42 protein-coding genes (2 of these 42 only partly in view) are annotated in these 57,671 nt (G+C 41.0%); 18 read left to right on the plus strand and 24 right to left on the minus strand.

The genetic code is table 11. From position 1 onward, the window contains the following. Nucleotides 1-179, plus strand: partial view of an amidophosphoribosyltransferase gene (locus R1T16_RS14475; RefSeq protein WP_317501835.1) — the final stretch only. It extends 1,720 nt beyond the left edge of the window; only the last 179 of its 1,899 coding nucleotides appear in the window; the start codon falls outside the window, past its left edge; the stop codon is at nucleotides 177-179. A gap of 474 nt (nucleotides 180-653) precedes the next feature. Here the strand turns inward: R1T16_RS14475 and R1T16_RS14480 are convergent, their stop codons facing one another. From R1T16_RS14480 to R1T16_RS14495, 4 genes are all read right to left on the minus strand, one after another. Beyond that, a complete protein-coding gene (locus tag R1T16_RS14480) occupies nucleotides 654-3,428 on the minus strand; it encodes a PD-(D/E)XK nuclease family protein (protein WP_317501836.1) in 2,775 nt (924 codons plus the stop codon). A gap of 63 nt (nucleotides 3,429-3,491) precedes the next feature. Further along, nucleotides 3,492-4,877 carry an OmpA family protein gene (locus R1T16_RS14485; protein ID WP_317501837.1) on the minus strand — a complete coding sequence of 462 codons (1,386 nt, stop codon included), beginning with the start codon at nucleotides 4,875-4,877 and terminating at the stop codon, nucleotides 3,492-3,494. Between the two features lie 105 nt (nucleotides 4,878-4,982). Beyond that, the gene (kbl, locus tag R1T16_RS14490; protein ID WP_317501838.1) at nucleotides 4,983-6,176 is read right to left on the minus strand and encodes a glycine C-acetyltransferase; all 1,194 of its coding nucleotides are present in this window, start codon (nucleotides 6,174-6,176) and stop codon (nucleotides 4,983-4,985) included. A gap of 44 nt (nucleotides 6,177-6,220) precedes the next feature. After that, entirely contained in the window at nucleotides 6,221-9,358 is a 3,138-nt protein-coding gene (locus tag R1T16_RS14495) for a UvrD-helicase domain-containing protein (protein ID WP_317501839.1), read from the minus strand. Between the two features lie 120 nt (nucleotides 9,359-9,478). Between R1T16_RS14495 and R1T16_RS14500 the strand changes: the two genes are divergently transcribed. Beyond that, entirely contained in the window at nucleotides 9,479-10,087 is a 609-nt protein-coding gene (locus tag R1T16_RS14500; RefSeq protein ID WP_317501840.1) for a superoxide dismutase, read from the plus strand. A 309-nt stretch (nucleotides 10,088-10,396) separates the two neighbouring features. Here the strand turns inward: R1T16_RS14500 and R1T16_RS14505 are convergent, their stop codons facing one another. Beyond that, entirely contained in the window at nucleotides 10,397-11,179 is a 783-nt protein-coding gene (locus R1T16_RS14505) for an alpha/beta hydrolase (protein ID WP_317501841.1), read from the minus strand. A gap of 114 nt (nucleotides 11,180-11,293) precedes the next feature. Between R1T16_RS14505 and R1T16_RS14510 the strand changes: the two genes are divergently transcribed. Then, entirely contained in the window at nucleotides 11,294-12,421 is a 1,128-nt protein-coding gene (locus R1T16_RS14510; protein ID WP_317501842.1) for an AbiH family protein, read from the plus strand. A gap of 118 nt (nucleotides 12,422-12,539) precedes the next feature. Here the strand turns inward: R1T16_RS14510 and R1T16_RS14515 are convergent, their stop codons facing one another. After that, the gene (locus tag R1T16_RS14515; protein ID WP_317501843.1) at nucleotides 12,540-13,832 is read right to left on the minus strand and encodes an aminopeptidase P family protein; all 1,293 of its coding nucleotides are present in this window, start codon (nucleotides 13,830-13,832) and stop codon (nucleotides 12,540-12,542) included. A 147-nt stretch (nucleotides 13,833-13,979) separates the two neighbouring features. Here R1T16_RS14515 and R1T16_RS14520 point away from each other — a divergent pair, with 147 nt between their 5' ends. Continuing rightward, entirely contained in the window at nucleotides 13,980-15,080 is a 1,101-nt protein-coding gene (locus R1T16_RS14520; protein ID WP_317501844.1) for a Fic family protein, read from the plus strand. Between the two features lie 54 nt (nucleotides 15,081-15,134). Next, nucleotides 15,135-15,794 carry a hypothetical protein gene (locus R1T16_RS14525; RefSeq protein ID WP_317501845.1) on the plus strand — a complete coding sequence of 220 codons (660 nt, stop codon included), beginning with the start codon at nucleotides 15,135-15,137 and terminating at the stop codon, nucleotides 15,792-15,794. Here R1T16_RS14525 and R1T16_RS14530 read toward each other — a convergent pair whose 3' ends face one another. Then, nucleotides 15,795-17,156, minus strand: coding sequence for a hydroxymethylglutaryl-CoA synthase family protein (locus R1T16_RS14530; protein ID WP_317501846.1), 1,362 nt, complete (start codon nucleotides 17,154-17,156; stop codon nucleotides 15,795-15,797). It lies immediately after the preceding gene. Between the two features lie 179 nt (nucleotides 17,157-17,335). Here R1T16_RS14530 and R1T16_RS14535 point away from each other — a divergent pair, with 179 nt between their 5' ends. The 4 genes from R1T16_RS14535 to R1T16_RS14550 all read left to right on the plus strand — a co-directional run bounded on the left by R1T16_RS14535 (nucleotide 17,336) and on the right by R1T16_RS14550 (nucleotide 22,040). Further along, a complete protein-coding gene (locus tag R1T16_RS14535) occupies nucleotides 17,336-18,187 on the plus strand; it encodes a ChaN family lipoprotein (protein ID WP_317501847.1) in 852 nt (283 codons plus the stop codon). A gap of 217 nt (nucleotides 18,188-18,404) precedes the next feature. Continuing rightward, on the plus strand, nucleotides 18,405-19,244 hold the full coding sequence (locus R1T16_RS14540) for a succinate dehydrogenase cytochrome b subunit (RefSeq protein ID WP_317501848.1): 840 nt from the start codon (nucleotides 18,405-18,407) through the stop codon (nucleotides 19,242-19,244). 15 nt (nucleotides 19,245-19,259) lie between these two features. Continuing rightward, nucleotides 19,260-21,266, plus strand: a complete 2,007-nt coding sequence (locus R1T16_RS14545; RefSeq protein WP_317501849.1) for a fumarate reductase/succinate dehydrogenase flavoprotein subunit — start codon at nucleotides 19,260-19,262, stop codon at nucleotides 21,264-21,266. Nucleotides 21,267-21,278: 12 nt separating this feature from the next. After that, a complete protein-coding gene (locus R1T16_RS14550) occupies nucleotides 21,279-22,040 on the plus strand; it encodes a succinate dehydrogenase/fumarate reductase iron-sulfur subunit (protein ID WP_317501850.1) in 762 nt (253 codons plus the stop codon). Nucleotides 22,041-22,143: 103 nt separating this feature from the next. On the opposite strand, the gene R1T16_RS14555 is transcribed toward R1T16_RS14550, so the two are convergent. Continuing rightward, the gene (locus tag R1T16_RS14555; RefSeq protein ID WP_317501851.1) at nucleotides 22,144-25,062 is read right to left on the minus strand and encodes a triple tyrosine motif-containing protein; all 2,919 of its coding nucleotides are present in this window, start codon (nucleotides 25,060-25,062) and stop codon (nucleotides 22,144-22,146) included. 414 nt (nucleotides 25,063-25,476) lie between these two features. Between R1T16_RS14555 and R1T16_RS14560 the strand changes: the two genes are divergently transcribed. The 6 genes from R1T16_RS14560 to R1T16_RS14585 all read left to right on the plus strand — a co-directional run bounded on the left by R1T16_RS14560 (nucleotide 25,477) and on the right by R1T16_RS14585 (nucleotide 36,276). Further along, nucleotides 25,477-28,386: a TonB-dependent receptor gene (locus R1T16_RS14560; RefSeq protein WP_317501852.1), complete on the plus strand. Its 2,910-nt coding sequence runs from the start codon at nucleotides 25,477-25,479 to the stop codon at nucleotides 28,384-28,386. A 10-nt stretch (nucleotides 28,387-28,396) separates the two neighbouring features. Further along, the gene (locus R1T16_RS14565) at nucleotides 28,397-29,890 is read left to right on the plus strand and encodes a RagB/SusD family nutrient uptake outer membrane protein (RefSeq protein WP_317501853.1); all 1,494 of its coding nucleotides are present in this window, start codon (nucleotides 28,397-28,399) and stop codon (nucleotides 29,888-29,890) included. A gap of 24 nt (nucleotides 29,891-29,914) precedes the next feature. Further along, nucleotides 29,915-31,378, plus strand: a complete 1,464-nt coding sequence (locus R1T16_RS14570) for a glycoside hydrolase family 30 protein (RefSeq protein WP_317501854.1) — start codon at nucleotides 29,915-29,917, stop codon at nucleotides 31,376-31,378. 67 nt (nucleotides 31,379-31,445) lie between these two features. Beyond that, nucleotides 31,446-32,861, plus strand: a complete 1,416-nt coding sequence (locus tag R1T16_RS14575; RefSeq protein WP_317501855.1) for a glycoside hydrolase family 30 protein — start codon at nucleotides 31,446-31,448, stop codon at nucleotides 32,859-32,861. Then, complete coding sequence (locus R1T16_RS14580) at nucleotides 32,861-35,176, plus strand: glycoside hydrolase family 3 N-terminal domain-containing protein (protein ID WP_317501856.1); 2,316 nt, start codon at nucleotides 32,861-32,863, stop codon at nucleotides 35,174-35,176. The genes R1T16_RS14575 and R1T16_RS14580 overlap by 1 nt, the downstream gene beginning before the upstream one ends. Nucleotides 35,177-35,508: 332 nt before the next feature. After that, nucleotides 35,509-36,276: an amidohydrolase gene (locus R1T16_RS14585; protein WP_317501857.1), complete on the plus strand. Its 768-nt coding sequence runs from the start codon at nucleotides 35,509-35,511 to the stop codon at nucleotides 36,274-36,276. Here R1T16_RS14585 and R1T16_RS14590 read toward each other — a convergent pair. Further along, on the minus strand, nucleotides 36,260-37,882 hold the full coding sequence (locus R1T16_RS14590) for an Ig-like domain-containing protein (protein WP_317501858.1): 1,623 nt from the start codon (nucleotides 37,880-37,882) through the stop codon (nucleotides 36,260-36,262). The genes R1T16_RS14585 and R1T16_RS14590 overlap by 17 nt on opposite strands. 138 nt (nucleotides 37,883-38,020) lie before the next feature. Next, nucleotides 38,021-38,704, minus strand: coding sequence for a ComF family protein (locus R1T16_RS14595; RefSeq protein ID WP_317501859.1), 684 nt, complete (start codon nucleotides 38,702-38,704; stop codon nucleotides 38,021-38,023). 201 nt (nucleotides 38,705-38,905) lie between these two features. On the opposite strand from R1T16_RS14595, the gene R1T16_RS14600 reads away from it, so the two are divergent. Next, complete coding sequence (locus R1T16_RS14600; protein WP_317501860.1) at nucleotides 38,906-40,447, plus strand: glycine--tRNA ligase; 1,542 nt, start codon at nucleotides 38,906-38,908, stop codon at nucleotides 40,445-40,447. Nucleotides 40,448-40,492: 45 nt separating this feature from the next. Then, nucleotides 40,493-40,924: a hypothetical protein gene (locus tag R1T16_RS14605; protein WP_317501861.1), complete on the plus strand. Its 432-nt coding sequence runs from the start codon at nucleotides 40,493-40,495 to the stop codon at nucleotides 40,922-40,924. A 283-nt stretch (nucleotides 40,925-41,207) separates the two neighbouring features. On the opposite strand, the gene R1T16_RS14610 is transcribed toward R1T16_RS14605, so the two are convergent. From R1T16_RS14610 to lepA, 7 genes are all read right to left on the minus strand, one after another. Then, nucleotides 41,208-44,201 (minus strand): AsmA-like C-terminal region-containing protein, encoded by a 2,994-nt coding sequence (locus R1T16_RS14610; protein ID WP_317501862.1) that lies wholly within the window; start codon nucleotides 44,199-44,201, stop codon nucleotides 41,208-41,210. 248 nt (nucleotides 44,202-44,449) lie between these two features. Next, nucleotides 44,450-45,514: a thiamine-phosphate kinase gene (gene thiL / locus R1T16_RS14615; RefSeq protein ID WP_317501863.1), complete on the minus strand. Its 1,065-nt coding sequence runs from the start codon at nucleotides 45,512-45,514 to the stop codon at nucleotides 44,450-44,452. A 119-nt stretch (nucleotides 45,515-45,633) separates the two neighbouring features. After that, nucleotides 45,634-46,056, minus strand: a complete 423-nt coding sequence (locus R1T16_RS14620; protein WP_317501864.1) for a response regulator — start codon at nucleotides 46,054-46,056, stop codon at nucleotides 45,634-45,636. A gap of 130 nt (nucleotides 46,057-46,186) precedes the next feature. After that, the gene (locus R1T16_RS14625; protein WP_317501865.1) at nucleotides 46,187-46,609 is read right to left on the minus strand and encodes a response regulator; all 423 of its coding nucleotides are present in this window, start codon (nucleotides 46,607-46,609) and stop codon (nucleotides 46,187-46,189) included. Between the two features lie 121 nt (nucleotides 46,610-46,730). Further along, nucleotides 46,731-47,192, minus strand: a complete 462-nt coding sequence (locus R1T16_RS14630; RefSeq protein ID WP_317501866.1) for a hypothetical protein — start codon at nucleotides 47,190-47,192, stop codon at nucleotides 46,731-46,733. 2 nt (nucleotides 47,193-47,194) lie between these two features. Continuing rightward, nucleotides 47,195-47,566, minus strand: a complete 372-nt coding sequence (locus R1T16_RS14635) for a hypothetical protein (protein ID WP_317501867.1) — start codon at nucleotides 47,564-47,566, stop codon at nucleotides 47,195-47,197. A gap of 110 nt (nucleotides 47,567-47,676) precedes the next feature. Further along, complete coding sequence (gene lepA, locus R1T16_RS14640) at nucleotides 47,677-49,473, minus strand: translation elongation factor 4 (RefSeq protein WP_317501868.1); 1,797 nt, start codon at nucleotides 49,471-49,473, stop codon at nucleotides 47,677-47,679. 1,164 nt (nucleotides 49,474-50,637) lie between these two features. Between lepA and dusB the strand changes: the two genes are divergently transcribed. Continuing rightward, on the plus strand, nucleotides 50,638-51,630 hold the full coding sequence (gene dusB, locus R1T16_RS14645; RefSeq protein WP_317501884.1) for a tRNA dihydrouridine synthase DusB: 993 nt from the start codon (nucleotides 50,638-50,640) through the stop codon (nucleotides 51,628-51,630). 117 nt (nucleotides 51,631-51,747) lie between these two features. Here the strand turns inward: dusB and R1T16_RS14650 are convergent, their stop codons facing one another. The 7 genes from R1T16_RS14650 to rbfA all read right to left on the minus strand — a co-directional run. Next, nucleotides 51,748-52,362 (minus strand): hypothetical protein, encoded by a 615-nt coding sequence (locus R1T16_RS14650; protein WP_317501869.1) that lies wholly within the window; start codon nucleotides 52,360-52,362, stop codon nucleotides 51,748-51,750. Further along, nucleotides 52,352-52,783 carry an RNA polymerase sigma factor gene (locus R1T16_RS14655; RefSeq protein WP_411162035.1) on the minus strand — a complete coding sequence of 144 codons (432 nt, stop codon included), beginning with the start codon at nucleotides 52,781-52,783 and terminating at the stop codon, nucleotides 52,352-52,354. The genes R1T16_RS14650 and R1T16_RS14655 overlap by 11 nt, the downstream gene beginning before the upstream one ends. 104 nt (nucleotides 52,784-52,887) lie before the next feature. Then, entirely contained in the window at nucleotides 52,888-53,745 is an 858-nt protein-coding gene (locus R1T16_RS14660; RefSeq protein ID WP_317501871.1) for a TraB/GumN family protein, read from the minus strand. A gap of 179 nt (nucleotides 53,746-53,924) precedes the next feature. Continuing rightward, complete coding sequence (locus tag R1T16_RS14665) at nucleotides 53,925-55,349, minus strand: MATE family efflux transporter (RefSeq protein WP_317501872.1); 1,425 nt, start codon at nucleotides 55,347-55,349, stop codon at nucleotides 53,925-53,927. Between the two features lie 44 nt (nucleotides 55,350-55,393). After that, complete coding sequence (locus R1T16_RS14670) at nucleotides 55,394-56,203, minus strand: hypothetical protein (protein ID WP_317501873.1); 810 nt, start codon at nucleotides 56,201-56,203, stop codon at nucleotides 55,394-55,396. Between the two features lie 112 nt (nucleotides 56,204-56,315). After that, nucleotides 56,316-57,518, minus strand: a complete 1,203-nt coding sequence (locus R1T16_RS14675; protein WP_317501874.1) for an ABC transporter permease — start codon at nucleotides 57,516-57,518, stop codon at nucleotides 56,316-56,318. Nucleotides 57,519-57,537: 19 nt separating this feature from the next. Next, nucleotides 57,538-57,671, minus strand: the 3' portion of a protein-coding gene (rbfA, locus tag R1T16_RS14680; protein WP_317501875.1) for a 30S ribosome-binding factor RbfA. It continues 259 nt past the right edge of the window; only the last 134 of its 393 coding nucleotides appear in the window; its start codon lies beyond the right edge, outside the window; the stop codon is at nucleotides 57,538-57,540.

Below are 57,671 nucleotides of genomic sequence, written 5' to 3' on the forward strand. Positions count from 1 at the left end.
AAGGCATCAATGCTGAGGTTAAGATAATCTTCCAGAGCGTAGACAATCTTCATAAGGCATGCCCTAAGAACTTAGGAGACTGGTACTTTACGGGCGACTATCCTACGCCGGGTGGTAACCGTGTTGTAAACCGTGCTTTCATCAATTTCTACGAAGGAAACGACGCAAGAGCATATTAAACGGGCATATTCGACGAGTTTTTTTACAGTTCATCGGAAAGGTTTGTAAGAAGAATTCTAACGTCATATATTCGCTCTAGAAAATAGCATTAGTAAAATTAATTTTACAGTATTTTTGGGGGCAGGGAAAGGGAAAACGGAAACGTTTTCCCTTTCCTATTTTATATACTTTTTGTAATTTACTGATAGTTAAAATATAAATGTTAAAAAATGCATTTGGTCGATAAATGATGCTTTTAATCGTCTTTGTGTGCATTTAGTCTAAAATGCTTGCGTAATATTCCATAAGACTATAAGTTTACCATAAGAAAATAGCATTAGTAAATTAATTTTTACGGTATTTTTGGGGGCAAAAAAAGGGAAAACTTCACTGTTTTCCCTTTTTTATTTGGAATTCTTACGGTTTATCCTGCAAGTAATCATATTCTAACTATACTATGCAGGCATATAAAGTGTTAAAGGCCTGAATATTACTTATTGAATCTTTTCCTCAAACGGAATTTCGCTGTTAAGTATTTCTAATATCAGTACAATAAGTTCCGATTTAAAATTTTCAAGCATTTCACTGTCTATTGCTTCTAATACCGCAACAGATTTATCTATTCCGTCTTTAAAGCTAAAATTCATAAAGCCACTCTTCATATTCTTAAACGAAATTATTCCGGCTTCGGTTTCCAGTCCGTCATTGTGCGGTTCATACATAAAAGCATAGGTCAGCAGCTGTATGATCTTTTCGTTTTTCAGGTCGGTGGTCATCCCGTCCCATGTTTTTAGAATAAGGTTACCTTTTTCTACCTTACCGGTTTTGTAATCGGTAATCCTTATTTTTCCGTTGCGTATCTCTATACGGTCAATATTTCCTGATATTACAACAGGATAGGGCAGGCGTACATCATTTAACACCCTGCTGAATTTTTCCTCCAGCGCCAGTATCTTAACGGCATCGCCCTCGGCAAGTTTAGCCTTTTCCTGCTTTAGGAAATTATGTACATTTCGTTTGGCAACCTCAAAGGCAAGCAGGTTTCGCCCTTTTTTTATCTCTCCCTCTTTATATACCTCTTTAAATTGTTTCATTACCTCATCATCGGCAACGGCAGCCATTCCTTCTATGTTGTGTGTCGCAAGAAAGGTATTTATGTATGGTCGGTACAGGTTTTCAAGCGCGCCGTGAATAATTGTTCCAAGTGTATTTAGTGCAATACTTTCTTCAACCTCTTCTGCTTCGCTTATGCGAAGCACCCTTTGGTAATAAAACTGCATTGGGTTGCGTATGTACCCCGTTAGTGCCGAAGGAGAAAAACCTTTTACCGTGGCAATTTCCTTAAGGCGTTCTAAAACCTTTTCTGTTTTAGGTATAACCATAGGCTGATAAGCCTTGGGAGGCAAAACGGCATTATATATTTCTGAAGTTAGCGTATGCTCAGGCTTTTTCTCTATTTCCAATTGTGTTAGGAAGCGGCTGCGTTCGCCTGCATCAAGACCTTCGCTTTCGGTGTTGTAAAGCAGGTATACGTTTTTAGCACGCATAAGCAGGTGGTAAAAATGATAGGTATAAATTGCATCCTTCTCTTTGTAGGTAGGCAGTCCCAGTTCGCGCTTTACATCATAGGGTATAAATGAATTCTGGCTCTTTCCTGCGGGAAATTTTCCTTCGTTCATAGAAGTTATAATTACGTTCTCAAAATCCAGCACACGGCTCTCTAAGACGCCCATGATCTGCAATCCTGATAGCGGCTCACCCTCAAAGGAAACCTCTGCCAGGTCTATAACCTGTTTATAAATGGTATAGAGTACAGAGAGGCTGTTCATGTGGGTATGCTGCTCATAATAATTGATCAGCTTATTGATGACTTTGAAAATTGAATAAAGAAATGCCTTAGTGATCTTATCTTCTTCATCATCATTGCTCATAAAGCCTTTTAGGGCAACAAGAATTTCAGACAGCCTGTTAAGGATGCTGCCTGCATCGCCATCCCAGCGGTCAAACAGTAATCTAAAAAACGGCGACGCATCGGTGTGCAGTTCATAAAGCCTGCTGTGCGAAAAGAAGGTAAAGTTGTTCTTGTTGATGGCTTCAACAAGTTCTTTGGCTTTTGCGTAAGGCTCCACCAAAGGATGAGTAAGTATATCTAGCACTTCCCTGTAATACAGGGTGTAGCTTTTTTCATTTCGGTTAATTGCATTGGTGTGCAGCTTGAACAGTTTTTGAAGTAACAGCTGTGCCGGGTTGTTCTTGCTGCTGTAACCCATGGTAATGTTAAGCGCGCCAACACTTTTAGACAGGCTGTAGAGAAGAGGTATAAGCATGCTCTCTTCGCCCAGGACCAGCGCTGTCTTGTCAAGGCTGTGACCTTGTTCTGTTATCTGTTCGATGAGTTCACCTGCAATTTTGGCCTGTCCTACGCTCTTGGGCGTGCCGATGATGTTGATGTTCTTTGACTGGCTAAAGTTGTCTGTAATCCATTCAAATGGCTGCTGTGCATATTGTTTCCATTCTTTCTTAAAACGGCGTATAAACAAGCCTGCGTCATGGTAGGCGTCATTTAAGAAAGCTTCATCTATATCCCAGTATATTTCTGCCTGCCCCAATGTAAGCAGATGCTGTATTATTTTTTCCTCGGCGGCGTTAAGCGCGTTAAAACCGGCAAATACCATTTGTCCTTTTGTATAGGAGTTAGAAAAATGGTGGATATTATTTACCGCCTCACGGTAAATAAGACCCTGGTAGCCTGCGCCTTTTTCTAAAAGGTGGCTGTATAATGTTTTGTAGTATAGTGGCAGTAGTTTCCAGAATTCAAGATAGTTGTCTATCATTGTAGTCCGTTTTTCTACATCTACCGCCCAGTGCTCTATCTCCTGGATGTTTTCAAGGTAGTTAAGCACATAGTCAGGATTAAGAAGATAGCGGTCTATCTCGTTAAAATCCTGAAGAAGTGTTTTTGCCCAGTTAGCAAAAGTTTCAAAAGGCTGCTGTTTTTCCTTAGGGGTAAGGGTAAGGTATATGGTGTAAAAATCAAAAAGAAGTTCTATAGTGTCTATGGAGCGTATTGATGCAACATCCTGTACAAAATCTTCAATGCTTATTATCCTTGGTGCAAAGACCGTTTCACTTAGCTGTTTCTTAAGGGCTTCAAGAAGAAATATCCTTGCCCTTTTGTTAGGTAGTACAACTGTTATGCCGGCAAGGTTAGTGCCGTGGTTGTTTATTAATTGTGTGCTTAGTTTGTCTAAAAAAGTTGCGTCTGCCATGGTATAAAAATAAAAAACGTCCCTGAATATCAGGGACGCTTTTCAATTTATTTTGGAGTTTCCTTATTCTTTGATAAGTTTAACTTCTACCCTTCTGTTAAGAGCTTTACCTTTTGCAGTTTTGTTAGTTGCAATTGGTTTAGTTTCACCGAAACCTACAGATTTAAGTCTGTCAGAAGCAATACCGTTTTCAACTAGGTAAGCTTTAACTGCAGCAGCTCTGTTTTCAGACAATGTCTGGTTAAGCGCGTTGCTACCGTCACTGTCAGTGTGTCCTTCAAGAAGGAACTTAGAGTTAGGGTATTCTTTGAATATTTTGTTCATGTTTTGAAGAACTACATAAGTTTCTTCTTTGAAAGTAGCTTTACCACTGTTGAACAGGATAGTTCTAGCGTACTCATTAAGTCTTTTGATAACTTCTTCAGTTACTTCTGGACAACCACGGTTAGCAGCAGTACCTTTCACTTCAGGACATAGATCATCTTTATCTAATACTCCGTCACCGTCAGTATCTGGCCATGGGCAGCCTGCGTTTTCTTTAGGACCAGCAACATCTGGACATTTGTCATCTTTGTCAGCAACACCGTCACCGTCAGTATCAGGACAACCTTGTAGGCTGGCAGGACCAGCAACTTCTGGACAAGCGTCATCTTTATCAGCGATACCATCACCATCAGTGTCAGGACATCCCTGGAACTGAGCTAGACCAGCAACTTCTGGACAAGCGTCATCTTTGTCTGGAATACCATCACCATCTGTGTCAGGACATCCCTGGAATTCTTTAAGACCAAATACCTCTGGACAAGCATCATCTTTGTCATAGATACCATCTTTATCTGTATCTTTTCCTCCAAATTTGAAAGTAAGACCAGCAAAGTGCTGTAGGTGTCTTGGTACGTTAGCTTCAGCTTGGTCTTCGAATGAATGTTTGTAAGTAGATTGTACTGTAAGACCAACATTTTCTGTAAACCAGAAGTTGAATCCAATACCTCCATTTAAAGTACCATTACCTTTTTCGTCTAACCATGTGTAACCTCCACCAATGTGGATGAATGGATTAAACCAGCTTTTTGGCATGATGCTGTACTTAACGATCGCATCTGCACCGTAGTACGTGTAATCATCAACATGAGCGATGTCATGAGTATTGGTAAATGGGTAGCGGTATACAACTTTGTCAACTTTGTTAACAGATCCTGTTAAGCCAACAGAAAAGTTGCTTCCGATGTTTCTTCCTACTGTGATGTAAGATACAGATGGAAGTACATTCCATTCGTCAGTTTGGAAAAATTTGTCAAACTGGTGAGGAAACTCAGATCCAGCTCCGAAACGGGTGTGAACCGCATTAACACCAAAGCCGATAGCCCATGGGTTGTCTTCGTCCTGTGCCTGCGCGTTAAGGCTTAAAGCCAAAACCCCAGCAAGGAATAGTTTGTTAAGATGTTTCATACTTTATTTAATTACAAAGGTTATATGATGACAAATTTACTTTGTTAAAACTGAACAGCAAAACGTTTTATTAAAATTTATCTTACGTTAAGGGCTAAATTGGCGTTAAATTATAGTTAATGCTTTCCCAACCTCTGTAAATGAAGCGATTGCATGGTCTAAATGTTCCTGTGTATGGGCTGCAGAAAGCTGTACTCTTATCCTTGCTTTATCCTTTGGAACCACAGGAAAGAAGAAACCGATTACATAAATGCCTTTTTTAAGCAATTCATCGGCCATTACCTGAGATAATTTCGCGTCATAAAGCATTACAGGCACGATTGCAGAGTCACCATCTATAATATCAAAGCCTGCTTTTTTCATACCTTCTTTAAAATAATTGGTGTTCCACTCCAGCTTATCCCTAAGGCTGGTGTCTTTTTTAAGAAGCTCAAATACTTTTAATGATGCACCAACGATTGATGGCGCAAGTGAGTTAGAGAAAAGGTATGGCCTTGAACGCTGCCTTAATATTTCTATCACTTCTTTTTTAGCGGTTGTGTAACCGCCCATGGCACCGCCAAGCGCTTTACCAAAGGTTCCTGTAATAATATCTACCCTGCCCATTACGCCTTTGGCTTCAAGTGTGCCTTTTCCGGTAGCGCCTATAAAACCTGCAGCATGGCACTCATCAACCATTACCATGGCATCATATTTATCGGCAAGGTCACATATTTTGTCAAGAGGAGCAACAAGCCCGTCCATAGAGAAAACACCATCGGTAACGATAAGTTTAAAGCGGCGGCCCTCTTCAGTAGCCTTTATAAGCTGTTCTTCGAGCTCTGCCATGTTGTTATTGGTGTAGCGGTAACGCGCCGCTTTACAAAGACGCACACCATCTATGATAGAAGCGTGGTTAAGACTGTCTGATATGATACAGTCTTCTTCGCCAAGTAACGGTTCAAATACCCCTCCATTAGCGTCAAAAGCTGCGGCGTATAATATAGTATCTTCTGTTCCGTAAAAATCGGCAACTGCTTTTTCAAGCTCTTTGTGTAAATCCTGTGTTCCGCAAATGAAACGTACAGACGACATACCAAAGCCGTGTGTGTCCAGTGCATCTTTTGCAGCCTGAATAACTTCCGGGTGGGATGACAGCCCAAGGTAGTTGTTGGCACAAAAGTTAAGCACTTTCTGGCCAGAATCTAATGTTATCTCTGCTCCCTGCGGCGAAGCGATGATACGTTCTTTTTTGTAAAGGCCGTTTTCTTTAATTGTTTCAAGTTCGGTCGTCAGGTGTTCTTTGATCTTTCCGTACATGTTTATGATTTTGTAGTTTATATATTATTGTATTCTTAAAAAAGTCAGGTCAAATTTACCACATTTATATCTTCGCCTATATATACCAGTGTTTTTTTAATTACCATAAGCCCCATTTCTTCAAGAGCTGTTTGGTAGGCAGTAAGCTGTGCAGCATATTTTTGTTGGTGTGCCCCGGTTTTATAATCGAGTAATAGAGCGGTGTTTCCTTTTACTGCAACCCTGTCGGGTTTTATGGTTTGCACCTCATGTCGAATGATGCTTTGTTCATTATAAATAAGGTTGTCTTCGGCAAAGAAAACCATAAGTTCAGGATGGTATATAATAGCCCGTAATGTTTTTTCTACCTGATCCTGCTGACTCCTTATTATAAGCCCGTCTTCTACAGCCCTTACCAATGCCAGTGGGATATCATGCACTGTTCTTATAAATGATAATATCTCGTGCATTACATTACCAAATTCAATAGCCTGCAATCGGTTTGTGCCCCACATGAGCGATTCGCGCTGTGCGATCTTAACACCACGCGGACTGAACCTTTCGCCCACTACGGCAATAGATTTTTGATGGTCAAGGAATTCTTCAGTGTCAGAGATACGTTGAGGATTGCCGAACTCATATTGCGTTATGCGGTTATCAAACAGCTGTTTTTGCATCAGGTATTTAATAAAATACGATGACATATTGTTTGTCAGTTCGCCTTTGCTGGTAAAATTGCGGTTAGATATAATATATAACTGTTCTTCGGCACGGGTAAGTGCTACATATAATATATTAATGTTATCGAGCAGTTCTTCCTGCGATTTTATAAGATACAGTTCTGATGCTTTTTCGCCATACTGCGCCACATCTTTATTGCTGTCTACCAGCGCTTTTTGGAATTCAAAAGTAGTATCATCAAGTTCCAGCCACATCTTGCTTCTTGGCGATCGGCTGTAATCTTCTTCGGCAAACGGAAAAATAACAACCGGAAATTCCAAGCCCTTTGATTTGTGGATGGTCATAATGCGCACGGCATCATTTCCTTCGGGCGATGGTATACTAAAGCGCGAACCGTTATTGTCCCAGTAATCCAGAAAGTCAGCAATGCCTGACTGGGTGCGCATATCCCTTTCCAAAACCAGGTCAAGGAAATACTGCACATAACTCTGGTTGCTCTTTTGTTTTATAAAAGCATCTATTATGGTTTCTACTGCTTCATAGAGCGAACGTTTACGGCAGTTTTTAAATGATATGTCTATGCCGTGAAGCTGCAGCCAGTTCTCCAGATGCTCTTCGGTAGGCTGGGCCATGCCTTCGGCAATGAAATCGTGAATGGCTATATCACTCTGCGTTGTCGCAGCAAAATATAAAAAGTATGCTTTGGCCTCAATATTCTCATTGCTCTTAAGATAGCGCAGCAGGTTAATGATAAGCTTAACCTCTGTCGCGTTTTCTATCAGCAGTGTTTCAGATGATAATATGGGGATGCCCTGCTCTGTGAGGAAATTAGCTAAAAGTACTCCGGGAGTACGTTTTCGCGTAAGCAGAACAATATCCCTATAGGAAAAACCGTTAGTCAAAGCTTTATTGATTACTGCGAGTGTGGCTTCAAGGTACAAAGTGTCTTTGTCGGTTTCCTCTTCGGCATCTTTTTCAATTTCCGGAATAAACGAAATGTTTACGTAGCCGCCGGCTTTATCATTAGTCTCCTGATTGCTGGAAGCATACATGGCCTTGTAATCCACATTCTCAAATTCTCCCGAAAGCACATTGAAAAATTCGTTGTTAAAGCCGATGACCTGCGAATAGCTCCTGAAGTTCGTGCCCAGGTTCAGTATCTCTTTATCAGGATTAGAGAACGGATTGTGTTCTTTACCAAGTTCTATAAACTGTTCGGCTTTGCCACCGCGCCAGCGATAGATGGATTGTTTAGGGTCGCCCACAAGCATCAGAGTGCCACGGTCGCCCAACAGGTCTTCAGACGACAGCGCATTATCTATAAGAGGGATAAGGTTATTCCACTGCATTTGCGAGGTGTCCTGAAACTCATCTATAAAAAAGTGGCGGTAGCGTTCACCAAGGCGCTCATATATAAAAGGAGCGGGCTGATTTTGTATTTCTTTATGGATGATGGCGTTGAACTCGGAAATCGAAAGTACATTTTGTTCTTTCTGAATGCGCTCCAGTTCCTGCCCAATGGAGTTAAGCAGCGATAGCGGTGTTATATTTTTAAGGAATGCCTGGTAAAAGTTGCGCTTCTCGTAGTTCTTGTAGGCTTTTAGTAATAGTGCCAGTATTTCAGGTAGTATGCTTTCTATGATATCGCGGTCTTTTGCTGTTTTATTGATGCGCACATCGTCAGACTCAAAATACTTTTTGTGGCTGTTAATCAGCACGCCATCGCGTATGTATTCTATATGTTTAGGAAAATGCCCTGCCGAAAATGATTTAAGGTCGATACCGCGGCTTTCCATAAAGGCAAACATTTCATTAGCAATAGCCATGCTTTCGGCCTCAAGTGCTGCAACCGATTGTTTTAGCTTCTCCTTTATAAAAAGGAACTCTTCAATACTCTTGTCTTTAAACTGGTGTAACTCGTTGCGGTTGTTTTCGTCTATAAGCAGTTTACCCGTCTCAAACAGTTCGTAGGTAACATCCCAGCTTTTGTCGTTATCAGTTTTATCAAGTGAGAAATCCACAAGTAATGAAGTCAATACCTCATTTTCTCCTGCTTTGGCAATAATTGCATCTACTGCTTCCTGTAAAAGACTGTCGGTTTCCAGCGAAACGTCAAACGAAACAGGCAGGTTAAGGTCATGTGCAAAAGCACGGATCACCTTATGCGTAAATTTATCTATCGTAGAAATATCAAAGGCGGCATAGTTATGTATGATATTTTTTATAATCGCCCTCGACTTATCTTTTATGGTAGCAATAGACAATCCGGTTTCTCCCGAAAGCACATTCATCAAGGCATGGCCCCTGTCGGACGGATCGTCTTTCGAAAAATCAGAGAGGCTGGCAATAATACGCCCTTTCATTTCCTGCACCGCTTTATTGGTAAAGGTTATGGCGAGTATTTTTTTGTAGGCATCATCGGTCGTGCTCTGCAAAAGTATGCGCAGGTACTCCTTAACCAGCGTATAGGTTTTACCCGAACCAGCCGAAGCATTGTATATGGAAAAAGCAGTTTTATGCACTTATAATGAATGTATTAGATTTTAAAGTAAGAAATTATAACAAAATCTTAATTATTGTAAACCCTAAAAGGCGTAAATTTGGATTTAAAATTAATATTAATCTTTTAAATTACGGATATTATGGCCTTTGAATTACCAAAACTTCCTTATGCCTATGATGCCCTGGAGCCACATATTGATGCCAGGACTATGGAAATACACCATACAAAGCATCATAATGCATATACTACAAATTTAAATGCAGCTATTGCCGGAACAGATCTTGAAGGCAAAACTATAGAAAACATACTTATTAACCTTGATATGTCTAATGCTGCGGTTAGAAATAACGGCGGAGGTTTTTACAACCACAACCTTTTCTGGACAGTTCTTTCTCCTAAAGGAGGCGGCGAACCTACAGGTGAGCTTGAAGAGGCTATTGATAAGGCTTTTGGTTCTTTTGAAGAATTTAAAGCTAAATTCGCGAAGGCTGCTGCAACGCAGTTTGGTTCAGGATGGGCTTGGCTTTGCGTGCAAAAAGGTGGCAAAGTTGATGTTTGCGCTACACCTAACCAGGATAACCCATTAATGCCGGAAATCGGTTGCGGCGGTACGCCAATACTTGGTCTTGACGTTTGGGAACATGCGTATTACCTGAACTACCAGAACAGAAGACCTGATTATGTTGAAGCTTTCTTTAATGTAATCAATTGGGAAGAAGTTGCAAGGCGTTATGCTCTTGAAAAATAATATATAATTTTTAAATTATATGTAGAACGGGTATCGAAAGGTGCCCGTTTTTTTGTGGTAGACACACCCCACCCCTCTCAAGAGGGGACAAGCTTCACTCAGATCTGATCGTTGGAGTAAGCGGGCAGGAGTGTTCCCCTCTTGAGAGGGGTTAGGGGTGAGTTATGTATTTAATTGAACGCGGATGACGCGGATTTTGGCGGATCTTCGCAGATTTTAAAGGATCAGGATGATAAGGCGTGAAAATTTTTGTAATCTCTGCATCTTCCTTGCATATCTCTGTGTAATAGCCCGATAACTGTAAACCCCTTAACATCCTTTAAAAAACGCCAATGTCTCTTTTAAGAGCTCGTCGCGGTTTTCAATATGGCTCATGTGTCCGTATGGATAGGTAACGAGCTTGACATCGGTGTTTTCTACCTGGTCGGCGTGTTCTTCGTAGATCAGACTCTGGTCATGTTTGCCCAGAACAAGCATTACAGGATAAGGTGAGAAGTGCAGTATCACTTCGCGGTCATTGCGCACTTTCATGCCTTCCAGCGCGGCAACAATGCCCTGGAGCGGTGTTTTTACGGCCTGCTCGCGCAGTGCCTCAATATCGTCAGCCAGGCGTTCGCGGTTTTCTTCACTGAAGAGGTTTGCAATGCTCATGCGTACAAAAGCAGTATAGTTTTGCTTTACGGCTTTAATGGCACGATCGCGGTTGACTTTTCTTTCCTCACTGTCGGCACGGGAAGTGGAATTTTGCAATACAAGCCCCTTGATCATATCAGGGTATAATTCGGCGAATGCCAATGCCACATAACCACCCATGGAATGGCCCATAAAGATAGCCTTACGGATGCGCAATTCGTGCAGCACGGCGCTTATGGCATCGGCCATATCTTCCATACTGTGCACATAGCCCAGGCACTCGGTTTCGCCATGGCCTAAAAGGTCGATGGTAATAACTCGGTACTTTTTAGAGTACTCGGCAACAAAAAAATCCCACATGGTACTGTTTTCAAGGAATCCGTGCAGTAGGACTATAGCGGTGCCTTTTCCGGTATCGGAATAAGCGATGTTGATGTTTTTGTAACTGAGGTTTTTCATTTTTGTCCGATGTCGGCAGGCCGAAATATGTGTGGTGCAAAAATACTTTATCCTGTCTAATAGCACAACGATGTTAACTTATTTAATTTAAATTTGGGAATCAATTGTATACAAATGAACAGACTGGTTATTGTAGGAAACGGATTTGATCTGGCACACGGTTTGCCAACAGGGTATTGTGATTTTATTGATAGTTATTGGGATGTAGTTTTAGAGGATATTAAATTTCAAAATGAATCTAAAATATCTTATGAAGATAATCTTATTTCGTTTCAAATGAATTTTGGTCATAATTATCCTATTACTGCTGTCGAAAACTTTAGGTTAATAAAGACTTATGATGAACTTACTGGATTTGCTAACACTTTTAATAGTGTATATACTAATGCAGATCTAAGACGTAGTTTTACTTTTAAAAATCGATTTTTTCACACTATAAATAAAAAGAAATCTATACAAAATTGGGTTGATATTGAAAACGAATATTATAGACTCTTAAAGGACTGTTTAAAAGAAGGTGATAATTCAAAAGTGAAAAAGCTTAATCAAGAATTTGAACAGGTAAAGATATTATTGATTACATATCTTCATGAAAATATAAATGAAGAGTTTGATTTTAAAACTACGGAGGACCTATTGCCAATAGTTCAACTTTTTGAGAAAACAGGTAATGAAAGTGGAACGCAAAATCTATTTTTAAATTTTAATTATACAAAAACAATAGATGCTTATATAACGGCTTTTTCTAAGACTATAGATGATGCATGGCGTGGCAAATCTCAACAAATTCAAATTCATGGAAAATTAAATGACCCTGACAATACAGTAAATTTTGGTTTTGGAGATGAAATGGATGATGATTACAAAGCTATTGAGAAAAAAGATGATAATGAATATTTAAAAAATATTAAATCATTCCAATATTTTCAAAATTCGAATTATAAAAATATGCTAGGTTTTGTTGATAGAAGTAAATTTCAGGTATTTATAATGGGTCACTCCTGTGGTTTATCGGATAGAATATTGTTGAATAAGATATTTGAGCATCGCAATTGTACTTCGATTAAGGTATTCTATTATAAAAATGGAGATTGGGATAATTATACAGAAATAGTCCAAAACATTTCGAGGCATTTCAATAAGAAAGAAATGATGCGGGAGAAAATCGTAAATAAATCGCTCTGCCAGCCATTACCTCAAAATATACGATTTGCTAAAAAAGAAAACGGCTCACAATCGTAAGCCGTTTTCTTATATAAATTAAACACACCCCTAACCCCTCTCAAGAGGGGAACTCCACTCAAACGTGTTATTAGGAATGAGTAAGCACTGCAAACTGCGACTGACTACTATAAAATAATTAAGCGTTCATCAGGCTTTCAATCTCGTCTGCTTCGATAGGTATATTGCGCATCAGGTTGAAAGGTTCGCCGGTTGGCTGGATAACCACATCATCTTCAAGGCGAATACCAAAACCTTCAGCAGGGATATAGATACCCGGTTCTACGGTAAATACCATATTTGCTTCCATAGGCTGTACTAAAAGTCCGTAATCGTGGGTGTCCAGCCCTAAGTGGTGCGATGTGCCGTGCATAAAATACTTTTTATAAGCCGGCCAGTCCGGGTTTTCGTTCTGAACATCGGCTTTGTCAATAAGCCCAAGCCCAAGAAGCTCTGATGTCATTATTTTACCCACTTCCATGTGGTATTGTTTCCAAAGCGTGCCCGGGACAAGCATTTTTGTGGCCTCTTTCTTAACGCGAAGTACCGCGTTGTATACTGCTTTCTGCCTGTCGGTAAAACGCCCGTTAACAGGGATGGTGCGGCTAAGATCGCTTGAGTAATTGGCATATTCGGCAGCAACGTCAAACAGGATCAGGTCACCGTCTTTACATTGCTGGTTGTTTTCTACATAATGCAGTACGTTAGCATTGTTGCCCGAAGCGATAATTGGTCCGTATGCAAATCCTTTAGAGCGGTTGCGTACGAACTCATGCAGTAGTTCTGCTTCGATCTCATACTCCATAACACCCGGTTTTGTAAAACCAAGAATTCGGCGGAAGCCTTTCTCGGTAATATCGCAGGCTTTCTGCATAAGGTCAAGCTCTTCACTTTCTTTGATGGAACGAAGCCTTTGCAGGATCGGGTTACTTTTAGCAACCTGGTGTGCAGGGTATTTCTCTTTCCACCATTTAATAAAACGGTCTTCGCGCGTTTGCGTTTGTACCGACGAACGATAATGCTCGTTAGTATTAATATAAATAGTGTCGCAGTAGGTCATTATTTCAAAAAGCACTTTTTCAAAATCCTGAAGCCACTGTATGTTTTTAATGCCCGAAACTTCGGTAGCGCGCTCTTTGGTAAGTTTTTCCCCTTCCCAGATTGCAATGTGCTCGTTGGTTTCGCGTACAAAAAGTATTTCGCGCAGGTGCTCATAAGGTGCATCGGGGCAAAGCAATAGTATAGTTTCTTCCTGGTCGGCGCCGCTAAGGTAAAATATATCGCGGTGCTGCTGGAATGGCATTGTGCTGTCGGCGCTTATAGGGTAAATGTCGTTAGAGTTAAATACCGCAACACTTTTAGGCTTCATCTCTGCCATAAATTTTTTACGGTTCTTGATGAACAGGTTACGGTCTATCTGATGGTATTTCATGATATAAAGTTTTATTCGGATACCAAAAGTACTAAGATTATCGGGAAGTAGACTCTTAAAATTTGTGATGCGGAGAAAAAGGATGTTATTCTCCGCATAATTTGCGGAGAATAATTGTATATTTACCGCAAAGATCATTTTACGGGTATGTATATCTATCAGAAAAAAGAATGGCCCAATTTTACATGGAATAGTGAGCAACTACTTCCGCTACTTGGAAAAGTAAGAAGCCTGCAGGGAATACTTATTGGTAAAATGAGTGGATTAGGGTTCGATTTGATTAACGAAGCTTCTTTAGAAATAATAACCCAGGATGTATTAAAATCATCTGAGATTGAAGGAGAGTTGCTAAATCCTGTTCAGGTAAGGTCATCTGTTGCGGTAAGGCTTGGCGTTGAGCTGCCCGGGATTATCCCTGCTGACAGAAATACGGAGGGTGTTGTAGACATGATGCTTGATGCTACTCAAAATTATACGGCTAAATTGAGTGATGAAAGACTTTTTGGCTGGCATCATGCAATGTTTCCATCGGGCAGGAGCGGCCTGTATAAAATAGTTTCAGGAAACTGGAGGGGTGATGCTAATGGGCCTATGCAGGTAGTGTCAGGCTCGTTTGCAAAACAAAAAGTGCATTTTGAAGCTCCGCCAGCTACAGCTTTGCCTCAAGAAATGCAGCAGTTTACAGAATGGTTTAATGGCAGTCAGGATTTAGATGCTGTTATAAAAGCGGGCATGGCACATTTATGGTTTGTAACACTGCATCCTTTTGATGATGGCAACGGGAGGATTGCAAGGGCAATAGCTGATATGCAGTTAGCAAGGGCAGATGGTATTCAGCAACGGTTTTACAGTATGTCTTCACAGATACAGAAAGACAGAAAAACTTACTATGAAATCCTAGAGACAACGCAAAAAGGAAATCTTGATATCACAGAGTGGCTTGAATGGTTTCTTTTGCGATTGTATGATGCCATCCAAGCGTCTGAAATTACACTTAATCGTATTGTGTCCAAGCATAAATTTTGGGACTTGAATCGCACAAAAATTGATAATAAGCGCCAGCAATTAATGTTAGAAAGGCTACTAGATGGTTTTGAAGGTAATCTTACCACGAGTAAGTGGGCTAAAATTACCAAATCATCTACCGATACTGCATTGCGGGATATTAATGATCTCATAGCAAAAGATATTCTTCGCAAAACAGAAAGCGGCGGGAGAAGTACTAATTATGAATTGGTAACCTGTTAATTTGAAGTTGTGTTACAGGGATTAATATATTTACATACTTAATACAAGAAACAGATGATCTTATTTCTTGGTGTTGTTTTTATTGTGTTTTATGTATTTGCCTTTTTTGTGCATAAAAACAAAGATTATAATCTCGGTATTAAATCATCTTTGGTGCTAAAGAAAGTACATTATGTATCGCTATTTTTTTGTTTGACTGCAATAGTGCTTTATAATGCCTTTGGGTTGATGTTTTACGGCTCGTGGACAACCCGTGTTTTTATTATTGCCGCCTTTTTCCCGGGAGTGCTCTACCACTTTGTTTCAGCAAAAGTATATGCGAACAAAATTGAGAAGATTTATTTTATGGTACTTTCATTTATTCCTACAGCCATTCTTCTTTTGCTTTTGATACCATTTTTAGGTTTTGTAATCGTTGCTTCTTTGTGGTTAATGTTATTTGTTCCGGGAGAGAAAGTGTACCAGGATAATAATATTATTGTACAGGTAAATAGTAAAGGGGTATTGTCAGCAAAACAATTTGAGGTTTTAAAAAGACGATACATTTTTGATGAGGTTATTTCTTCAGGCCGTTCAAGTTATAACGATTCAATAAACGTGCGCTACGATCAAAACGAAGCGAGTATCTATTTTTACGGTCTTGGCGAGGATGGTGCGCTTGAAGCTTCTGACAGTTTGAAAGTTGATATTGGAAAAACAAACATCAACAACTAACTACTCCACCCACTTATAATACCTCGCGCCCATTAAATTAGGGATTTCTTTTTCTATCCTGTCCAGTGCCCATTCGCCCGATGGCGCAAGCAGGCTTTCCTTTTGTTCTTTTTTATGCAGTTTCAGGTAGGTGTCAAAGTCAATTTCATTGCTTTCGGCTAAGCTTTCAAAAAGTTGTGCGTTTTTGGCAGCTGTTTTCCAGCCATCCTGAAGCGTGCCTTCAAATACTTTTGATTTTGATCCGCTGCCGTAAGCAAGGAAACCGAATTTTTTTCCGGTCAAATCTTTATCTGCTTTTGCAAAATGGCTTAGCGCCGATAGTAACCCCATAAAAACAGAGCCTGTATAGAGGTTACCGATTAGCGATGAAGCAGGTTCGGCGGGTTGTAACTTTTGGTTCACAAAAGCCTTGTAATCATCTGACTTTGAAATTTCTTTCAGTCGGTTTTGGTAGTCGGCGAGTTCTTCATTACCTGTAAGCAGGGGAGTATCTGCATCCAGCGCAAAGATTTCAGCAAACATACGGCGTCCCTGATAGGCGTAAGGCAGGTGCATGATGATGCTTTCCCATGTATTATATAGTGAGCCTGTGGTGTTAGTCGCATCTTTAAATCGGTAATAGGCCTCACGGGTACGGTCGGTATAACACTGATTAGAGTATTGTCCGTCAAACACCGGCTGGTCTTTATGGATTTCTATTTCGGCTTCAAGGTTGCCAAACCATTCGCTATTGTCTCCGTTTTCTGTTATAACACTTTTTTCAAGGGTGCGGTACGGTTTAAAGAAGTCGAAAACCCCTTTAGTGCTTACAGCCCATTCACTGCCAATAGCTATAATTCGAGGGTCAGCCGTAACCAGCATAGCCAGTGCGCCTGCTCCCTGTGTATATTCTCCGGTAGATTCCAGGTCATATTTGGCAATATCGGTGGTAACGACAATTGCTTTTTTTGTTGGGTTCAGCCGAATGTAATCAAGACAATTGTGCAGCGCATCTACGCCGCCTATGCAGGCAAAGGTAAAGTCTACTGTGTCGCAATTGGAAAATGTTCCATTACCAAACTGCTGTTCCATCAGGGTGTTTAAAAACGACCCAATAGGTTTGCTGCTGTCGATTCCGCTCTCTGTGCCTACATAAATTCGGGCAATATCTTCGGGATCGATGTTGTTTTCCCTGATAAGCTTGGTAAGGGCATTGGCTGCAAAAACAACTGCATCCTGATGGACGTCAGGCAGGGTCATTTTTAATAATCCAAGGCCTTTTTCCAGTTTGTCAGGGTCAATGTTCCTGGCTTGTGCCAATGTTCTTATAGGTAAGTGAAGTTTTGCGATATCAAAGGCAACAGCGTCTATTCCGGTAGTCATTTGTGAGTGTTTAAAGCGTAAAATTAAATAGTATGAACGATACTGCGGGTGTTAAAAAAGGTTAATGCCTCATTTTTGGTAATTATTGAAATTTTAAACTTTATTTTTCGCAATTATGCAAATTATCAACCGCCAATAATGCCTATTTTTGCGTTGCAATTATTACAATCACATTCGTTATGAAATTATATGCCATAGCCGCTTTTTTACTGATAGGATCTTTTGCTAATGCGCAGGATAAGATGCCGTATAAACTTTTTGACAAAAAAGGGAAGGCAACATCGTATAAAAAACTGGTAAATACCGGGGCAGAGGCAGAGGTGGTGTTTTTTGGCGAGCATCATGATAATTCAGTTATCCACTGGCTGGAACTGGAGCTTACTAAAGATCTTGCCGAGAAGAAAACCTTGATATTAGGTGCCGAAATGATTGAAGCAGATAACCAAAAGCAGCTCGATCAATACCTGAAAGGGGAGATCAGCCAAAAAGTATTTGATTCAACTGCGCGCCTTTGGAAAAACCACCCGACCGACTATAAACCATTAGTAGATTTTGCCAAAGAAAAGCACTTTGAATTTATTGCTACAAATGTGCCAAGGCGTTATGCGAGCAAGGTGTACAAAGGCGGTTTTGAAGCGCTGGAAGGCCTTTCGGCAGAAGAAAAAACATGGATAGCACCACTGCCTATAGCTTATGATGCCACATTGCCTGGCTATGTAAAGATGTTGGAAATGAGTGGAGGCCACGGAGGCGATAACCTGCCTAAGGCACAGGCGGTAAAAGATGCTACAATGGGTTATTTTATTGCGAAGAATTTAAAACCAAATACGGTTTTTGTTCATTACAACGGATCGTATCATAGTGATAATTTTGAAGGAATCAACTGGTACCTGAAAAGGGCAAAACCTGGCGTTAAGATCATTACCATTGCGGCGGTTTCTCAAAAAGATATCGACAAACTGGAAAAAGAGTACCTTAACCTTGCCGATTTTATACTTGTTGTAGACGAAGATGTGACCAGGACATATTAAGCTTTACCTGCTGATAATGAGGTTTAATTTCGTTTATATTGCACATTTTTAGGCTTTTTAGGTGTAAAAAATTCTTAAATGCATTTTTAAATTAAAAATACTTCAATAAAATCACACTTTATACTCATTATAAATTACTCTCAAAGGTTGTAGTGAATAGCTTTTTAGCCTTAAATTTGTTTGATTTTTTAAAAACCTTATCTTTTAAACAAATACTATGGCAAAATCTGCACTATTAAAGTCGTCCCTTGCTAAGAAATACTGGATGGCTCTGACAGGTTTATTTCTCTGCCTGTTTTTAACAGGGCATTTACTGGGTAACCTTCAATTGCTTTCTACAGGCGAAAATGCGGCACTTCACTTTAACCAGTACGCATTATTCATGACAACTAATCCTGCTGTAAAGGTGTTGTCTTACTTAACCTATATCTCTATCATTTTCCACGCGATAGACGGTATCATCCTGACAGTACAAAACAAAAAAGCGAGGCCTATTAACTATGTAATGAACAGGCCGGGTAAAAACACGATCTGGGCTTCAAGAAACATGGCTGTTTTAGGTACAGTTATCCTTGTTTTCATTGTAACGCACATGGTGAGCTTTTGGGCAAGAATGCACTTTGATAAAGATATGCCGCTACAAACGGTAACTATTACTGCGGGTGGAATGCCTCAGGAATTCTATCTTACTACAGATGGTGGATATGTCCCTAAAGGGCAGGTGCTTCAGGGTGCTGTTGTAATCAAAAACAGGACTGAGTTTTATGACGCTGCTGCTAATGTTAAGATCAAAGAAGGGTATAAAGACCTTTACAAGATCACTGTGGCATTCTTTAAAGATGCTAAATTAGGTCTTGTATATACTATACTATATGTTATCTCTATGGTAGTTCTTGGTTTTCACCTTTTCCATGGTTTTGGAAGCGCATTCCAGTCGTTAGGTGCAAACAATCCTAAATATAACGGACTAATCAAAAATTTCGGGAAGGCTTTTGCAATCGTAGTTCCACTATTATTCGCTGTTATTCCTGTATTTATTCACTTTATTTTAAAATAATCAACATCAGTAACTATGTTAGATTCTAAGATACCAGAAGGGCATATCTCCAAAAAATGGACAGATTATAAAGACCATTTAAAACTGGTTGCCCCAAACAACAGACCTAAGATTGATGTAATTGTTGTAGGAACAGGACTTGCAGGTGCATCTGCTGCTGCATCTCTTGGTGAGATGGGTTACAACGTTAAGGCATTCGCTTTCCAGGATTCTCCACGCCGTGCGCACTCTATTGCTGCACAGGGTGGTATCAATGCTGCGAAAAATTACCAAAATGATGGTGACAGTGTTTACAGGCTGTTCTATGATACTATAAAAGGTGGTGACTACAGGGCTCGTGAAGCTAACGTGCACCGTCTTGCTGAGGTTTCAGGAAATATTATTGACCAGTGTGTGGCTCAGGGTGTTCCTTTCGCCCGCGATTACGGAGGGATGCTTGACAACCGTTCGTTTGGTGGTACACAGGTTCAGCGTACTTTTTATGCTGCAGGGCAAACAGGCCAGCAGCTTTTATTAGGCGCGTATTCTTCGCTTTCAAGACAAATAGGTGTTGGAAACGTTCAGATGTTTAACCGCCACGAGATGCTTGATATCGTTAAGGTTGACGGCAAAGCGCGCGGAATCATAGCACGTAACCTTATTACAGGCGAAATTGAAAGACATTCAGCGCACGCTGTGATCATCGCTTCAGGTGGTTATGGTAACGTATACTTCCTTTCTACAAATGCAATGGGAAGTAACGTAACAGCTGCATGGAAAATACATAAAAAAGGAGCGTACTTTGCAAATCCTTGCTTTGTACAGATCCACCCTACATGTATCCCGGTTCATGGAGAAAATCAGTCTAAGCTTACGCTTATGTCTGAGTCACTTCGTAACTCAGGACGTATCTGGGTTCCTAAAAAGAAAGAAGATGCTGAAGCGATTCGTGCAGGTAAATTAAAGCCAACACAAATAGCTGAAGATGACAGGGATTATTTCCTTGAAAGAAGATATCCTGCGTTTGGTAACCTTGTTCCTCGTGACGTTGCGTCAAGGGCTGCAAAAGAGCGTTGCGATGCCGGTTTTGGTATCGAGGCAAATGCTACAAACGAAGGTGTTTACCTTGACTTCTCTTCAGAGATCATCAGTAAAGGTAAACAAACGGCTTATGCAGCAGGTAATCACCACCCTTCAGACGAAGAAGTGATAAAACTTGGTAAAGCATGGCTGGAAGAAAAATACGGTAACCTTTTCCAGATGTATCAGCAGATCACTGACGAGAACCCGTATGAAACGCCAATGAAAATTTATCCTGCGGTACACTACACAATGGGTGGTGTATGGGTTGACTATAACTTACAGAGTTCTATTCCGGGCTGCTTCGTAGCCGGTGAGGCAAACTTCTCAGACCATGGTGCTAACCGTCTTGGTGCTTCTGCACTGATGCAGGGTCTTGCAGATGGTTACTTTGTACTTCCTTATACAGTGTCTGATTATCTTGCTAATGATATCCGTACAGGTAAGATCTCTACAGACCTTCCTGAGTTTGTTGAAGCTGAGAATGCTGTGAAAGCACAGATTGATGGTTTCCTTAATAACAACGGAACAAAATCGGTGGACTTCTTCCATAAAAAACTGGGCCATATTATGTGGAACAAAGTGGGTATGGGCCGTAATGAGCAGGGACTTAAAGAAGCGATTGCTGAGATCGATGCTTTAAGAGCCGAATTCTACAAAGAGGTTTATGTACCTGGTGCTGCAAACGAGCTTAATACTGAATTAGAAAAAGCAATTCGTGTTGCCGACTTTATGGAGCTTGGGCAGCTTATGGCAATGGACGCTTTACAGCGTAAAGAATCTGCTGGAGGCCACTTCAGGGAAGAGTATCAGGATGCTGAAGGTGAAACACTTCGTGACGACGTGAACTTTAATTTCGTAGGTGCCTGGGAATATGGCGGAAGCGATATTAATAACGAAAAGCTTCATAAAGAAGTTCTTGATTACGAGTATATTAAAATTGCCGCAAGGAACTACAAATAAAATACAACAGAGATGGCTTCTAATAAAAATATAAATATAAGTCTTAAGATATGGCGTCAGAAAGATGCTAAATCTAAAGGTAAAATAGAAACATACAAACTGGATAATGTTTCTACCGACAGTTCTTTCCTTGAGATGCTTGACCAGTTAAACGAGCAGCTTATCAACAACAGGCAGGAACCTGTAGCATTTGACCATGACTGCCGTGAAGGTATCTGTGGTATGTGTTCGCTTTACATCAACGGTCAGGCTCACGGCCCGGCTAGTAAAGTAACAACGTGCCAGCTGCACATGAGGTCGTTTAAAGATGGTGACACTATCTATATCGAGCCATGGAGAAGTAAAGCATTCCCGGTAATAAAAGACCTTATCGTAGACAGGAGTTCTTTTGACAGGATACAGCAGGCTGGTGGTTTCGTTTCTGTGAATACTTCAGGACGTACTATTGATGCTAATTCTACTCCGGTACCTAAGCACGATGCTGACAGGGCTTTTGAAGCTGCTGCTTGTATTGGTTGTGGTGCTTGTGTGGCGAGCTGTAAAAACGGATCTGCTATGCTTTTCGTAGGTGCAAAAGTATCTCAGTATGCATTGCTTCCGCAAGGTAAAGTTGAGGCTACACAAAGGGTACTTAACATGGTAAGGCAGATGGACGAAGAAGGATTTGGTAACTGTACTAACACTGGTGCTTGTGAAGTAGAATGCCCTAAAGGTATTTCGCTTGAAAACATCGCACGCATGAACAGGGAATACCTTTTTGCAAGTGTAAAATAATCTGAACGATTAGTTATATATGAAAACGTCCCGCGATAGCGGGACGTTTTTTGTGGAATATATTTGAATTCATCTAATGGAAAGATGAATGGGATCGCTAAAACTATGCTGATGCCTCTGCTTCTTTAGCAATGTTTTCCAGAAAGGCAACAAAGTTATCTTCGTGGGCCACCTCAAGCTTTTTGCGGATGCGGTAGCGGGCATTTTCTACGCCTCTTAGCGAGATGTTGAGCAGTGGTGATATCTCTTTGTTGGTTAGGTTCATTTTTACGAAAGCACATAGCCTCAGTTCCCTTTTGGTAAGCGTAGGGTTTAGTTTCTTCAGTTCTTCGAAGAAATTATGGTGCACCTTTTCAAAGTTCACGTCAAATACTTCAAGATACTCTTCTCCTATTTTGTGGGTATTCAGTTTCTGGAATATCTGTAACAGCTTCTTGCGCGAATCGTCATTTTTTACATAATCCTTAAGCTCTTTAAGGTCGGTGGTAAGCTCGTTGAAAATGTCTTTTTTCTTAATGAGAAGCATGGTATAGTTCGCCAGCTCCTTACTGTTGTTAAGCACTTCTTCCTGCAGTATGATACGGTCTTTATTGATCTGTTCCTTATCCCGTTGCAGCTTTAGCTGTTCAAGCTCCAGTTCAAGCATTTTTTTAGCCTTTAGTGCTTCGTTTCTTGTTTTTTCATGGTCACGTTCAATTCTTCGCTTAACGTAGCGTACAATCAATATAATAAGCAATGCAGCTATTATTATGTATAATGCAATGGCAAGATGTGTTTCATACCACTTGGGCAGGATCGTAAAATAGTACTTAGACTCTGCGCCCAGTAATCCCGCTGTGTTTCGGCTGCACACTTTAAATATATAAGTCCCCGGTCTGAGGTGAGTGTATTCTTTAAATGAGATGTTTTGCCATGCCGACCAGCTGTTGTCTACATTTTCCAGCATATAGCTGTACTGCACCTGTGTGCCATGCGTCATTTTTGGCGATGCAAATTCAAACCGAAGGATATCTGTCTGGTTAGGCAGTACCTGTGGCTCTTCTTTTTTGTTGCTGAGCGAAAGCAGGTTTAACTGCTGGTTTTGGGAATAGGATACCTGCGTAATTACTGTATTTACGCCTGCGCTCGTTCCGGGCTTTGCGATGGTGTATAAAAACAAACCATTTGTGGTGCCAAAAAGTACATTGCTTCCACTTATTGTTACTATGCTTTCCATACCGCGGTTAAAGCTTCCTTTAAGGTTTAAAAAGAGATCTTTGTGAAGTTCAGGCTTTTTTTCGGCCGTAAAAAAGTAGCCTGCCTCATCATCCTGTACAAACCAGGTTTTGTTGCCTGCCTGCATTAGCTTACGCGTGTTTTTTGATGGGTCAAGTATACTGTTCAGTTTGCTGTGCGTAACAAACCTGTTTTTTTTAATGTCAAACCTGTAAATACCGGTGTTGGTGGTAAAAACAATATCATTATTCCATCGGGTAACATTGACATTAAACGCCGATTCCAGTCCGTTTTTATTTGTATAATGGTCTACCGAACTTACGCGGGTGTAGGATGGATTGATGCGTATTCTGAAAACCCCTTTATAGCCATGGCATACCCAATAGGTATAAGGTTCGTCTGAAGGCAGTATATCCCTCGCCGACTCATCGAAACCGCCAAGTTTTTCGTGGAGTAGCCACTGTCCGTCTTTTTTCTCAAGAAGGTAAAGACCGTTATAGTGAGCTGCGAGGTAATGATGCGGCTTGCTCTTAATGGGAATTATTTTCCAGAATCCGCTTACGGGGCCTATTTTTTCGGCTATTTCATTATTTATTCTGAACAGTCCATTATCGTGGCCTACAATAATATCGCCTTCTTCCTGCCTTATACTCCATGCCTGGCCGTGCAGGTTTTCAATCTTCTTAAAATCATGGGTGGCAGAAGGATTGAAAGAATTGAAATATGAAAAGTAAATCCCCTGGTTGGTAGCCAGATAAATGTTGTTTTTAAAAACAAGTGCATCATAAACGGAAGCCTTATTGAATAGATAGCTGTAAGGCGACTTAAAGTCAATATAGGCAAGGCCGTTATTTTCAAGTACCCATAAATTACCGTCCGGCATCATGTATAGCCTGTGGATAACCGCTTCCTGCAATGTCTGGAAAAGGGCAGGACTTGGCTTAACTTCACCGTTATTGTTTACTATGATAATCTTAGAGCTTAATGTGCCTATAAATATATCACCGTTGGGGTATTTTATCGCTGACGATACATAATCACGCTGGCTTTTACCGAAAATATTGCTCGTCAACTTAAGAATGCTGTTAGTGGCGCTGCCTTTATATATATTGCCCTGTTTAGAAATCACAATGATTTCTGAACTGCTGTTGCCCGGGAGTATGGCAGCAATTTCTTCGTTGTTGTATTGCTCTCTCGTAAAAACCATAACAGGAGCGTTGCTTGATTTACTAAGCTTCAGGATTCCATAATTTGAATCCTGAATATAGTAATCTTCGCCTACAAGATTAGAATAAATAAACGTGTTGTTTGCAGGTATGTGGGTAGCGATATTGTTTGAAATAATAAGCAGTTCATTAAAGGAGCGGCAGAGCACACGGTTTCCTAACGTATGGATAGCCCAAATGTTTTCGACATTTTTTCCCTCAAGCTGTAGTTCTTCCATTAGCGATTTATAAAAGTATCGGCCTTCCTTATTTTTTTGCAGTTTCCCAATCTCATTATAGCCTCCTGCATATATATCGCCATCTTTGCTTATGGCAAGACTCCGTACAGAAGAATTATTCGGCAGGTTAAGCTTTTGCCAGTGTTCACCATCAAAAATCAGGACGCCGTCGTTATTGCCAAAAAAGAGTTTGCCGTCATTGCTTCTGGTCATTGACCAAAACTGTGGATCGGCATTAAAATCATCTCTTGAATACTGGGATATTTTACCTGACAGCTTAGAATTATCTATAACTGGATTTTGCGCAAATAAGTAAAACTGCAATAAAAGGAGTGAGAAAATATGGATAAACTTTTTTTTCATTGATTAGTTAAATGTTTATTAACTGTGTGTTAAGCGCAAAATAAGCGCAAACGTTGTAAATTTTTTGCGAAATATGCAAATCTATCTTCCGGAAGGGTACAAAGCTACTCAAAAAAAACTATATGTAAAATTTTGTTAAACAATATATTATGAAAAAAAAGTAACTATTTAAGAGTACGTTTTTTATCTGTGGTGTAGGCAAAGTGTATAATGTTCCTCTTTTGTTAAAGCTCATAATTATAATTTGGCTATTCTAAAATTTAAATCGAAAACGATGTAGGTGATGCGCAAATTGACTAATTCTTATTATGGCTAATTAGAAATAGCAATACTGCATAAATGCATAGTTTTTACAAGTTTAAAATTAACCCTAACCCAACAAATCTTATGCGATTTAAGAACTACTTAATTTTAATGTTGCTATGTTTTTCGGCAGCATCTTTTGCCCAACAGGTAAAAGGTACTGTTACTGATACTGCAACAGGTATGACCATACCGGGAGTAAATATACTGGTTAAAGGATCTACCGCAAATGCAGCTACCGACATGGATGGTAACTTTACCATTAATGCTAAACAGGGAGATGTATTAGTGTTTTCCTATATAGGATATGCTTCTATAGAAGTAGCTGCTACAGGCAGTACTTTGAATGTAAAAATGAAAGAAGATGCCCAGCTGCTGCAAGAAGTTGTAGTAGTAGGTTATGGCGCCCAGAGGAAAAAAGATATTACTGGCGCAGTTGCTGTTGTAGACGGTAAGAAATTTGAAAACCGTGTTACAAATCAGCTGTCAAGTCTTTTACAGGGACAAACTGCCGGTGTACAGGTAACGTCAAACGGGGGTAAACCGGGCGGATCATTTAATGTACGTGTGCGTGGTACAAGTTCTATTACTGCGGGCAGTGACCCTATTTACGTTATTGATGGTGTAATCACTTCAGACACGCGTGCTCTTAACCCGGCCGATATAGAGACAATGTCGGTACTTAAAGATGCTTCATCTGCTGCAATCTATGGTTCTCAGGGTGGTAACGGTGTGGTTATCATTACAACTAAACAAGGTAAATCTGAGAAACCGGTACTTACGTACGAAACGTACACAGGTTTCCAGACTATTTGGAAAAAAATAGACGTGCTAAATGCTGACCAGTACAAAGATCTTCAAATGGAAAGAGGTCTTGGTACACAACCTGGATTCTGGGATCAGTATAATCAAAATACTAACTGGCAGGATGAAGTTTTTAGAACGGGAACATCAAACAGCCACCAGGTTTCCTTATCCGGGAAAAGTAACAAAACGGCATATTACCTATCAGGAAGCACGTTAAACCAGGATGGTGCGGTAAGAACTTCTGAAATGCACAGAAAAACATTTAAGGTTAACCTTACCCAGGAAGTTACAGACTGGCTTAAAGTTGGTACAAACTTTAACTACGTAGATTATAAGGATGTAGATGTTAGCGATAATACGGCAGCCGGAAGCGGGGGTGTTATCCTGGGAGTATTAAATACACCACAAAACATTGGCATATTTAATCCTAATGGAACATATACAAGCAATCCATTCCAAAACTGGGAAAACCCGGTATCAAGTACAGATGCTGCACAACGCGGATACAGAAGCCAGCGTGTGTTTGGTAATGTTTTTGGTGAAATCAATATTCTTAAAGGTCTTAAATTCAGAACAGGACTTGGCATAGACCACAGTAATAGTTCTTACAGCTATTTCCTTAACCCGTATACTACAAGTTATGGAATCGCTATGAAAGGTATCAGCCGTTACAATACAAACCTTTTCAACTACTATATGTTTGAAAACACGCTTACTTATAAGCTTGATGTTGCTAAACATTCGTTTGAAGCGGTTGCAGGTACAGTTTATCAAAAATCGGCTTGGGAAAGCAGCGAACTTGAAAAAAGAGGTTTTGCAGGAGATGGTATCCCTACTCCAAATGCAGGAGCAACGATAGTTAATGCTACAGCACGAAAAGATGAGAAATATAACTCATCATTCATTTCAAGGATTAACTATTCTTACGATGACAAATATCTTTTAACAGCTAACTTCAGGGCAGACGGATCTAGTGTTTTCGGACCACAGGAGAAATGGGGTTATTTCCCATCAGTTTCTGCAGGATGGAGAATATCTAACGAAGAATTTCTTAAAAGCGCTACCGCTGTTACTGATCTTAAATTAAGAGCAGGCTGGGGTCTTGTAGGTAATGATAATATTACAAACTATGCATGGTATCAAAGAGTTTCTGCCGGTTCTAATTACCCAATTGGCGGAGTTATACAACCGGGTAACTATCCTGCAAATATTGAGAACCAAAACCTTAAGTGGGAAGCTTCTGAGCAGATCAACGTGGGTATAGATGTTGCTCTTTTTAACAACAGGGTACGTTTTAGCGCAGATGCTTATAAGAAAACAAGTAAAGATCTTTTGTTGAATGTACCGCTACCAAGAACTTCAGGATTTGATTCTGCGTTGATGAATGCCGGTGCTATCGAAAACAAAGGTTTAGAGTTCCAGTTAACAACTGTAAACTTTGATGGGGAGGACTTTAAATGGAGTACAGATCTTAACATCTCATTCAACAGGAATAAGGTAACTAACCTTGTAGGCCAAAAACTTAACCAGGGAGGTATTGCAGGGCGTGGTGATGCAATCCTTATTCAGGAAGGCCAGCCGGTAGGGCAGTTCTATGGTTACCAATGGGGTGGTGTTGATCCTGCTACCGGTAATGTATTCTACATTGCTAAAGACGGCTCTTCTACTTTTAACCCTACAGACGATGATAAGAGAAACATAGGTAATGCAAATCCTGATTTTACTTATGGTATAACAAATACATTTAGCTACAAAAACTTTAGCCTAAATGTTTTCTTCCAGGGATCTCAGGGTAACGACATCTTAAACGCTACACGTTTTGATACAGAAAGTATGATTGATGCTAAAAACCAGACTACCGCTGTGCTTAACAGATGGCAGCAGGCTGGAGATATTACAAACGTACCAAGGGTGTCTACAGACGGAAGCACAAACAACTCAAGAATATCTTCTCATTATGTTGAAGACGGATCGTACTTAAGGCTTAAAGCGTTAACCATAGGCTATGATCTTTCCAAAACTGTTCTTGACAAAATTGGTTTAAGTGCACTTAGATTGTATGCAACAGGAGAAAACCTGTTTACAATTACTAACTATTCAGGTTTTGATCCTGAGGTTAATTTTGGAGGAACAAGCACCACAGTTCTTGGAATAGACTACGGTACATATCCGCAAACAAGGAATATTATATTTGGTATTAGGGCTTCACTATAAAAAAATGACTATGAAAATTCTAAATAATAAAACAGCAATTTCGGCTATGATACTTGCAGCATTTATGCTTGTATCTTGCGACGAAAACCTAGATACACCTCCTATCTCTGACGGTATTGCACAAAACTCTTACCAGACGGGGGACCAGCTTGAGGCGGCTCTTACAGGAGTGTATGAATCATTTCAGGGTAATGATTATTACGTGTGGGATCACGTACTTTTCTCTGATGTAAGATCAGATAACAGCTATGCGGGTGGCGATAATCCGCAAATATTCCAGATAGAAAACCTGGCAGTAGATGTTAATAACGACAGGGTATACAATGCGTGGTCTGCTATTTATAATGCTATTGCTAAAGCAAACGTAGTATTAGAGCAAACCCCAAATGTACAAAGGCTTCTTACTGAAGAAAGAAGAGAGCAGATCTTAGGCGAAGCGCACTTTTTAAGGGCTTACCATTTCTTTACGCTGGCAAGGCTTTTTGGCGGAGTGCCATTAGTTCTTGAAAGCGTTAAATCGGCAGATCCCGGTGCTGTACGTGTGTCAAGAAGTACAGAAGAAGAAACATATGCGCAGATCATAGCTGATTTACAGATAGCTGTTCAAAAATTGCCTGATACTTATGGTAATGATTCCTCTGTAAATAAAGCGCGTGCTACAAAAGGTGCTGCTTATGCACTGCTTGCAAAAGCCTATGCACAGCAGCCAATTCCAAACTGGGGTGAAGTTGCTAATTATGCAAACCTGGTAATAAACAGCCCTGCGGGATACACACTTCAGGGAAGTTTTGCAGAGCTTTTTGATGGTTCTCACTATAATAATAATGAATCTATACTTGAGGTTCAATACCTTGGAGGTAACGAAGGTACATGGGGCCCTCAAATGCAGCTTCCACAATCTGCAAGTGGTGATACATGGAGAAAATTCAACACACCGTCTCACGATCTTGTAAATGCTTTTGATGCTGAAGGAGACAATGTGCGTAAAAATGCATCTATCCTTTTTGAAAATGCGCCATGGTCTGACGAGTTTTGGGGTAATGCAAACGGAAGCTCAGTTCCTTTCGCGTACAAATGGAAAAATGCAGGCGGATGGAACAGTTCAGATCACGTTTATCTTATGCGTTTAGCTGATATTATACTTCTTAAAGCTGAAGCACTTAATAATGGCGGACAGCCGGGAGCAGCAGCTGATGAAGTAGATAAGATCAGGCTAAGGGTTAACCTTCCTGTACTTGACGCAACTGTAAGAGGTTCTCAGGAGCTTATGAAAGCAGCTATACTTAAAGAAAGAAGACTTGAGCTTGCTCTTGAGGCGCACCGTTGGGATGACCTTGTAAGAAATAACGTTGCTGTGGAAACAATGAACTCTGTTCAGGAAATTGACCTAAGGACAAATACGCAGGTTAACTACAATATGCAGGAGTTTAAAGTTTTCCTTCCTATACCGCAAAGGGAACTTAACAGAAACCCTAACCTTGTTCAGAACCAGGGTTACAACTAGTAAAAAACATAAATATAGAATACCATGAAGAAAGTATTTGTTAGTATAAGCTTAGCTGCTCTCATGTTTTCCTGCTCAGGCAGTGAAGACGGCGGAAACAATACCGCACCGCCCGCTCCAGTAGCCGAAACCGGCAATGTGGTAGGTAATGCAGGTGTATGGGTTACAACCGGAGACAGCAGCAAACTTTTGAGCAAAGATGCTTCGGGGGCTTCTATATATGATGATAATGCCACCACAGACCCTTCAATTTCTGTTGATTTTGCGCAGCAGTATCAGGAAATTGAAGGCTTTGGTGCCGCATTAACCGGTTCTTCGGCAAATGTTATAAATGCTTTGCCGGCAGCCCAAAAACAGGCATTGCTAAAAGACCTTTTTAGCCCTGCTGAAGGTATTGGCCTTAGCTACCTTCGCCTTACTATTGGCGCATCCGATTTTTCACTTAATGATTTTACATATAACGACCTTCCTGAAGGAAGTACCGATGCCAATCTTGAAAATTTCTCAATTGCTGCAGATGAAGTTGATGTGATTCCTGTGCTGCAATCGATACTTACGTATGCACCAAATATCAAAATAATGGGTAGCCCCTGGAGTGCACCGGCATGGATGAAAACCAGCGGAACACTAGGCGGCGGGAGCCTTAAACCGGAATGGTATGATACATACGGCAATTATTTTGTAAAATATATCAATGCTTATGCTGCAAAAGGCATCAGCATAGATGCGGTAACACCGCAAAACGAACCTTTGCATGAAACTACCGGCTACCCAACCATGAAAATGACATCGGGCGAGCAGGCAGAATTCATTAAAAGCAGCCTTGGGCCTAAATTTCAGGCAGCCGGGCTAAACACAAAAATTATAGCATACGACCACAATTTTGATGTGCCGTCTTACCCTACAGATATTTATGCCGATGCTGCTGCATCGCAGTATGTAGATGGTGCTGCTTTTCATGCCTATGCGGGCAATGTAGGTGCAATGGGTCAGGTACATGCTTCTTACCCAAATAAGAACCTTTATTTCACAGAGGTTTCTGGCGGGCAATGGAGCCCTGATTTCGCAGAAAACCTAAAGTGGAATACAGAGAACATCTTTATAGGTACAACAAAAAACTGGTCTAAAAACGTATTGCTTTGGAACCTTGCCCTTAACACAAACCACGGCCCTACTAATGGAGGCTGCGCAGATTGCAGGGGAGTAGTGACCATAAATTCGTCAGGGGCAATTACAAAAAACGTGGAGTACTATACACTGGCACATTTTTCAAAATTTGTACGCCCGGGCGCAAAAAGGGTAAGCTCTACAGAGTTTGACAACTCACTTAGCCTCAAAAATGTAGCGTTTGTAAATACAGATGGCTCTAAAGTACTTGTGGTGCTTAACACATCTTCGGTATCAAGAAAGTTTGCAGTAAAAGTGGGCGGTAATAAAATTGTTTATACGCTTAACCCTACCGCTGTAGCAACCTTTGTGTGGCAATAAACCACACTAATAAATTGAATTATAAATAAAATTTGGGCACAGCTCATCACTGTACCATAGGATTACCATGCTTAATAAAAAGAAAAACTTACTATCGGGAATTGTATTATCAGCAACTGCAGCGGTTATGCTTACAGGCTGCGGATCTGTAAAAGGAACTAAAAGCACAGCAGGATTATGGGTTACCATGCCGGATAAATCTGCCCTGCTTCAGGAACAGCCGGTAGCATCAAATCAATCAAAAAACAATATACAACTTACCATCAATGCCGATAAAAAATATCAGGTAATGGATGGCTTTGGCTATACCCTAAGCGGCGGAAGCGCAATGCACATTTCTAAAATGAGCGCTGCTGCAAGGGCAAAATTCCTTCAGGAAATTTATGGTACCGGCAAGAATGATCTTGGCGCGAGCTACATCAGGATAAGCGTTGGGGCAAGTGATCTTGACGAAAAAGTATTTTCGTATAATGACCTTCCGGCAGGAGAAACTGATGTAGACCTTAAAAAGTTTGACCTTGGCTATGACAGGCAATACCTTATTCCTGTGCTTCAGGATATAATTAAAATAAACCCAACGATAAAGATATTGGCATCACCATGGTCGCCTCCGGTTTGGATGAAGACGAATGGCGATACACGTGGCGGAAGCCTTAAGCCAGAATATCAAACAGCGTATGCAAAATACCTGGTAAAATACATCCAGGAAATGAAAAAGAACGGCATAAAGATAGATGCGCTTACAATACAGAATGAGCCGCTTCACCCGGGCAATAACCCTAGCCTTTTGATGCTTGCCGAAGACCAGAAGGTATTTGTTCGCGATCATTTAGGGCCTCAGTTTGAAAAGAACAGCATCAAAACAAAAATCATTGTTTATGACCATAACGCCGACAGGCCAGATTATCCTATCACGATACTAAACGATAAAGAAGCTGCAAAATACATAGACGGTTCTGCATTTCACCTTTACGGAGGTAAGATAGAGGCTGTTTCATCTGTCCATGAAGCACACCCAAACAAGAACCTGTATTTTACAGAGCAGTGGGTAGGGGCTCCCGGCGATTTTGCAAACGAACTGAACTGGCATATAGAAAACCTTATTATTGGCGCGCCGCGCAACTGGTGTAAGACCGTTCTTGAGTGGAACCTTGCTGCCGATGAGAACCAGGATCCGCATACCGACAGGGGTGGCTGCGACCGATGCCTGGGCGCGGTAACCATTACGGGAGATAAGGTAATACGCGAACCTGCTTATTACATCATTGCCCATGCCTCAAAATTTGTGCATCCGGGATCAGTAAGAATAGATTCAAATATCATAAACGGATTACCAAACGTAGCCTACAAAACTCCCGATGGTAAAATTGCGGCAATCATCCAGAATACTTCAAAAGAAGATAAAACGATAGATGTAAATGCAGGAGGCAAAACTGCAACCATAACATTAAAAGCGGGTGCTGTGGGTACTCTTGTACTATAATGAAGATTGATTTTAAAAGAATTGCTCTAAGTGTTTCTGTGGTATTTGTATTTATTTCGGCGAATGCCCAGATGAAACAAGCCGATATCGATAAAAAGGTGGAGGCGCTGCTGCGCCAGATGACACTTGAGGAAAAAGTGGGCCAGATGACCCAGATTGCGCTAGATGTGATCTGCAAAGGCAATGACCGATATTCAAGCTTTACACCGCTTACGCTAGACGCTGCCGAAATGAAAAAAGCCTTTGGCGATTATCACGTTGGGTCGGTATTAAATACAGCCGGTAACCGGGCACTTACCACTGCAAAGTGGTATGAGCTTATTAGCGAAATCCAAAAAACATCTAGTAAGCAAAATGTTCATAAAGTCCCGGTTATCTATGGCGTAGACGAAGTGCATGGCGCGACATATACAGCGGGAGCAACTATGTTTCCGCAGCAGATAGCGCAGGCAGCGGCCCGCAATCCGCTTCTTGTAGAAAAGGCGGCAGCTATAACGGCCTATGAAACGCGTGCAGGCAACATTCCGTGGACGTTTGGTCCGGTGCTGGATTTGGGTATGGATCCACGTTTTTCGCGCATGTGGGAAACCTTTGGCGAAGACCCTTATATCACATCTACCCTTGGGGTAGCAATGGTTAACGGCCTTGAAGGTAAAGATGCTAATGTGGGCAATCCCGAAAAGATAGCCACGAGCCTTAAGCACTTTTTGGCGTATCATACCACGGTATCGGGTAAAGACCGTACACCGTCTTATATTTCTGAAGACGCGCTGCGTGAATATCACCTGCCTGCATTTAAGGCAGCGATAGATGCGGGAGCGCACACTATAATGGTAAATTCGGGCATTATCAACGGGGTTCCGGTGCATGCCAGCTATCCTATTCTTACCAAACTGCTTAAAGAAGAGTTAGGCTTTAAGGGGCTTGTGGTTACCGATTGGGCCGATATTGAAAACCTGTACAGGCGCGACAGGATTGCAGCTAATGATAAAGAGGCTGTAATGCTTGCCATAAATGCAGGAATAGATATGTCTATGGTGCCGTATAAGTATGAAGTTTTTTGTGATAATTTAATTCAGCTTGTAAAAGAAGGTAAGGTAAAACAGGAAAGGATAGACGACGCTGTTCGCAGGATACTTAAAGTAAAGTATGCACTGAACCTTTTTGATAAACCAAATACAAACCCTAAAGACTACCCTAAATTTGGCAGTAAAGAGTTTGAAAAAGTGTCGTATGACATGGCTGCCGAAGCCATTACATTACTAAAGAATGAGGGTAACATCCTTCCGTTAAAAAAGAATATAAAGGTGCTTGTAACCGGCCCTAATGCTAACAGTATGCGCACCCTTAACGGGGCATGGACTTACTCATGGCAGGGTGATGCAGCAGATGAATATACAGCCAATTATAATACTATTCTTGAAGCGGTTCAGAATGAGATTGGCAAAGCCAATGTAACTTATGTACCGGGCGTAAGCTATAAAGCAGGCGGCCACTATTTTGAAGAGCTGGCAGATAAAATGGATGAAGCCATTGCTGCTGCAAAGAACAGCGATGTTATTATACTTTGCCTTGGAGAGAACAGTTATGTGGAGAAACCGGGTGACCTTAACGATTTATACCTGTCTGATTTGCAGACTGAGCTTGCCAAAAAACTTGCTGGTACCGGAAAACCGGTTGTGCTGGTGCTTAATGAAGGCCGACCTAGACTGATAAGTCGTTTTGAACAGGACATGAAGGGCATCGTTCAGGCATACCTCCCGGGAAATTTTGGGGGAAATGCCCTGGCTGATGTATTGTTTGGCGATGTAAACCCTTCAGGTAAGCTGCCGTACACGTATCCGCGTTTTCCTAATGCTACGATATCATATATACACAAACCGTCTGAAGAGCAAAAGAAAGCCGAGGGCGCCTATAATTATGAAGCCGATTATAATCCGCAATACCTTTTTGGCGAGGGGCTAAGCTACACCACATTTGTTTACAGCAATCTTACTATCGATAAGAAACAGCTTAAAAAAAGGGAGAACCTTAATGTAAGCGTTACTGTAACCAATACAGGAAAAAGAACAGGTAAAGAGGTAGTGCACCTTTTTACATCAGATCTTTATGCCAGCAGCGTTACACCCGATGTAAAACGCCTGCGCCGCTTTGAAAAAATCGAACTTGCACCGGGAGAAAGCAAAACCGTTTCGTTTGAGCTTAACCCCGCCGACCTTAGCTATACCGGCCGTGATGGAAAAACAATCCTGGAAGCAGGAGACTTCGAAGTTATGGTAGAAAAGCTAAAGGACACATTTACTTTAATTGAATAGAAATTTCAATACAATTGTTTAGAGTTTTAGGTTAGTTGAAGCCGGGGTTGTGCCCGGCTTTTTTTATGCTGTTCTTTTGTCTTGAAACAAAAGAACCAAAAGTTCAAGGCTGCAACTTCTTAGGCTACAAAATAAGAATTTCGGCTAAAGTATTTGAACTCGCTATCGCTCAGACAGCAAATCCTTTTTAACGCCTCAATTCTCATTTTGCTTACGCCACAAAGTTTAAGGCCTTAGCTTCACTCACTCGTGATCATCCGATAAAAATTTGTGCCCATTTGAGTAATTCGTGGCAAAAATCTTTTCGTATTTTTACGCTATAACCATCTCTTATGAAAATCTCCCTTATACAGACTTCCCTTACCTGGGAAAACCCGCAAGCCAACCGTGATAACTTTGAAACGCTTATAAACAGCATTAAGGAAGCAACGGATATCATTATCCTGCCGGAAATGTTTTCTACAGGTTTTACCATGACACCCAATGCTGTTGCGGAAACTATGGATGGCGATACTGTTAAGTGGATGAAGGCTACAGCTGCTGCGAAAGATTGTGCTGTTACAGGAAGCCTTGTGATAGAGGAGAATGGCAGCTATTATAACCGCCTGCTTTTTGTTTTGCCGGATGGCGAAATAAAAACATATGATAAGCGCCACCTTTTTTCGCTCGCCGGGGAAGATAAGGCCTACACTGCCGGTGCCGACAGGCTTATTATTAACTACCGTGGCTGGAAGATAAGCCCGTTTGTGTGCTACGACTTGCGTTTTCCGGTTTTCTCGCGTAATACGGAAGATATCGACCTTATGCTGTATGTTGCCAACTGGCCTGCGCCGCGAGTTGCTGCATGGGATGCATTGCTAAAGGCACGCGCTATAGAGAATATGTGTTATGTAGCAGGGGTAAACCGTACAGGACAGGACAATAACGGGCATAGCTATTTAGGGCACTCCCAGGTATTGGATGAGCTAGGCACTAATGTTGTACAGCCTAAAGAAAATGAAGGTGTATTTACTGTAGAATTGAATAAGGAAAGCCTGCTTGAAACGCGAAATAAATTTCAGTTCCTTAATGACAGGGACAGTTTTAGCCTCCTCCGCTAATATCAAAGGTTTCTTCAGGATCCCAGTTGGCGCGCACGTCAATCTCTTTAGGGAAATAGATAACCTCTTCCGGCTGGCGTTTCAGCATATAATCGCCTGTATCCCATTCCTTGTTTTTATTATCGTCATAATAAACACGAAGAGTGTATTTATCGGGCAGCAGATTATCAAAATTTATATTGGTCTCACTTTCAGAATAGTAAAACGCTGCTACTTCTTTCCCGCCTTTGCGTAAAACTTCCAGCATAAAAGGGAAATGTTTTACATTGGCCATCGTTAGCCGCAGGTTGCCGTAATCGGTATAGGTTTTGGTAGCGAGCTTATAAGTAAGTGTGTCATTTTCCTTCTCATAGAAATCGGTTAATGCGCCCGGCATAAGCGTAAACGTATACTTTTGCTCTTCTTTCTTCTCAAAATCAAAGACAAGTTCCTGCTTTAAGTCGTCATAAGCATAGGTGTATTTTACAGCAACGGAATCCTTATTCATGAGGCTTATTTTTGTACTGTCAATACGTACAATTGGGGTGGACGGAAGCAGCGTGAACTTTTCCCTGAAATGCAGTCCGCCTTTTTGCATGGCATCTACACTAAGTGAGTCTGTCGCTTTCATCTCCTTGAATTTGGTTGTGAAATTCCTGATAGAATCCCTATGGGTAACCGTTATTTTTAAAGAGTCTTCTTCTATCTTTCGAGGAAGCCACACCTGGAGTGAATCCTTGTCTTTTACCTTTGTGGTAAGCGTGCGTATCGTTTCGGTACCTGCACCGTTTTTTACCTCTATCTTCATTCCGCGATAGTCGCCCTCGTAGCCGGCATACAGCCTGTTTGAACTCGCCTGGATTGGCCTTATTGCCCTGAATGTTTTCTTTTGCTGGAACAGTTCAAGTTGGTAAATGGTGTCGTTAGGAACGTCTATTGTTTGGTTAAGAAAGGCAATCTTATCACTCTTTGGGTCAAACTTATAGTTATTGCCTTGATCCTTAAGCGCTATAAGGTGGTATTTGCCCTGTTTAAGATTCTGCAGCGAGAACTGTACTGTGCTGTCTAGCGTGTTAGTTACATAACGCGGGCGTTCTTTGTAAATGGTAGAATCATTGAACGTTTCATTAGCTTCATAAAGCATTACGCTTACAAAGTTATCAGTCTCTTTGGTGTAGGCATCCTTAATCTTTCCGTTTAGTGTAAGCGAATCAATATAAGTGCCTGTAGAAAAAATAAATTTGAACTGTGAATATGGGTTACCCTCGTTGTTATCGGTAATACTCTGCCCAAAGTTGAAGCTGTAGGTAGTGTTTTCCTTAAGGGTATCCTTGATCTTGATGTTGATGAATTTGCTGGCGCTTCCCATAGGCATAATATCCGGCGGATATTCCATGGGCGGAGAAATAATAAGCTGTTTGTTTACGTCTTTTATCTTAATGTATTCATTAAAATTAATACGTATCTCGTTGCCTTTAAACTTGGTAGCCATGTTTTCAGGCATACTGCTTATAATAAATGGAGGAATGGTATCTTTTGCACCTCCGGTAATAGCACCCCTTTTTGCGCACGACGTGACAAGGGCCGAAGCAAACAGTATATACAGGAGAATTCTATTTTTCAGCATATTGTATTCTATTGACTGCACAAAATAACAATTATATTCCCTGTAAACGAAATGTTTTTAAAAAATGTTATACTCCCCTTCTACTTTGCTTCGCCAGTTCTTTCCGCTCGTGTGGAGGGGGGTGAGGCCAATTTAATTCTAGGTATGAGCATAGGCAATCGTGATAACGCTCACTTTTGCTCCCGGAATCTTTAATAGCGCTTTCCCGCAGGCTTCCAGTGTTGCACCTGTCGTAATCACGTCATCAACCAGCAGGAAATGCTTTTCGGTACCGGCATCGGTTGACGCAACATCAAAAGCTTCGCTGATTATCTCTGCCCTTGCGGCAAGGTTTTTCTTTGTCTGCGTTTTACTGTACTGCGTGCGTACCAAAACATCATCGCTGTATTTTTTGCCAAGTCCGTTTGCCAGTGCTTTGCCAAAACCTTCTACCTGGTTGTAACCGCGTTCGCGGAGTTTTTTGGTGTGCAGGGGTACAGGCACCACATCGGTCACTGTTTTAAGGGTTTCAATGTTTTTAAGGTCGTGTACATACCATTGGCCCATAAGCGAACCTATCTCTTCTTTTCCGCGGTATTTAAGATTATGAATGAGTTCCTGGACAATACCCTCCTTATGAAAATATACTATAGAAGATGCATGCTCAACAGGCAGGCGGCCTTTAAATTTTTTAAGGGTTTCGTTATTGTCATCAAGATGGTGCTGGGTAAAGGGCATATCGTGCCTGCAATAGGTACAGACGAGATGCTCGCTCTCCAGCAGGTTGTTCCTGCATCCCGAACACGTCTTGGGGAATACAAGGTTAAGTAAAGCTTTAAGCATAGGGTGTGGTTATTTTTGGGTAAGCTAATATACTAAAAAATGTAGTTATTTTCTTGTTATGCAGCATTATGCTGAAATTAGTTTTATAATTGTGTTAATTGGCGGTGTATTTATTATGATTTTGATAAATATGATCTACAGATCATTTTCTAATTGCATTGCAGTAGTATATACAACTGCTTTTTATATTTTTGCATCACTATGGCAAAACAAGAAGATTTATTTAAGAATGTGATTTCGCATGCAAAAGAGTACGGATTTATTTTTCCGTCGAGCGAAATTTATGATGGACTAAGCGCTGTGTATGACTATGCTCAAAACGGTGCAGAGCTGAAAAAGAATATCAGGGAATACTGGTGGAAATCTATGGTGCAGATGCATGAAAATATTGTGGGTATAGATGCCGCAATATTTATGCACCCTACTACATGGAAAGCATCGGGGCACGTGGATGCCTTTAACGACCCTTTGATAGACAACAAAGATTCTAAAAAAAGATACAGGGCAGATGTACTTATCGAGGATTATGCCGAGAAGATAAACCAGAAAGCCCAAAAAGAAATAGAAAAAGCAAGAGTACGCTTTGGCGACGCTTTTAACGAAGAAGAATTCATCACGACCAACGGGCGTGTGGTAGAATACCTTGCTAAAAAGAAACAAATACTTGAGCGTATGGCACGTTCGCTGGAAACAGAGAACCTTGCCGACGTAAAAGCACTTATTGAAGAGCTTGAGATTGCCGACCCTGAAACCGGTTCTAAAAACTGGACAGAGGTACGTCAGTTTAACCTTATGTTTGGTACTAAACTTGGTGCCGAAGCGGCTACCGCAATGGATTTATACCTTCGTCCTGAAACGGCACAGGGTATATTTGTTAACTTCCTGAACGTACAGAAAACCGGCCGTATGAAGATACCTTTTGGTATTGCACAAACGGGTAAGGCTTTCCGTAACGAGATTGTTGCAAGGCAGTTTATTTTCCGTATGCGTGAGTTTGAACAAATGGAGATGCAATTCTTCGTTCGTCCGGGCGAGGAAATGAAATACTATGAGTACTGGAAAGAAACAAGGTTAAAATGGCACCTGTCGTTAGGCCTGGGTAAAGAAAATTACCGTTTTCATGACCATGAAAAGCTGGCGCATTATGCTAATGCCGCTGCCGATATTGAGTTTAACTTCCCATTCGGCTTTAAAGAGCTTGAGGGAATCCACTCAAGAACTGATTTTGACCTTAAGGCACACGAGCAGTTCTCAGGTAAAAAGCTGCAATATTTTGATACCGAAGAAAACAGGAACTACACGCCATACGTAGTAGAAACTTCTGTAGGCCTTGACAGGATGTTCCTTGCGGTGTTCTCTAATTCATTAAAAGAAGAATCCCTTGAAGACGGTTCTACACGTACTGTGCTTGCACTTCCGGCTGTATTGGCACCTACTAAGGCTGCTGTACTGCCACTGGTTAAGAAGGACGGACTTCCAGATGTGGCAAGGCAAATCATTGAAGACCTTAAGTGGGACTTCAATGTGGCGTATGACGAGAAAGATGCTGTAGGCCGCCGTTACAGAAGACAGGATGCCCTGGGTACGCCTTTCTGTATAACGGTAGACCACCAGACACTGGAAGACCAGACGGTAACCATCCGCCACCGCGACAGCATGGAGCAGGACAGGGTTAAGATATCTGAACTGAGAAATATAATCAACGAAGCAGTTTCAGTAAGAAACTGGCTGATGAAAATGTAATAAAAATTAAAGCTGTCTGAAAGGGCAGCTTTTTTAATTATAAATATGGGAATATTTAGCGAAGAAATATCCATTCAAAGTGCCAATACAAAAGAAACAGTAATTTCATTACTTCAAAAGAATATAGAACCTTTTCATAAAGATAATTCAAAGCTGATTTTTGAAGGAAAAATTGCTACAGACGGTATATTCAATATAAAACTTAGTGAAATTAGAAATGGTGGCTGGACGCGCTTTCCTATTCTCAATATTAATGGTTTAGTAGAGGAAGCTGATGAGCAGACTTATATTGTTATTATGATTTCGATTGACCGTTTTTTTAAAAATTTTATTTTGTTTATGGGAATTGTAATGATTTCCTTGTCTATTGTTTTGCTTTTAAAAGATTTAGACTTTAATGGGTTTCAGTGGTTTTCACCACTACTATTTTATATTTTTTACTCTAATTATCGCGTTTTTTACAATACAGTCCGATAAAAGAAAAATCGTGATGACTTTACGTGATATTTTGCATTAAAATAGTCTATGAGTATTGATTAACAAATCATTAATCCCTTTTTATTAGATATAAATACTTTTAAATTAAATTTAAAAAGATGAATCCTAAAAAGATGAGCGTAAATCTGCTTAATCTGTGTTATCGTCGTTGCAATTTTTCACAATGATTGCCGCGCTCCATTGCATTTTGTTTGCGATAGAAGTTGATAAAATCTGCGTAAATCCGTTCAATCCGTGTTATCCGCGTTTCAATTATATCACTCTACTTCAAATCCAGCTTGGCTAAAATATCCTTCTTCTTATTGATTATGGATTCGTCTGCTTTTTCTTTCAGGCGTTCCTTATCGGTAAAGTAGTATTTATACTTGGCCTTAGAAAGCTTAATTTTGTAGTCGTCCATATTACCTTTAATATCTACCCCGGTCTTAAACGGGATAGGTGATTTTAGTACCGACACGTGGTAATCATACGTCATGTCAAGGTTTTGAATACCGCCCACGGCAAGCTGGTAACGGTCTATCTCTACAAGTGCAGGGAGAATTTCCATGTGGCTTTTTTCCACGATCATCTCCATGTTCAGGGTTTGTATAGTGTTGTTCTTGTCTTTGTCTTTAAACATCAGGGTTTTTGCCATTTCCTTAAAGGTTTCACTGTCCAATACCATAATATTACTGGCTTCCAAAGCGGCAATACTCTGTACAGACGACACGATAACATCCATTTTCCTGTTCAGGCTGGCGCTGCCCTGCATCCTTAAATTTGCCCTGCCGGTAAACGACTTTGTCATTGGGAAAAGGCTGTCCATGGCAGGCATAACCTTAGCGATATTTGCCATTTCAATATCCTTAAGGCTGATGTCAAAATCTACTTTTGCCCTCCTTCCGCTTGCAGATGTTGAGTAGTTGAGGTTGGTGCTCAGCTTCGCTGCCAGCGTCGTAAGTTCAAAATGATTCAGCTTAAGGTGGCCGTCCTCTATTTTAAGCAAGCCTTTTATGTCCTGCATGTCAAGAGCTCCATAGTGCAGTTTTTTAATATCGCTGTTAAAGGTAAAATTGATATTCTCCGGAATTTTAAACACCGTTTTGCTGTCGCTTACTTTCTTAGGCTGATGAGCCTTGTTTTCGGCTACCTGCTTAAAGTCGGGCTGTTTTTCCTTTGCGGCCTCTGCATCCATGATCTTCATGATCTCATTGGCATCAATAAAGTTAGATGTAAGCGTAAGCGTAGCTGTGACCTGCTTATCGGGTGTTTTTTTAGCCAGCAGGTTGTTTATCTGGCCTGTAAGCGTAACGTCAGAATTCCCGAAGAAGATATGGGCATTGCGCAGTGTTATTGCCCTGTTGTTTATGGAGATCTTAGAATGTTCCATACGCAGCGGCATGGCAAATTCAGGCGTGTAAGCATAAAGGTTATTGAACTCTACATAGCCACGCGGCATCCATTTGCCGTCCCTGTTCTTTTTGACCATGAATTTATAGTTGCCGTTCTTAATGCCTACAAATTTCTTGTCCTGCCAAACCCCGGCACTGTCCACGTTAAAGGTGGTATTAATCATCGGGTCTGCCTTAGTGCTTTTAGGATTGAGCTCTGCAGTAGCGTTGGCTCTGCGTATTACAGCCCTTAACTTATCGGCTCCAGAGTATTTAAGGTTCGATAATTTTATATCGGCGCTCATGGCCGCAACCGAATCTTTTAGTTTTTTAGCTCTCAGCTTTACATCAAGCCCTGCAATGGTAATATTATGCTGGTTTTTGTAATTCAGCTTTAGGTCGGTTACATTTATTTTTCCGAAAGCCCTACGCGAATCCGTTTCAGCTTTTCGCCCAAATACAAGTTCAGTCTTTTGAGTTTCAATGTGGATAGTGTCTTTTGGGTCGTGAATAAGCAAATTGGTAAATACCGAATTGCCCTTTACCTTCATGTTGTTGAAGTTATTTTCCATAATATCATTCGCCTTAAAATCGGCATTAATGTCAATATGGGCCTGGCCTTTAGCGATAATGCCTTCGGCAATGGGAAATTTCTTTTTTAAGGTGGTAAGGTCAAGGTCGCCTTTTATGTTTGAGGTAATATGCGGATCCTTAAGCAGGCTTTCCACAACGGCATCACCTTTAAGGTCCACGCCGGTGCCTTCAAGATACAGCTTTTTTATAACAAGGTTAGACCTCGCCGGATTGTCATAATCCACAATGGCATGCAGGTCAGACTCCAGGTGGCGAATCTCTCCCGGGAATTTTTTATATTTTAGGATGCCGTTGTCTATTTTGAATAATACATCAAAAACCGGAAGCCTCTTTTTACTATACACCCCTTTTGCGGTAGCCTTTAGCATTACATTGCCCTGCACATCTATGTCTGCTTTCTCCACAATGTGTTCCGGTACGGCAGCCCAAAGTGTTTTTAGCGATGGCACCTTCATTTCCATGGCAACATCTGTCTGAATGTCATTAGTCACCGTATCCCTTTTAAAATGGCCATCAGCAATAAAATCGATATCATTAAGGGTAAGTCCGCTTTTAGAAAAGTCCACTCTATGGTTCGTTTTATCATAGTGGATATCCGTTTTAAAATTGGCCTTCAGCTTTCTCATAAAGCGGTAACCGTCCATAGAAAAACTAATATTCTTTCCGGATGCTTCGGTTGCAAGTACCAGCTTGTCATCGGTATTGGCAGCCTTTAGCAAAATGTTCAGGCTGTCTATACGGGCACGCGTTTTTTTGGCAAAGTCGCGGTATGTGATTTTGGCATTTTCAATGCTCAGTTTTTTGATAAGTATGTTGTTGATCTCAAACGAAGTGCTGTCTTTTGCGGTAGTAGTGTCAACCGCTGCCGGTTTTACGATATTCCAGTTGGCTTTTCCGCTTTCGTTTATTATGGCCCTTATTTTGGGTTCGATAAGAGTAACGTTGTTAATGATAAGGTCGTGCTTGCGCCACAGTCTTTCGGCATTAAAAGAAGCTTTGCAAAGGGCAAACTGCGCCAGGGTGTCATTCTTTTTGCCAGTAGCAGGTATGCTTACCACACTGCCGTTCTTAAGCTTTACCCCAAAACGGGGAAAGGTAGAAAAGAAGGTAAGCTCAATGCTTTCGCAGCTTACTTTTGCATCAACATTCTCGTTGATCATTTTTAGCGCCTGCGGGGTTATCCTGTCGGGTGTAAAAATAAAATTCAGTGCAACAGCAACGGTAGTGCTAAAGAGAACAATTAGTACGGCAATAAATATGGCGGTTCTTTTGAGGATTTTTTTAACTGTCATGAACGTGGTACTATAGGAATTTTAGACGAACGTCTAAAGTACAAAAACCAAGCCGAAAGGCCTGCCTTTTTTATACCAACCCCGGTATTCTTTATACTAAACGATGGGGATTAACCAAAAAAAGAACGCAATTTGCGTCCTTTTTTTGGTCCATTTGAATATATCTTTTTATTATAACACACCCCTAACCCCTCTTGAGAGGGGTTAGGGGTGTGTTATCCTGATTTTTAATCTGAATGTTGATCTCCCTACTCCTGTATGTCTTCGTCGGTAGAAAGGGCATTCCATCCTCTTGCTTTTAGCGGAATCTTAGTGTTAGCACGTGTAATAAGGTGGATGCCTTCGCTTTCCTGTGTCATGTGCCCTACAACCGTAAAGTTAGGATTGCCTTTTATCTTGTCGTAATCGTCCTGTTTGATGGTGAACAATAATTCATAATCTTCGCCGCCGTTAAGCGCAACAGTAGTTATGTCTATGTTGAATTCTTCGCATACATTGATAAGCTGCGGATCAACAGGGATCTTGTCTTCATAAAGATTACACCCAATACCCGAATTCTTGCACAGGTGGATGATCTCAGACGATAATCCGTCGGAGATGTCTATCATTGCCGTAGGCAGAATTTCAAGGGCTTTTAAGAGCTCTTTTACATCGCGGCGTGCTTCCGGTTTCAATTGGCGTTCTATAAGATAGCTGTAAGCATCTAAGTCGGGTTGGTTGTTTGGGTTAACCTGGAATACCTGTTTTTCGCGTTCCAATACCTGGAGACCCATATAGGCAGCACCTACGTCTCCTGTAACCACAAGCAGATCGGTATTGCCGGCGCCATTGCGGTAGGTAATCTCTTCAGCATTCGCTTCGCCAATGGCGGTAATGCTCAGTATCATCCCTTTTTGCGATGAGGTGGTGTCACCACCTATAATGTCTACGCCATACACTTTGGCAGCGTGTTTCATACCGTCATACAACTCATCCAGCGCCTCAACCGGAAACCGGTTAGACACAGCAATAGATATCGTAATCTGGGTAGGGGTGGCATTCATAGCACAGATGTCACTTACGTTTACCACGACAGCTTTGTAGCCAAGGTGTTTTAGCGGCATGTATGCCAGGTCAAAGTGTACGCCTTCTACTAACAGGTCGGTAGAGACAACCACCTTTTTATCCTTAAAATCGAGTACAGCGCCGTCGTCGCCAATTCCCCTAAGGGTTGAAGGCTGGCTGGTTTCTATACCCTGTGTAAGGTGTCCTATCAATCCGAATTCACCCAGTGCCGAGAGGCTGGTGCGCTGTTGGTTTTTATCTTCTATCATTATTCTTTGAGGTTCTGAGAGACTTAGTCCCTGAGTTGCTAAGTTACAAAGCTGCAAAGGTACGATTTAGAAGTCAGAAAATAATAAGGTCAAAAAGCTTAAAGTAATCAAGATTGCGCTTATTCAATTTCAGGTACTATGGCATCGCGCCAGTAGTCGGCAATCTCTTTAAGCGTTTCCTTGAGCTGATGCATATCGCTTGTTTTATGAAAGTAGCCCTGTATGGAACGTTTAAAAGCTTCTTCTACGGTATAGCCATTGCCTACAGTAGTGAAAAAGATAAATGGAACAGTTTTTTCGGTAAGGTGCGGGTCTTTGAGTATCTCATCTCGCATCTCAAAGCCATTCATTCGTGGCATGTTAATGTCAGATATTACCATAAAAGGCTTAACATGATCCTGCTTAAGGTATTCCAATGCCTCTGTACTGTCACTTAATAGTACAATTTCATTAGGCAGGTTAAGTTCTTTCAGCATTTCGTCAAATATCAGCCTGTCGTCTTCGTCATCATCAATAATTATAATGGGTCCATCTTTTTTCATGGTAGGGTATTTTGAGGCGCAAAGTTACCGCCTGCCGTTTACGGATGCACGAATATTAGCCTTTCCCTAACAAACATTAGCCTTTATTAACAAAAAATCCCTTGCAGGGAGGGATTTTAGTTTTGTTGATCTAATTTGAGTCAGGCACTTTTGCTGCCTTCCAGTATTCTATGATCTTTTTAATAACGCTTTTGTATTCTTCATAATCAGTGATTTTCGTAAAAAATCCCTGCGCTGCTTTCTGATACGCAATTTTAATCGTCTCAGGGTCGCTCGAAGTACTGAAAAAGATGTACGGAACGGTCTTGTCATGTAAATTTGGGTCGGCAAGCACTAAGTCACGAAGTTCATAACCGGTCATTTTCGGCATATTGATATCAGAAAAAATAAGGAATGGGGCAATCTCTGCTTTTTTCAGATATTCCATTACCAATGTGCTGTCGGGCAGGATTATAACTTCATTGTCGTATCCCAATTCGTCAATTACTTCTTTCAGGATCTCACCATCATCTTTGTCATCTTCAATAATAATAATCTGGCCGTCTTTCTTCATATGTATACTGGTTTATAGCTGTAAAGATACGGATTAAACTATTAAGAAAAAGTTAATAAGCACACCTCAGGCTTCAAAACGCTTGTTTTTTGTAGGGTAGAGGGATAAGTTATGATTTGAATTACATGAATTCGTTGAGATCAAATTTTTCGAATGTTTCCGGAATCTCGGTGTATGTAATTTGAAAGTCGTTATACATTTGATACTTTTCCTTTAATATACTTAATCCGGGGTTTTTCTTTGGCTTGGCTACTAAGTGGAACGTAGTATCATTAAAATTCCCTAAGTTGGATTTATCATACGTGTAAAGACCTTTTTTAGCCATATCTATAAAACTCTCTAGGTAATTTTCAAGTCCGGTTTTATCAAGATTTAATATTTCAGATAGATTTGGATTAATTTCAATTTCAAATTCTGGATTGAATTTTGAAATTAATTCTAATACATCTTCATTATAAATATCTGTACTGATCAGGTTGTTTGGCAATGTACCACCGCCTGAGGCCAGATGGATTAATTTTCTATTATCTGAAAAGAAAATGTCTAAATCAAGACTGGATAGTTCAATTTCTGAGTAAGCCATATTTAGTTAAATGTTATTTGACAATTTTTACAACGAGGTATCTTCTGCATCGTTATTGGTCTCAAAGCATTTGAAAAGTCTACCTGATTTGGATTAAGATCTCTCCTTTTTAAAAGAATCAAGTTAGCCGCACTTACTTCAGCACAACATCCAACAAAGTTTCCATTTTGTTTTGGGTATAGTTCTCCAATAGATGACAACTTATTTTTAAGTTTAACAGCTATATCATGAGGAGAAATAGGTCCTGAGCGGGAAACATATTTGTAGTATGATTTACCAGCTCCTATTATTGCTGCGGGATATTTGCCGCGTTTTTGTAATCTTACAGCAAAACTATATGCTCTTTTTTCTAAAACCTCATTTTTATTATTCATACTAAATGCTTTGTAGTAAAAATACTAAATTATAATAAACAAAAAAACCCGGCACTTAAGCACCGGGTCTATATTAAGTCCTCAACTCCCCCTTTGGGGGTTGGGGGGCTTTAGTCGTTCAGTTTAAGTACTGCCATAAAAGCTTCCTGCGGAATCTCTACGTTACCTACCTGGCGCATACGTTTTTTACCTTTCTTCTGTTTTTCAAGAAGTTTACGTTTACGGGAGATATCCCCGCCGTAACATTTTGCGGTAACGTCTTTACGTAGTGCCTTAACGGTTTCACGCGAAATAACCTTAACCCCAATAGCCGCCTGGATAGGAATATCAAACTGCTGGCGTGGTATAAGCTCTTTTAGTTTTTCGCACATTTTTTTACCAATGTTGTAGGCATTATCTTCGTGGATAAGTGCCGACAGCGCATCTACCGGCTGTGCGTTAAGCAGTACGTCAAGACGTACAAGCTTAGAGGTACGCATCCCGATAGGTGAGTAGTCAAACGAAGCGTACCCTTTAGATACCGTTTTAAGCCTGTCATAGAAATCGAATACGATCTCCGCCAGCGGCATGTCAAAGTTAAGCTCAACACGTTCTGTAGTCAGGTACGTCTGGTTTGTTATCAGTCCGCGTTTTTCAATACAAAGGCTCATTACGTTACCTACGAAGTCGGCTTTTGTAATAATCGTTGCTTTGATATACGGCTCCTCTACATGGCTCAGTTTAGATGGCTCAGGCAGGTCGCTCGGGTTGTTTACGATAAGTGGTTTTTCCGGTTCTTTTTTAGTGTACGCAAGGTAAGACACGTTAGGAACCGTAGTGATTACCGTCATGTCAAACTCACGCTCTAAACGCTCCTGGATAATTTCCATGTGCAGCATTCCTAAGAATCCGCATCGGAAACCAAAACCAAGCGCAGCAGAACTCTCAGCAGCAAATACCAATGAGGCATCATTCAGCTGCAATTTCTCCATCGAGTTGCGCAGCTCTTCATAATCTTCGGTGTCTACCGGATAGATACCGGCAAATACCATTGGTTTTACGTCTTCAAAGCCGCTAACCATGTTTTGGGTAGGCGTTTTGGCATCGGTAAGCGTATCGCCTACTTTTACCTCTTTTGCCTCTTTGATGCCTGATATAAGATAACCAACATCGCCCGCGCTAACGGTCTGTTTCGGGACCTGGTTCAGTTTTAGCGTGCCTATCTCATCGGCAAAATATTCGTTGCCTGTAGCCATAAATTTAATCTTCTGGCCTTTGTTGATAGATCCGTTAATAACCCTGAATATAACTTCAATACCACGGAAAGGGTTGTACACCGAGTCAAATATAAGTGCCTGAAGCGGCTCGTTCGGGTCACCCTTAGGTGCCGGGATACGCTCAATAATGGCAGCTAGTATTTCTTCTACCCCAAGCCCGGTCTTACCAGATGCCGGGATAATATCTTCCAGCTTGCAGCCTAAAAGGTCTACGATATCATCGCTTACCTCTTCAGGGTTTGCACTCGGAAGGTCAATTTTATTAAGTACCGGAATAATTTCCAGGTCATTTTCTAAGGCAAGGTAAAGGTTGCTTATGGTTTGCGCCTGTATGCTTTGGGCAGCATCTACAATAAGCAGTGCGCCTTCGCAGGCAGCGATAGAGCGCGATACCTCATACGAGAAATCCACGTGTCCGGGAGTGTCAATAAGGTTCAGGATATAGTCCTCTCCCTTATAGGTGTACTCCATTTGTATGGCATGGCTCTTAATGGTAATGCCTCTTTCACGCTCCAGGTCCATGTTATCAAGCAGCTGTGCCTGAGATTCACGTTTTGTTACCGTTTGAGTGGCATCAAGCAGGCGGTCTGCCAGGGTACTTTTACCGTGGTCAATGTGGGCAATAATGCAAAAATTCCTAATATGCTTCATCTTCGTCTGTTATCATGTTTTTGTGGGCGTGCCCCCTTGGGTCAGGCTGTCAGCTATATCCCTCAGTCCGCCGCGGCGAAATCTTCTGGGATGCCGCTTCTATCCTTCACGCGCGTACTACACGTAAAGGTAGCAAATAATCGGCAAATATAGTTTAAACTTAGCGAGTTGCAAACGGCTGGGGCTAAATAAAAAAACAGCGCTTGTTTGGGGGCAACAAGCGCTGTTTAAATGTTTTAAAAATAGCATTACTTTAGGGGTTATATCTGTTTAAAAAAACATGTTACTGTGTGGGGGAACTTCGTAACCGTCTTGTTAAATATTCCTTAAAATTGCAGTGCAAAGAAAGAGCAAAAAACCATTCAAAAATGTATTTCACGCTAAATTTTTTTAAGAAAAATGAAAATCATCAACTACAACGTTGTAGTATTGTGTTTTTTTGCTGTAAAAAATTGATTCCCTGCCTGTTGAAGATCGTTTTGGCGCGTTTTTGAATAGGAAAAATTCTACATAGGTATCCGATGAACGGCAAGTTTATGCGGATGAACGGTAAGGTGAATTGTTGATTTAGAATTATGAATTAAGAGTAAAACAATTACACACCATTGTGCATTTTGATATTTCAAACCGCTATCGCCTTACGCCTGTAATGTCTTGTTTAAAGATTGAATTGGTACTAAAAAAGAAATGTGCATGGAGAACTTCTCCATGCACAATTCATAACCAATCAACCAATCTAAAATTATTATCGTTTTATGTATTTCTTCCCGTAGGGAGGCCATAAAATCTTTTATTATGTTTTACTTATACGAATGTACGTCAGCATATATGAGTTTATTGAATGTACAATTCTTGTTTTCTATGCCTGCATATAAAAATTCTATAATAGCAGTATCCTGAAAATTTAAAAAAAGGCGCATGCAGCAAACATGCGCCACCAAAGCAGTAAGACGTGATTTAATACCGTTATAGCTGCCGGTTGGGGACTCGCTCCGGCAATTGTTTGCATTTGTTCAGCGGTTTTAAGAATGTACTGCTCAATCTCTCCTCTTCATTATGTTTTTGCTAAATAGCTTATTCTTAAAGTTATATGTACGTAAGAAGTGTTTGTATGGTTTTACCACATATCATTTAAATATTGTAATTTTGCACAAAATGAAGAAGATGGTAAAGATTGGCAATATAGAACTGCCTGAATTCCCGCTATTGCTGGCCCCAATGGAAGATGTGAGCGACCCTCCTTTCCGCAGACTTTGCAAAACCCATGGCGCCGACCTTATGTTTAGTGAGTTTATTTCCTCAGAAGGATTAATTCGCGATGCTATGAAAAGCCGCATGAAGCTGGATATATTCGATTATGAACGCCCTGTGGGCATACAGATATTTGGTGGCGATGAAGAGGCAATGGCGCTCTCGGCTAAAATTGTAGAAACCGTACACCCGGATATTGTAGATATTAACTTTGGCTGCCCGGTAAAAAAGGTAGTATGCAAAGGTGCAGGTGCAGGGGTGCTTAAAGATATCGACCTTATGGTGCGCCTTACAAAAGCCGTTGTAGACAGTACAAGCCTGCCTGTAACGGTAAAAACCCGCTTAGGCTGGGATGATGATTCCATAAACATAGATGAGGTTGCCGAAAGGCTTCAGGATGTAGGCATAAAAGCGCTTACCATCCACGGGCGTACCCGCGCTCAGATGTATAAAGGCCAGGCTGACTGGTCTCACATTGCCCGCGTTAAGAACAATCCGCGCATCAACATCCCTATCTTTGGCAATGGCGATATAGACAGCCCTGAAAAGGCCCTGAAATATAAAAACGAATACGGCATAGACGGTATTATGATAGGCCGTGCGGCTATTGGTTACCCGTGGCTGTTCAACGAGATAAAGCATTTCTTCGCTACAGGCGAGCACTTACCTGCTCCTACGCTGGAAGACCGTGTGGAAGCTGCCCGCAACCACTTAACCTGGGCCATAGAATGGAAAGGCGAAAGGGTAGGAGTCTTTGAAACCCGCCGCCACTACACCAACTATTTTAAAGGTATTCCTAACTTTAAAGAATACAGGCAGCGATTAGTAACCCACGACTACGCTGCAGATGTCTACGCAGTACTCGATGAGGTGCTTGAAAAATTTGCCGATTACCGACCGGTATAAAAATAGGATCCCACATGAATAATGCGGGATTTTTTATGTTCGTTTTTCTGGGAACAAGCTGCCAATTAGCTGTATTTGGCTGCCGACAACCGACAACCGTCAACTGATAACCAATTTTCACTCCTCGTCCAGTTGGTCTAATACTGCTTTTACCTGGTTAAGGTGTTTGCCATAATACCATCTCGGTATAAATTCTGCCATAAAGAAACAGAAAAGTATCAGTATAGCAATCAGCCCGATGGCAATGCCAAGACCTGATTCGTTCTTGTTCAAAAAGTTAGTCAGTGCATTGCCGTCTTTATCTACAGTTCCCTTCAGCACGCCAAAAGAAAACCCTAAAAAGAACATGATGTAGGTAAGGGCTTTGTACAATTCTATATTAAGCTTAAGTTCATAGAAAAACCAAAGCAGGTTTTTTCGGCTGTCAAAAGTCATGTCATACGACTTTTTATAGAACACATAAAATTTATAAAAATAGTAGATCATAAAGCCTGCAGCCACGCCATAAAAAGGTATAAAGACAGCGGTAACCTTATCTGAAAAGTCAAACACCACTGGGGCAAAAGCAATCGCTACAAGCAGGAAGGCCTGCATAAAAAAGTCCTTCTTCATTTTTTTGCGCACTATGTCTATTGGGGTCTGCGCTTGTCGTAATGTGTCTATATTTTCGGGAATGCGAATCTTGTCTGTAGGTTCATTATTCCATTGTTGTTGTAATTCATTAAAATTCATAACCCTGTTTTTTGATGATTTCCTGTAATTTGTCTTTGGTACGGTTTAGTTTTACGCGGGCGTTTACTTCGGTAATACCCAGGTTGCTGCCTATCTCTTTGTGCGACTGCCCTTCAAGAAAAAGGAATATCAAAGCCTTTTCTACCTGGTTGAGCTGCTGTACGGCCTTATAAAAATAATCCAGCTGCGTTTCTTTGTGCGATGTGTCAGTGTCATCCTTAATATCCATTTCGGGATGCATCCTTGCGTTATCGGGTTTTTTCTTTTCTTTCTTGAAAAAGGTTAGTGCAGTATTTACAGCTACCCTGTACATCCACGTAGACACCTGGCTGTCGCCTCTAAAGGTTCCGTACGATTTCCAGAGCTGCAATACGATTTCCTGGAACAGGTCTTCCCTGTCTTCAGGCTCGTCCATATACATCCTGGAAACCTTATGAAGCAATCCTTTATGCTTTTCAATAATCGATAGAAACTCCTGTTCGGTGGTTTTCAAATCTGTTGCGGTTTAGGTTGGTATCGGGCTTGTTATTTTACAGGAGTAAGTTTATATCCCTGCTGCTTAAGTAGTTCAATTACGCCGGTATTTCCGTAAAGATGGCCTGCACCTACTGCAAAGAAAGTACTTTTGTCTTTTATTATAGCAGGTATTTTTGCCGCCCAGGCTTTATTTCTCTGTGTAAGTACCAGGTTTTCTGTCCTTTCATCCATAAAACGCCTGTCTCGTACAGCATTATACAATCCGCTTAGGTTCTCCTCTTTATGGTATTTTGTCATATCGGCAAATACCGTTGCATACTCCTTTTTAAGCTGTATCTGCTTTAAAACTTCCGAAAGGCTGTACGACTCATTCATGGCTTTCATCTGGCTCTCAAGAGTTTCAAGTCCCTCTACAGATTTTTTTTGCGCCTTTGCTTTGGCTAAAAATTCAAATTCATAAAATTTCAGCTCTGTAGGCTTGCACGGAATAACAGCCGCCATTGAAGTGCTCAGTAAACCAATTGGAGAAACATGGTCTACCTGCTCTAATGTTAATCCTAATTGAGAGGTAAGTATGCTGTTAGCTTCTATTCTTTCCTTTTCGGTCATTTGGCTGGAAAGCGTGGTTTCGCCCTGCATCATTTTTTGCATTGCATTTATCTCATTAGGGTCGGCCATGTTTATTTCCATTACTAGGTTAGATGTACTGTTAAAAGCATTGCTTACTTTTTCCTTTATCTGGAAATCGTCAGCACACATATAATGTATCGTTCCAAACAGGTAAGAGGGTTGCGTAAGGCCGTTGCCTTCAATTTTCCAAAGCATTGAGTTGTTCTCTGCCGGTTGCTGTGCTGTGCTAAATAATGCTGTTAAAAGTGTTGCGATTAAAAAGGTTGCTTTTTTCATGTTGTTACGTTTTTTGATTGTGATTATAAACAGTATGTAAAGCAATGTTTGATTCGTTACAAAAAAAAGATGAAAAATATTTCATGCAACTAAAAAGAGCCTGTAAACACAGGCTCTTTGAGAGTATAATTTTTATTCTACATAGGTCTGACAACCGGCAACCGAAAACTATCAGCCAACTAAACCTGTATCTTTTTCCATTGTCCTCTTTTAAAGAGTATAATAGTTGCTACTGTCATACAGGCCTCTGCAATAGGAATAGCCCAAAAAACGCCCGTAGGCCCCCAGCTGAAATATTTTGCCAGCAAATAGGCCATTGGTATCTGGAAAAGCCAAAATCCAAAAAAGTTGACCCATATAGGCGTCTTCGTATCGCCTGCACCGTTAAAGGCGTTGAGCAGTACCATGCCGATTCCGTAAAAGATATAACCTGCGCTGAGTATGCGTATTGCCTTTACGGCAATATCATGTACATCGGCATTATTGGTAAAAAACCACATCATCGGGTCGGCTGCTAAAAGGCATATCACCATGATGATGGCCATGTAGCCAACATTAAATTTTGCCGTAACAAAAACCGATCGTTCGGCGCGGTCGGTAAGCTTCGCTCCTAGATTCTGACCCACAAGCGTTGCAGCTGCACCGCTAAGTCCCCATGCAGGCAGCATAAAGAACATCATGATGCGCAGGGCGCTCTGATATCCGGCAGAACCTTCATCGCCGCCGGTGGTTGCTACCAGCTCTGCTAAAAATATCCAGCTGCACGAAGCAATAACAAATTGCAATATGCCGGGAGCGGCAACTTTAATAAGCGCCTTTATCTGTTCCATATCCGGAATGAAATATGACAGCGCTATCTTAAGCATGCCCTTGCCGTTAAATAGATTGTAAAGCTGGTAGAGTACGCCCATGCTTCGGCCTATAGTTGTAGCTACTGCTGCACCGGTAAGCCCAAGTGCGGGAAATGGCCCCCAGCCTGTAACGAGAACGGCGCATAATACAATATTGAACAGGTTGGCTATCCAGAGGCTTCGCATGGCAATGGCGGCGTTGCCCGCACCACGAAAGATACCGTTGAAAAGGAAAAGCATCATGATGATAAAGCTGCTCGCCATGCTTATCTGCATAAACGTAGTGCCAAATTTTGCCGACTGGCGGGATGAGCCTAATGCAACTAATATATCTGTAGCATAAATAATGCTTATTGCTGCGATTGGCAGCGTGATAACAAGTGCAATTATCAGCGCCTGCATTCCGGCTTTTGAGGCTGCTTCAGGGTCTTTTTCGCCTACGCGGCGAGCTACAACGGCTGTGGCCGCCATGCTCATTCCGATGGCGATTGAATATAATATGGAAAGCACCGATTCTGTAAGGCCTACCGTCTGCACTGCAAAACTGCTGTTTTCAAGATGACCCACAAAATAAAGGTCTACCAATGCAAAAACCGATTCCATTGCCATTTCAAGCATCATGGGTATTGCCAGCAGCAAAACGGCACGGCGGATGCTGCCCTGTGTAAAGTCGAGGTTTTCTCCTTTAAGTGATTGTTTGAGCAGCATGAAAAAGCGCGATGCTGCTCCGGGAGACTTAACGTCCTGTGTCATTTGTCGATTGATTTGATTGATGTATAAAACTGTAATGGAGTAGCTTAGAAAACAAGAAGGTCCTTCACTTCTTCAGGAATCATGTCTTTGTGTTCTATTTTATCATAGATCTTTTTTGCCTTAATTTTCATTCTGGCATCATTGTTATACTCAGCTACCTTTAGAAGGCATAAAGAGTAATGTGCATTAAAGCTGTCGTCTTTTTTGAAATCAGAATAGCTTTTCTCAAAGAAGATCAATCCTTCGCCGTATAATTTATTAAGTGTCAAAAGGATGCCTTTTATGAAATATATGTCATTTTTTATCTTAACGCCATCATCAGTATATTTTTTAATGGCAATTTCTATGTTTTCCAGCCCCTTATCGGTATCGCCAAAATTAGGCGATGTAATGGCAAAACCATAATACCCTTCCGGGCTATCCGGGAAATATTCTATTATTTCATTGTACTTTTTACGTGCTATTTTTAATGACTGCTCATTTCCTACGCGTAGTGCTTCGGCAGCAAGGTTAGTCTTGAATTCTATAGACCTGTTACCTGCAAGGCTGTCTGCTACGTAATAGCACACCAATGCATATTTATCATTGTACAACCGTCTCGTATAGCCTGCAAAAAACATAGCGTCACAAAAAGTGGTATCTGCCTGAAATGCTTTCATAAAAACATCTGAGGTCATTTTAAGGTATTTAGGGTCTAACGAAGAATTAAGGTAAAGCGTCTCAATGCCCGTTTTAAACAGTTTTGCAGCTTCCGGATTTGATGATTCGCAATATAGATTCTTTCCCTTAAAATAGTCCTGCGAAAAAATGAGATTAATGCTTAAAACTAATACAATTACGAGTGCTTTTTTCATATAAATGATATGCTTGCAAATTAATTTAATGAGCATTGCTATTGCAAATTAGTCAAAAAAAATCAGAATGGAGTGTTTAAAGCGAGGTTGATTTTGTTGAAAAATCAAATAATTATGTGCTTTTAAGCAGTTTTTTACCTACCGTTCCAGCTGCTATGCGCGATGCCAGTATGCCCAGTGTAAAGATGGTTACCAGTACGATAACAATGTTCATGGCGTTAAAGTTAACCGGGTAGGCCATGGTGTTTGTAATCATTACCAGCGAATATTTTTGTTGTATAAATACTATCGCGATGCCCAGCGCTACTCCAAAAGTTGCACCTAATGCGGTAATAAATATACCCTGGTAAAAGAATATGCTGCGAAGCGACTTTATTTCGGCACCTAAACCGTAAAGCGTTTTTATATTCTCCTTTTTATCCAGAATAAGCATAATCAACGCCCCTGCAAGACAAAACAAGGTAAGCACCACCACAAGGGAACAGAAGAGGTAAGTTACAAGATTCTCCGCATTAAGCATCTTATACAAAGAGTCGTTAAGCTGTTCCCTGTTTTTTACTACAACCTTATCGCCAAATATGGTCTCCAGTTTCTGTCGAACATCATTTTCGTCAGCACCTGCCGCAAGCTTAAATTCCAGCGAAGTAAGCTGGTTAGGTTTAAACTCAAGCAGTTCCTGTGCAAGGCCAAGGTCGGTATATACGTATTTGGTGTCTAAATCGTCGTTAATGTTGTAGATGCCTACAGGTGCAAGTACGGTTTTATTAAAGGCATCATCGGGGTTTTGTATGGCTCCTTTTCCGGCCTTAGGTACAAATACCTCCATTGGATGCGTAAAATCAGACAGTCCCATGGAAAGCTTGTTCGTAATGCCTCTTCCCGGCACAACCTGTATGCTGTTAGGCATAAGCCATTGGCCAAAAACACTTTTTTGAATTGGGTTTACCCTTGTAAAAAGACTGTCTACGCCTTTCATTGTGGCTACCTGCTCTTTTTCGTCAAAGTAAAAAAGTACACGTTCTTCAACAACTTTACTGTATACCGCGATGCCCTTAACCTGTTTTATTTCCTGTTCCTGTTTAGACGACATCATGAACGACTTGCCCTTTAGGGTAGAAAGCTTAAGGTCAGGATCTGTGGTATTGCTAAATGAGAGACTGTAATCTTTGAGCCCGCTAAATACCGATAGTATTACAAACAGAGCAGCCGTACTTACTATAATACCCGTAGCAGCAATGCCCGTAATAATATTAATGGCAGTGCTTTTGCTGCGGCTTATAGTATACCGCCGGGCTATGTATAAGGCGAAGCTCAAAGTAATAGGGGAATGGTTTTTAAGATTTTTTACGCCTTTCCAGCAGTTCAGGGTTTGTAATAGGATTGTTTTCTCCTTTTAGTTCCTTGTCTAATTTCTCTATCTGATCAAGAGAATCGTCTATGTAAAATACCAGATTTGGTACTTTGCGAA

The organism is Flavobacterium sp. DG1-102-2, from assembly GCF_033042555.1.
Taxonomy (GTDB): Bacteria; Bacteroidota; Bacteroidia; order Flavobacteriales; family Flavobacteriaceae; genus Flavobacterium.

Excerpts from the sequence above, each read along its gene's own strand:
- R1T16_RS14600 (WP_317501860.1), top strand. The coding sequence starts at position 38,906 with ATGGCAAAACAAGAAGATTTATTTAAGAATGTGATTTCGCATGCAAAA.
- R1T16_RS14585 (WP_317501857.1), top strand. The coding sequence starts at position 35,509 with ATGAAAATCTCCCTTATACAGACTTCCCTTACCTGGGAAAACCCGCAA.
- R1T16_RS14525 (WP_317501845.1), top strand. The coding sequence starts at position 15,135 with ATGATCTTATTTCTTGGTGTTGTTTTTATTGTGTTTTATGTATTTGCC.
- R1T16_RS14535 (WP_317501847.1), top strand. The coding sequence starts at position 17,336 with ATGAAATTATATGCCATAGCCGCTTTTTTACTGATAGGATCTTTTGCT.
- dusB (WP_317501884.1), top strand. The coding sequence starts at position 50,638 with ATGGTAAAGATTGGCAATATAGAACTGCCTGAATTCCCGCTATTGCTG.
- R1T16_RS14625 (WP_317501865.1), bottom strand. The coding sequence starts at position 46,609 with ATGAAGAAAGACGGCCAGATTATTATTATTGAAGATGACAAAGATGAT.
- R1T16_RS14655 (WP_411162035.1), bottom strand. The coding sequence starts at position 52,783 with ATGTATATGGACGAGCCTGAAGACAGGGAAGACCTGTTCCAGGAAATC.
- R1T16_RS14630 (WP_317501866.1), bottom strand. The coding sequence starts at position 47,192 with ATGGCTTACTCAGAAATTGAACTATCCAGTCTTGATTTAGACATTTTC.
- R1T16_RS14500 (WP_317501840.1), top strand. The coding sequence starts at position 9,479 with ATGGCCTTTGAATTACCAAAACTTCCTTATGCCTATGATGCCCTGGAG.
- R1T16_RS14610 (WP_317501862.1), bottom strand. The coding sequence starts at position 44,201 with ATGACAGTTAAAAAAATCCTCAAAAGAACCGCCATATTTATTGCCGTA.
- R1T16_RS14485 (WP_317501837.1), bottom strand. The coding sequence starts at position 4,877 with ATGAAACATCTTAACAAACTATTCCTTGCTGGGGTTTTGGCTTTAAGC.
- R1T16_RS14660 (WP_317501871.1), bottom strand. The coding sequence starts at position 53,745 with ATGAAAAAAGCAACCTTTTTAATCGCAACACTTTTAACAGCATTATTT.
- R1T16_RS14570 (WP_317501854.1), top strand. The coding sequence starts at position 29,915 with ATGAAGAAAGTATTTGTTAGTATAAGCTTAGCTGCTCTCATGTTTTCC.
- kbl (WP_317501838.1), bottom strand. The coding sequence starts at position 6,176 with ATGTACGGAAAGATCAAAGAACACCTGACGACCGAACTTGAAACAATT.
- R1T16_RS14605 (WP_317501861.1), top strand. The coding sequence starts at position 40,493 with ATGGGAATATTTAGCGAAGAAATATCCATTCAAAGTGCCAATACAAAA.
- R1T16_RS14530 (WP_317501846.1), bottom strand. The coding sequence starts at position 17,156 with ATGACTACCGGAATAGACGCTGTTGCCTTTGATATCGCAAAACTTCAC.
- R1T16_RS14670 (WP_317501873.1), bottom strand. The coding sequence starts at position 56,203 with ATGAAAAAAGCACTCGTAATTGTATTAGTTTTAAGCATTAATCTCATT.
- R1T16_RS14665 (WP_317501872.1), bottom strand. The coding sequence starts at position 55,349 with ATGACACAGGACGTTAAGTCTCCCGGAGCAGCATCGCGCTTTTTCATG.
- R1T16_RS14590 (WP_317501858.1), bottom strand. The coding sequence starts at position 37,882 with ATGCTGAAAAATAGAATTCTCCTGTATATACTGTTTGCTTCGGCCCTT.
- R1T16_RS14560 (WP_317501852.1), top strand. The coding sequence starts at position 25,477 with ATGTTGCTATGTTTTTCGGCAGCATCTTTTGCCCAACAGGTAAAAGGT.
- R1T16_RS14545 (WP_317501849.1), top strand. The coding sequence starts at position 19,260 with ATGTTAGATTCTAAGATACCAGAAGGGCATATCTCCAAAAAATGGACA.
- thiL (WP_317501863.1), bottom strand. The coding sequence starts at position 45,514 with ATGATAGAAGATAAAAACCAACAGCGCACCAGCCTCTCGGCACTGGGT.
- R1T16_RS14575 (WP_317501855.1), top strand. The coding sequence starts at position 31,446 with ATGCTTAATAAAAAGAAAAACTTACTATCGGGAATTGTATTATCAGCA.
- R1T16_RS14550 (WP_317501850.1), top strand. The coding sequence starts at position 21,279 with ATGGCTTCTAATAAAAATATAAATATAAGTCTTAAGATATGGCGTCAG.
- lepA (WP_317501868.1), bottom strand. The coding sequence starts at position 49,473 with ATGAAGCATATTAGGAATTTTTGCATTATTGCCCACATTGACCACGGT.
- R1T16_RS14595 (WP_317501859.1), bottom strand. The coding sequence starts at position 38,704 with ATGCTTAAAGCTTTACTTAACCTTGTATTCCCCAAGACGTGTTCGGGA.
- R1T16_RS14650 (WP_317501869.1), bottom strand. The coding sequence starts at position 52,362 with ATGAATTTTAATGAATTACAACAACAATGGAATAATGAACCTACAGAC.
- R1T16_RS14540 (WP_317501848.1), top strand. The coding sequence starts at position 18,405 with ATGGCAAAATCTGCACTATTAAAGTCGTCCCTTGCTAAGAAATACTGG.
- R1T16_RS14515 (WP_317501843.1), bottom strand. The coding sequence starts at position 13,832 with ATGAAATACCATCAGATAGACCGTAACCTGTTCATCAAGAACCGTAAA.
- R1T16_RS14520 (WP_317501844.1), top strand. The coding sequence starts at position 13,980 with ATGTATATCTATCAGAAAAAAGAATGGCCCAATTTTACATGGAATAGT.
- R1T16_RS14620 (WP_317501864.1), bottom strand. The coding sequence starts at position 46,056 with ATGAAAAAAGATGGACCCATTATAATTATTGATGATGACGAAGACGAC.
- R1T16_RS14510 (WP_317501842.1), top strand. The coding sequence starts at position 11,294 with ATGAACAGACTGGTTATTGTAGGAAACGGATTTGATCTGGCACACGGT.
- R1T16_RS14635 (WP_317501867.1), bottom strand. The coding sequence starts at position 47,566 with ATGAATAATAAAAATGAGGTTTTAGAAAAAAGAGCATATAGTTTTGCT.
- R1T16_RS14580 (WP_317501856.1), top strand. The coding sequence starts at position 32,861 with ATGAAGATTGATTTTAAAAGAATTGCTCTAAGTGTTTCTGTGGTATTT.
- R1T16_RS14555 (WP_317501851.1), bottom strand. The coding sequence starts at position 25,062 with ATGAAAAAAAAGTTTATCCATATTTTCTCACTCCTTTTATTGCAGTTT.
- R1T16_RS14480 (WP_317501836.1), bottom strand. The coding sequence starts at position 3,428 with ATGGCAGACGCAACTTTTTTAGACAAACTAAGCACACAATTAATAAAC.
- R1T16_RS14565 (WP_317501853.1), top strand. The coding sequence starts at position 28,397 with ATGAAAATTCTAAATAATAAAACAGCAATTTCGGCTATGATACTTGCA.
- R1T16_RS14505 (WP_317501841.1), bottom strand. The coding sequence starts at position 11,179 with ATGAAAAACCTCAGTTACAAAAACATCAACATCGCTTATTCCGATACC.